This window comes from Chryseobacterium sp. T20, assembly GCF_047345655.1.
In the GTDB taxonomy this organism is placed as follows: Bacteria; Bacteroidota; Bacteroidia; order Flavobacteriales; family Weeksellaceae; genus Chryseobacterium.
In genome coordinates this window covers 57,672-115,342 of the sequence record NZ_JBLFDU010000002.1, presented here as the reverse complement: position 1 = coordinate 115,342, position 57,671 = coordinate 57,672, and the positions used below count along the sequence as shown (strand labels likewise).

The window sequence follows — 57,671 nt, the reverse complement described above, 5'->3', positions numbered from 1 at the left end:
CTTCATTACCTGTTGCAGTGCCAATTCCTTCAATATATATTTTTTCATCTCCAACGAATAAACTGTATAATTTATAGATATTGCTGAAAGTACCATAATAGCTTTCATTATTGTTCAGCGGTTTATCCGGTGAAAGAATATTTACCCCATTATTTCCTGTACCGTCAAAGAAAATCCCGACGGAAATCACTCTGCTACCATTCATGTTTTTACTTTAATTTTTTATTACAGATCTTGTTTGTGTTTTTTTCAACTAACATCCCTAAAAGAGACATTCCAAAATAACAGAAGAAAAATAAGGTTCACTAGAGTGAAAAGTACCAAATAAAAAAATCCGTATTTCTACGGAATCAATTTACATTTTTTCAAGGGAGTAAATATTGTTAACAATGGCATAGATCACTATTCCTACAGTATTCTTAGCTCCTATTTTCTCCAGGATACGTTGTCTGTGACTTTCTACAGTTCTCGGGCTGATAAAGAGTTTTTCTCCGATTTCATTGTTGGTCAATTCCTGACAGATCAGTTTTACCACGTCTTTTTCTCTTTCAGATAACTCATCTTCTGTTTCAAAAAGGGAATTTTTCTTGGCAGAACTGTTCATATAAGTAAACAGCATCTGATGATCTTCAGCCGTAAAAAAGACCCCGTTTTTATCTACCATTGTAATGGCATCAATGAAGGTTTTCTTATTTGAATTTTTGGGAAGAAATGCTGATACTCCCAGCTTCACCATATATCCGAGAATAGAGGTTTTATAGTGTGATGAGAGGATAATAATTTTAAGATCCGGATATTTTTCTTTCAGAATTTCTACCAGTTCAAAACCGTTCATTGGTTTCATCTGAACATCTACGAGAGCAATATCAGGAAATTCATCTTTTGAAAGTTTTCCAAGGTCTTCTATAAAATCGGGGCCATTATCTGCGGTAAGGCAAACCGATATATTTTTTTCATTGGACAGCAACATTTTTACCCCTTCGAGGATCAGCTGTTCATCATCAATCAGTGCTAGTTTGATTTGGGAACTCATGATATTTTGGAATTTTTATGATTAAACGACTTCCTTTTTTTGAAAATGTTTTTTTCCATTTGTGTGTGGCATTCATTGATTTGATACGGGATTCAATATTTTTGATTCCCATCCCTTTTTTCACTTCTTCATATTCAAATCCCTGTCCGTTATCAGAAATCACAACGGTCATATTTTCAGGATAATCTTTAATGTAAATCCAAATATCCGTAGCATCTGAATGCTTGATCACATTGGTAGTAAACTCCTGAATAATCCTGTACAGTTGTACTTCCACGAAAAGATCTTTCTTTTCATATCCAGGCATTACCTGCAGGGAAATATTGATTTTATGGGAAAGGTTGGCTATTAATTCTTCAACATATAAAACCAGACCCACAGATTCCAGATTTACAGGGTATAATGAATGGGAAATACTTCTGGCAGCATCAATCAGGGAAGACATCTGACCGTAGATATTTTTTTTGATCAGCTCATCACCCTGAGTATCGAGGTTATTCAACCACAAAGAAAGAATATTGAGGCGGTTTCCGATATCATCATGAATCATCACTGCAATTCTTTTTCTTTCTTCTTCCTGGGCCTTGATGTTTTCCAGCACTAATTTTTTCTGATGAAGAACTTCTGCTTCATGCTGTACATTTTTTTCTTTAATAATTCTGGTAATAAAAGCTCTGTAAGCTAGCAGAATAAAGGATACGATAACTGTTATGGTAACAATTATCAGGATCAGCAGATTGATATTTAGTGTTACTTCTTTAATCTGAAAAAAGTATATAAAAATGAACAGTACAAAATACTCGAAAGAATATTATTGGCACTGAGAATAGTATAATAATCGTTTTCGGACAGATTGGCGATCTGGTGCTGAATGATAAAAATAAATACTGAGACGGAGTAATAGAAAAAAATACTGGCATCTACAAGGAGAAAGCGGTTCTGAGCAGAGGTATTCTTAATCTCCCGAATCAGGGTAAATCCTGAAAGGCAAATAATGATAATATTGGAAACCACTTTCGCTATATCAGCATTGGCAGGATAATCAAATCCGTATTTCGAGATCATAAAACCTGTTGCCAATGCACCTACAATCCACAAAACATATCTTGGCCAGTCCAGCTTTCTGATAAATAAACCTGTCAGTAGAAAAAACTCTCCTGCTATATAGAGAGGATAGAGAAATGATGTATCATTCAGTCTGAAGATATAAGGCAGCGCCAGATTCAGCAATTCAATAAAAAAAAGAAAAGCAATACAATGAAAATATTGCTTTTCTTTATGATTTAATATGCGGTATTTTGCTGCTCCCAGTAGTATAACAGACAGGAGCAGTGCATAGTTCAGGAATAAAATTGCCTTATAAAGTTCAGCCATTCCTCAGTATATCGTTTTTAAAATTCACTTCCTACATCTACATCCGGGATACGGCAGATAGGAGGACATGGTTTTGCCCAGTCGTAAGTGTTGGAAATTGATTCTGCTCCCAGTTCTGCATTTCTAAGGTTTTCACGGAAAGAGATAAAGATAAGCGTTACCAGCATTTTCCCGTAAATATCATTGTATCTGATCCCAAAAGAACAGGTAATACCAGCCAAACCATCATCAGAAAGGCAAAGGTCTGCTGTAGGAACATAGAATTTTCTGAAAATTCCACTTCCCTGATTTTCTCTGGTTTCTTTATAAAACCAATCCATACCTTGATTTCTCCAACGTTCAATAGCATCTACAGCTTTGTCCTGTTCAAGAATGGGTGTATTGGAAACCGGCAATCCCATATTGGCATTTTTTTCCATGCTTTCAAGATCTTTAGAAAGAACCGCATTTCTAATCAGGGTATATTCCTGAATCTCCTGCAATCTCAGATCTTTTTCAAGCTCGGTAAGAAAGCTGTATGGATATTCTTTTACATCTATTTTTACCCCATCATTATTCATAGGATAAAAGATAAGAATCAATCGGTCTCTGTAAATTCCTACTGCAGCACAGAAGTCTTTATAATCCTTAAACCCCTTCATCCATTCAAGGTGTTCTCTGGAAATATTAAAAACATAGTTGGTAGGGATAAGCTTTTGAATTTTGGAAAAGTCAGAAAGACATGCTTTCCACTGGTTTGACGCTGCTCTACATTCTTCTACAGGCAGCATATAGTCTACAATGTTTAATGTTGACATAAGCATAGTTTTTAGTCGTATAAAAATATACAAACTAAATATGCTATGCAAGAGGATTTTAATTAATAATTTTTCACAGTAATATGATAACAGCTCTGCTGCTTCTCTTTGATGTAATATATTCTACCAGCCTTCTCATAATGCTTTAAAACTTTCTCCAGGGCTACTTCCATTTTCGGATTGTATTTTAAAACGTTGTTGAATCTTACGTAAGAAATGTCAAAAGAGTTGCCATAGTTGTGAGAACTAATCCCTAGCGAGGCGTTAGAATTCACTCTTCTCAGCCTGCACTGGTCTTCAAGGGTTCTGGTAATGGATGAAACCGTAAATGTACCGCCTTTTGTATCCTTACTGAACTTTGATCCTATTTTTTCCAGAGTGGTTTTTGCCTTGGATACCATATAAGCTCTGCTGTAATCAAGCCTTTGAACCTGATATCCTTTGCCGGATTTTTTTATTTTATGGAATTTTCCGTTGTTGATATATTTCTGTATGGTTTTGGAATCTTTCAATAACTGTACTCCAAAACCTTTGGAAGCATCAAGATGAGATTTATAAAGCGGTGTAGGTTCTACCTTCAATACGGAGGTAAGATCATAGCAGGGAAAAGCTTTTTTGGCTGCCTGCGAATAATGTAAACTATAAATAAAAGGTACAAAGACCACACAAAAAAACTTTCTCATTCACCTTCCTTTTAAATTACAAATGAAAGATAAAACATTTATGTTAGATCTTTCAAGACTGACGATAATACTCTCTCAATAAATCCCAAACAAACATTACACCAAATTACAGATTTTGCAATTTTTGTTCCCTATTTTTTGAAATATTTTTTCAGTTTTAACTTTTTACTTTAAGATTTAAATTTTACATTTGAGATACATAAACAATAAACAACATGATAAAAAAACTTTTCGCTGAATTTTTCGGCACATTTTGGCTTGTTTTCGGAGGGTGTGGAAGCGCTGTTTTCGCAGCGGGTGTTCCAGACATCGGCATCGGACTTTTAGGCGTTGCTTTAGCCTTCGGTCTTACTGTTCTTACTATGGCTTACGCTGTAGGGCATATCTCAGGAGGGCACTTTAATCCGGCAGTTTCTTTCGGGCTTTTAGCAGGCGGAAGATTTCCTGCAAAAGATCTTATTCCTTACATTGTAGCCCAGTGTTTGGGAGCGATTGTAGCAGCAGGATGTCTGTACACAATCCTTAACGGTGCCGGAGCGGTAGAATTCTCAAAACCCGGAGATTTTGCCACTAACTTTTACGGTGAAGCCGTTTACAATGGAAAAGCTTTCAGTATGGGCGCAGCTTTCTTGGCTGAGTTTTTATTAACTGCATTTTTCCTTATTGTAATCATGGGAGCTACAGATAAGTGGGCTAACGGTAAGTTTGCCGGTCTTGCCATCGGTCTTGCGCTTACTTTGATCCACCTGATCTCTATCCCGATTACCAATACCTCTGTAAACCCTGCGAGATCACTTTCTCAGGCAGTCTTTATGGGAGGAATTGCCATGTCACAGCTTTGGTTGTTCTGGGTTGCTCCTATTTTGGGAGGAGTTGTAGGCGGATTGATCTACAAGTTTTTACTTCAGAGAGATACTGCTGAAATTGCAGATTAGTTTTAAACAATATTTAATGATAAAATCCTGTCAGGCGGCAGGATTTTTTTATTTCAGTTTTTTGATTTCAAAAGGATTTTTAAAGATGAGCTCTTCATGTTTTCCTTTGATTTCCATTTTACGCTGAAGAAGATTAAGCGCCATTTTTCTGATAAAAAGATCTTTGTCATTCAGTTTCCAGTAAGAATCTTCATGAAGTTTTTTAGGTTGGCGGATCAGATAGAATTCGGTTTCCCAGGTATCTACATTATGATAGAATTCGATGATTCCACAATGTTCAGGGATAAGAGCTGCGTCTACCATTCCCATCGGGAGCAAAAAACTAAAGGAATTGCATACATAATCTCCACAGGAAATTTTATCATGTTTCAGAAATTTTTCTCCGGTATCTTTGTTCAGGTAAGATTTTTTGAAATCATTTTTAAAATCACTTTTTGAAAACTTAATCTCTATTTCATGACTTCCACCTTCTGAATCTATGATCAGAATATCCGCTTCCCAATCTGCCTGAAAATAATTCGTCAGCACGATTTCTTTTTCAAAATCGCAGTGTGAATGAATATAGGCATGTATAAGTTCTTCTATTTTGATCATGGGTAATATTGTAAAATGTACAATGTAAAAAGTATTAATGATAATGTCAGATTTAAAAGCAAACTTTCAGGTATCATTAAAATTGACAAGCGAAGCGAATTGACCATTCATAATTGTTCTCTTATGTCCAAAATCATCAACTCACCAGCAGGCTGCATCCTCTGATATCAGAATGATCTATTCTTCCCAATACCTGAAATTTATCACCAACTATTTTCCCTAAGTCCTGAGTTGCAATAAATGAGCAGGAATGCGTATTGGCAAGGTCAATAATATTAATAGCTCCTGTTCGCCCTTCTTTTTCATAAGCCAAAGGATCTTCTGCATTCCGAACCATGATTCTCATCCAGTTTGGACATTCGTATTCATTATTTCCAAGAGAATAAGCCTGTGAAAGCAACTCCGTCATGGAATATTCTGAGTATATTTTATCTGTTTTAAGGCCTTCCTGCAAGATTTTCAACAATTCATCCTTAGTCATTTCTTCCTTTCGTCCTTTCATTCCACCGGTTTCAATTACGATTAAGTTTTCAGGGAAGTTCAGAGATTCTTCGCTTTGCTCAGCATGGCAGTAATCAAGAAAGTCTAATAAGGCAAAGGAAACTCCAAAAAGAATAACTTTTTTGCCCTGCAGTGTATTTAATAACTCAAAAAGCTCAGCATGATTATAAAGAAAATATCCGTTTTCCGGTTTGGCAGACTTCTTCATCAGATAGTCCACCATATAAATCAGTGATGAGTTTTGTCTCTCAAGATAGCTTGGAAGTAATCCAAGAAAAATAAAGTCTTCCGGTTTTCCGATAAATTGTTCAAAACTTTTATAAATGCTTTCTTCATAAAGCTCCGGATCTGCGATGAAATGTTTGGAAAGATTCATCTGGGTTGTTCCTGAACTTTGAAAGAAAAGATCAGCAGCCACATTTTTATCCAGGATCTGATGATTTTTAAACATTTCAATAGGAAGAAATGGAATTTTTGTCAGGCTATCCACCTCATCGGGATTCACCTTCAGAAAATCAACAAATTTCCGGTATATTTCAACATTTTCATATTGATAACGAAATGTTTTCAATGATGCATTCAGAAAATCCTGTTCAGTCTGTATGTTGAATATATTTTTCAATTCCATAATTTTTGAGTTCCTTAATCCCTTACTACAAGGCAATTACAGAGATAAAATATTGTTATTTAATAATTTTTTAATGGATAAAACCTATTTTGGTAGACTTATTGCAATGTGTTACTTGGAATATGGATTAAAAACAAGAGTGGGTTTTTCCACCCGTTCGAAAGTTACCTCTTTTTAGGGGTAATTTTTTTTTGCTTTATTTTTCAAAAGTCTTGAGTTCAAAATCCTTTTCAAAAACTCCGTAAGTGAAATAGGATATCCAGTCTCCAAGGTTGATATATTTTGCGTTTTGTTCCAGATCCAGCACCATTGGCAGGTGTCTGTGCCCATAGATGAAATAATCAATCTTCTGAGTTTTCAGCTTTTCTTTGGAATAAATAATTAGAAACTCTTTATCTTCTCCCAAAAAAGCTTTGTCTTCTTCTCCGGAGATCATTTTATTTTTTTGGGAAAGGTATAATGCAATTTTCATCGCAATATCCGGATGAAGCCATTTGAAAAACCATTGAGCTACCGGATTGGTGAACAGTTTCTTCATTCTTTTGTATCCTTTGTCTCCAGGTCCCAAACCATCTCCATGAGCCAGCAGAAACTGCTTCCCTCCCATTTCAAAATATTGTTTCTGATAGAATACGGTACATCCGATTTCTTCTTCCAGATAATCTTTCATCCAAAGATCATGATTTCCGACAAAGAAATAAATATGGATTCCTCTGTCTTTAAGTTCTGCAATTTTCCCCAGCACACGAACGTATCCTTTAGGAATAACATGCTTCCATTCATGCCAGAAATCAAAAAGATCACCCATTAAAAACAAAACCTGAGCATCTTCTTTGATCTCATCCATCCAGCGTATAAACCTCTCTTCACGCACCTTGCTTTCCTTGGGTGTAGGAGCACCAAAATGCTGATCTGAAGCAAAGTATACTTTTTTTCCAGGTTCTAAATTAATTGTTGTTTTTAACACCTTCTGAGTTTTGTGAAAAATTATTGATTATCTTCTGCAAACCATTCTCCATAAGAGTTTTCTGTCTCATGAAGTTTAAGATAAGCTAAAGAAATTCCTTCGGGAAGTCTTGATTTTACTTTAGCAGCAATAGCATACAACATGTTTTCACAAGTCGGCTGGAAACTGCAATAGATTACTTTATGTCCTTTCTGCTCAAGGTCATCTCCCAGTTCTTTGTGTGGAGACAGCGCATTGACAAGAACCGCATGGTCCCATACATCTACGATCTCAGATTTTACGATACTTTTGATATCTCCGAAATCTACCACCATTCCATTTTTAGGATTTTCAATATCATTAATCGGTTTTCCTTTCACTGTTACAAACAGTTTATAGGAATGTCCATGCATATTTTTACACTTCCCATCGTAGTTGTAAAGCACGTGAGCCGTTTCGAATGTAAAAATTTTTGTAATACGTATCATAGTACAAAGATAGGATAAAACAGCTTAATACAGAAAAGACTGTTTCTATTACAGCGATTTTAAAATATTTTTTTAATCAATTTTGAAAGTCAGATTATGATCCTGGGTTCCATCTACATTGATTGCATGGTAAGGTACAGAAAGCCAGCCTTTTTTATTCATAACCAATTTAAACTGGTAAGTTTTTCCACTTTCGAAATGAGATTTTGGAAGTACCAATTCAAAAGTGTTGTTCTTTTTCAGATTCATATAATACGGCTTATCATCAGAATTCCAGTTATTAAAAGAGCCAGTAACTGAAATACTTTTGATGTACTCTATGCTTTGTCCTTGAGGAAATTTATAAGAAAAAATGATATTATCCTTTTCAGTTCGATAGCCATAGTTTTCTTTTTTAAGATTGGGATGAACAAAAGGTTCAGACTTTGTGTATTCTTCTGCCACCATGTATGGATCAAGCATTCGTTTATCCATCATGCCTGCAATCTGATTGATCATAGGGTAAAAAACCGGAAATTCTTTATATCCGTTGTACATCACTATAATAGCCATATTCTGATCCGGAAAAATTCTGTAAGCACTTACATTTCCCCCTGAAAAATTATAAGAGTTTATCGTATTAAAGGTATCCATATCCCAACCATGAGTAAAGGTGATCTCTTTATTTTTGTATTCAAATGGTTTCCACATCAACGCTTGTGTGGCAGGTTTCAGAAAATCATTTTTACTCAAATGAATGCTCCATTGTAAAAACGCAGGCAATGCAATCGCTAGGCCATTCGCTGAGTGCGCTCTTCTCCCTTCTACAAATGTGGATTTTTCGTATTGGTGTTTATCCTTGTTGTAGATATATTTTACAATCCTATTAGGAATTTTTTCAATGGAATTGGATGAAAATACCACCTGATTTTTGGAATCTGAAAACTGATTCTTCAGGATATAATCTTCAAATTTCTCTCCTGTTATTTTTTCAATGATCATCGTAATCAACATGTAGTTGGTCTGATTATACCTGTAATCACTTCCAGTTTCAAATTCCATTTTTTCTTTTGACAGTCGATTAATAACCTCAGCGTTGGTAGCATCTGTTGCAATATCACTGAAATTAATCCAGTCCGGCAATCCTGAAGAATGGGATAATAAATTTTTCACCTTCACATTTTGCCATTCTGCCGGTATATTGTCAACATATTTTGAAATTTTATCTTCCACAGAAAGTTTTCCTTGCTCAACAAGCTGAAAAAGCCCAACATTTGACATCAGTTTTGTAGTAGAATACACCCTGAACATGGAATTTTGATCTACTTTTTTATCACTTTCCAAAGTTTCTGTTCCGTAGTATTTCTGAAAAGTCACTTTATTGTTGGTAACAATTCCCACGGCCATTCCCGGTATCTCATTGATTTGAATAACTTTCTTTATATAACTGTCTATCGCTTTCGATTGTTCTGCAGTCTGACCATAAGTTGTAAAGAAAAAGCCTGAAAATAATATTGTTAAAATAGATGATTTCATGGAGATGTCTGTTTGAAGTTTCCTTAGTAAAACAGCTGTGTGCCTTATTGTATTACATTAAAGAAAAAATTCTGTTACTTCAGATATTATTTTATCGTTTTTTCAAATCTGTTAACGACTTTGTACTCTTTGTCTTTGATAACAATTTCATAATCTCCTTTATCAAGAATTAAAAAACGGCTGTCTTGGGAAGTTTTGAGCTCAATGATATCAGCAGGAATTCCCTGTTTTTCAAACTCTCCTTTTCTGTATGCTAAAACCAAGGCCGGATATATTGAAACTTTAGAAGCTGAAATATTATAGAGCTTTCTGTTTTTGTTCAACATCCAATTTGGTCTGCCTTTAATGTATTTTGTAACGGGATGAATGATTTTAATATCGGTATACAATTCTTTGTCTTCACCATTGTATATTCCCTGGTTTTCATCTTTTAAAACAACAGGAACCGTATTATTTGTCAATCTTAAAAGTGGTTCATTATACTTCAGGTTACTTTTTTCTGAAAACTGAGTTTGATCAATGGTAAAAGGATTCACACCTGTTAAGTCTGAAAGCCTTCCCGCCATTGTTTTCTCCCAGGATTTATGAACCCCTTCATAAGCATGCTGGTAACCGCAATAAATCAAATATTTACCTTCTTTATTTTTCTGCATAAAATCGAAGATATTTTTTGCTTCTCCAATTTCTCTTTCTTTGTTATTTCCTTCTGCTTCGTAAGAGAAAAGTGTAAATCCAATTTTCAAAGCATGGTAGATAAAATTTCCAAATTCCGGTTCTTTGGAATAATATCCGCTACTGAGAGTAGCAAATTTTGTGGTATTTAAAGAATCACTCGCTAATGTTTCGAGCCCCAGATATCTGTAGCCTTTGTCATATAATCCCTGAAGTAAGGAAGATGTAAATGCTCTGTGACTGGCATTATGATGAGCTTCATTAATGATGATAATCTGTTCACTGGCAGCTCTGTCTAAGATATAATCTTTTGCATTGACAGGGGTTAATTTTGTGAATCTCAGGCTATCTGCAGTACTCAACTTTTTTACACGTCCAAAAGTCTCATCCCAACTTTCCAGGGCAGGTTGATATTGTCCGCTTATTGAGTAGTATGTTGCTGCCATCTGGCTTCTCCAGGATTGACCTTGAGTAGAGTCTGATACCTTCTTTTTGATATCATCCGTAAACCAGTAAGAATTTTCCTGGCCATAGCCTATTATGCTTAACAAGAGTAAAGCCAGCGAATAAGAGAATTTCATGTGTATTTAGTTTTTGATTGATAATTACCATCCGGTAAGCTACAAATTTAGAGCCAACAACCTAAGAAGTCTGGCTCAAATCATTTCTTTATAAGTTATTGGCAAATTTTGATTTATTTACAGTTACTTTATTCTTAAAAGCTTTATAGATGTGGTATTGATTAATATTATTCTGAGTAATCAAAATAGGTTCAGTATTATCCTCAATCACAATTTTAGAATATCCCAGATCTGATGAAAAGGCATTTGAGTTCCATGAATAATACAATTCAACGGCTTTAATTTTATCAAAATCTATTTTTCTCTCTTTTTGGCTCTGTTTATCCAATACTATGATTTGCTTTTCTAAAGGATCAATTTTAGCTTCTTCCCTTATATTTCGCAAATAATATTTTTTTCTGATTAATGCTGTTCCCAAAAAGAGATAAGTAAGAAAAGAAAACAGTAAAACCGGAACAGCAGAGTAAAATATCTTTGATAATGAAAGTTCATTCCAGTCCAGAATCATTTTACGTACAATGGCACCAGAAATAAAAACGGTAAAACACAGATAAAAATACCCCAATATCAAATTGCCTACAATTTTATTCTTTTTATACTCAAATTCCATTTTAACACATTAAAATTGTTTTACTCCACACCTTGTTCTAATTAAAAAACTTCTCCAGCCACTCGTTTTCCAGACGTTTTATTTTTTTGGTTTCAGGGTCAAACAGAATCCAAAGCGTACTTGAGTCTACCACAAGTTCGTCATTGCAATAGAATTCAACTTTTCTTGGCTGTTTGGCTCCTTCGGGAGTCAGAGGATAAGTTCTTACCGTAATGATATCACCCAGATAAACCTGTTTTTTATATCGGATATGATGATCCAGAAGCATCCAGGCATCGTTGACATATTCTGTTTGCTGTTTCAGAAGATCCCAGTGTTCCGCTGCTACTTCTTCCACCCAGTGCACATATTGTACATTATTCACATGATTATTCTGATCAATATGTTCTTCTGTTACTTTGATCTGTTTTTCGTACATTAAATTCATTCTGCTGAAAGTTTACTCAAATGTATCATTTTAAAACAAAACTTTCTTCATTCAACCCCACACTTTTATGCATAAAAAAACGGAATCATAAGTTCTGATTCCGTTACAATATTCAGTATATTGAATTTCTTATTTAGATTTTCCGGCAGGTTTTGCAGGCGTTGCTGTAGCTCCTAATTTAGTTTTTACAAGTGCTGTGATATCTTCACTTCCATCGTTATACACAAGATTATTAGCTTCCTGAGATGCAATATCAAAAACATAATTGATACTTCTTTCTTTAGCAGCCGCAGAAATAGCAGCTTTTACTTTTTGCTGTAACGGAGTAAACAATTCATTTTGTTTTGCAGAAATATCTTTAGCAGCCTGTGCTCTTGATTCTTCAATTTTTTTACCTATAGTCTGTAATTCTGTTTGTGCCGCTATCAGTTCTTTAGTCACGGCTTCTTTGTTAGCTTCACTAAGAGTCTTTTCTTTATCCTGCGCTGCTTTCAGCTTAGCCTGATAATCACCAATTAATTTTTCAATTTCAGTCTGCTTGGTCTTTGTCAGGTTATCCACAGTTGCAGTTATTGTTTTTACTTCAGGTAAACTTGCAAAAATATCATCAGTATTCACGCTTCCAATCTTCTGTTGGGCTTTTGCAGCATTTGCAGTAAGGGTTAATCCTAATGTAATAAAAAGTACTTTAATTAAATTCATTTTTAATAATATTTTTTCAGCCCCAAATATAATTCAAATTTCAATTACTTATCATGTCGTATTTATTTCTTTATTATTTTGAAATATTCACATTGTAAAAACAGGCTTAAGCACTTTTAAATCAAAGAAAAACCTTCCCACAGACGAGAAGGTTTAACATCAAAAAAATATGGAAAAACGACTAATGGAATTGTGCCGTTTCTGTAGAATCTTTCATCGCTACAGTAGCGGAAGAGCCATTGGTCACAATATTCTGTACTTCATCAAAATATCCTGTTCCCACAAAAGACTGGTGTTTTACCGCTCTGAATCCTTTCTGCTGTAATGCAAACTCACGCTCCTGAAGTTCTGAATATCCTGCCATTCCTCTTTCTTTATAAGCTAATGCCAGTTCAAACATAGCTGTGTTCAAAGCGTGGAATCCTGCAAGGGTAATAAACTGGAATTTGTATCCCATTTTAGCCAGCTCTTCACGGAAAGTAGACATTTCTTCCACGCTCAGTCTCGCTGCCCAGTTGAATGAAGGTGAACAGTTATAAGCCAGCATTTTCCCTGGAAATTTCGCATGAATTCCTTCTGCAAATCTTTTGGCCTGCTCCAGATCAGGGTTTGAAGTTTCCATCCAGATCAGATCTGCATAGGGAGCATAAGACAGACCTCTGTCGATACCTTGCTCTACTCCATTTTTCACTACATAAAATCCTTCAGAAGTTCTTTCTCCCGTAACGAATTTCTTATCTCTGTCATCAATATCAGAAGTCAGCAGATCTGCAGCATCCGCATCCGTTCTTGCAATAATAAGACTCGGAACTCCAAGTACATCAGCAGCCAGACGTGCCGCAATCAGTTTATTGACTGCTTCCTGTGTAGGCACCAATACTTTTCCTCCTAAGTGTCCACATTTTTTGGCCGAAGAAAGCTGATCTTCGAAATGTACCCCAGCTGCTCCTGCTTCAATCATCTGTTTCATCAGTTCAAAAGCATTCAGATTACCTCCAAAGCCTGCTTCAGCGTCTGCAATGATAGGCACAAGATATTCTTTATTTCCTGTTCCGCTTACAGACTGCACCTGATCTGCTCTCAATAAAGCATTATTAATTTTCTTTACAACTGAAGGCACCGAATTGGCCGGATACAATGACTGATCAGGATACATTTCCCCTGAAAGATTGGCATCTGCAGCCACCTGCCATCCTGAAAGATATATTGCTTCCAGGCCGGCATCTACTTCCTGCACTGCCTGATTACCTGTCAATGCCCCAAGTCCTGCCACATAATCCTGAGTATTCAGTTTATCCCAGAATTTTTTGGACATTTCTGTAGCAATTGTGTAATCTATGGTATAAGAACCTCGAAGTTTTAAAACTTCTTCTGCTGTATAAGGTCTTTTTACACCGTTCCAACGTGGATTTGTCAGCCAATCTTGCTCTATAGCCTGGATTTGTTCTTGTCTTGTTTTCATAATATTTGGATTTTGTTTGATTAGATTTTGGGGTTCGGGGTTCGGGATACGAGATATGATTGTCAAATTTTCGGACACTCCTACTCTCTCACTCTCAAATTAGATAAAAGGGTATGCTTTAAGGGTTAGAAATTCTTCAAAATTTTCAGAGAAGATCAGCTCATTGAAAAGTTCTTTGGCAAGGTTAAATTTTCCGTTTTGGAAACGGGTTTCTCCTACATACTTTTCAATATTGTCCATTTCTTCTTTTTCCCACTGTAGTACCATGCTTCGGGTTAATGTTCTGTCATCACTCAGGACCGCTTCGTTTTTCAGCCATTGCCAGATTTGTGTTCTTGAAATCTCAGCAGTAGCGGCATCTTCCATCAGATTATAAATAGCGGCAGCGCCAATTCCCATCAACCAGCTTTCAAGGTAAAGAATTCCTACATTGATATTTTTTCGGACTCCTTTTTCGGTAATATCTCCTTTGGGGATTTCCAGCAGCTGGCTTTCTGTTATATGATATTCAAATTTTTTATCGATCTGATTTTTGGAAGGCATATACTCATCAAAAATTTCTTTTGCCACCGCTACCAATGCCGGATGTGCAACCCAGGTTCCGTCATGACCATTTTTCACTTCTCTTTCTTTATCGTTTTTTACTTTTTCAAAAGCAATACGATTAGCTTCATCATTGTCTTTTACAGGAATCTGGGCTGCCATACCACCGATTGCATGTACATTTCGTTTATGACAGATTTCGATCACTCTTTTTGAATATGCACTCATAAAAGGAGAAGTCATTGTCACCTGATCTCTGTCCGGAACGATAAATTCGGGAAGGTTTCTGAATTTTTTAATGTAAGAGAAAATATAATCCCATCTTCCACAATTCAATCCTGCGCTATGTTCTTTTAATTCAAATAAAATTTCATCAATCTGAAATGAAGCAGTAATGGTTTCTATTAAAACAGTAGCTTTAATCGTTCCTTCCGGAATTCCAAGGTAGTTTTGGGCAAAAACAAAAACCTCATTCCACCATCGGGCTTCTTTATAGTGTTCTAATTTTGGAAGATAAAAATAAGGGCCGCTTCCATTTTTCAAAAGCTGTTTTGCATTTCTGAAAAAATAGATTCCAAAATCAGTCAGCGATCCGGAAGCTTTCTCACCATTGATTTCAATATGTTTTTCCGGAAGATGAAGCCCCCGTGGACGAACCTGTAAAACAGCCGTTTTTTCATTAAGGGTGTACGCTTTTCCTTTTTCGTTAACAAAATCTATCTTTCGGTTAATAGCATCAGAAAGATTAATCTGTCCCTGGATACAGTTATCCCAAACCGGCGAGCTGCTGTCTTCAAAATCAGCCATAAACGTAGAGGCTCCGGAATTCAAAGCATTGATAATCATCTTGCGGTCAACAGGACCGGTAATTTCTACTCTTCTATCCAACATATCTTCAGGAAGCGGAGCACATGCCCAATTCCCGTTTCGGATCTCTGCTGTTTCTTTTAAGAACTCGGGAAGATTTCCTTTGTCAAAATTATGCTGGGTATTTTTTCTTACTTCTAAAAGTTCAAGTCTTTTATGATTAAAGTTCCGATGAAGCGAAATCAGAAAATCTGCCAAATCAGGAGTAAATATTTCCTCAAACTGCTTCTGTGACTTTATTTCTAATTGAGTCTTGGTTTCCATAACTTATTGATTTTGTGATTTGATGTTACAAACATAAATAAAAATTTTCACAAACAGCGAACGTTCGCTAAATTTATTTAAAATTTATTATGCGAATAATCGCATCTAATTATTTATATTTGAGTAATGAATTCAGAAAGCGACTTTATCAAAACAGTTTTTGGGCTAAAACTGAAACAGCAGAGACAAAAGAAAAACTGGTCTCTGCAGGACCTTGCTGTAAAAACAGGATTATCAAAATCTTACCTCAACGAAATTGAGAACGGAAAAAAATATCCCAAGCATGATAAAATTATTCAGCTTTCTGAAGCACTGAGTTGTACTTTCGATGATCTGGTTTCTACCAAGCTGGATAAAAGTCTGGCTCCTTTCAACGAAATTCTTCAGTCTGATTTCTTCAAAGAAGTCCCACTGGAATTGTTTGGCATCAATAAGAACAACCTTATCAGCATCATTAGCGATGCTCCTAAAAAAGTAACGGCTTTTATCAATGCTCTAATTGAAATTTCTCAGAATTATAATCTTGGAAAGGAAAGATTTTATTTTGCCGTACTAAGGTCATTCCAGGAATTATATGATAATTATTTCCCGGAAATTGAGGAAAAAGTAGAACTGTTTACTGAAGAAAATCAATTACAGATAGGAAAAAACTTAAAGTCTGATGTTCTGGAGAAAATTCTTGAAGAAAAATTCAGCTATACCATTCAGTCTGAAAATTTTGAGAAATATGGAACGCTGGATAATCTGCGTTCTCTTTTTATTCCTGAAAAAAAGCTTTTACTTCTGAATCAAAAACTGGAAAAGGATCAGAAAACGTTCATCCTGGCAAAGGAAATCGGCTTCAATGTACTGGAATTAAAAAATCGTCCTAACACGTATTCATGGCTGGATTTCGGAAGTTTTGAAGAGATACTGAATAACTTTTATGCATCTTATTTTGCAGGAGCGTTGCTCATTTCAAAAGAACCCGTTATTGAAAAGTCCTCCGAGTTTTTCCAGCAAAATAAATGGGAGCCTAAAAATTTCGAAAGTCTGATTAATAGTTTTACCCGCTCACCGGAAACCTTCTATTATCGACTGACCAATATTCTTTCGGCTGAAATGGGAATCAAAGATCTGTTCTATCTATGTCTGGTAAAAAAGAAAAATTCGGATAAAATTCAGATTTTAAAAGAGCTCCATCTTAACCATCAACAGGCTCCTCACGCCAATGCCACCAATGAACATTATTGCAGAAGATGGATTGCGGTGAAAAATCTTGGTGATTTAAAAGAAAATGAAACTCTGACGGATGCTCAGATTTCTCATTATAAAGATCAGGGAATAAGCTATCTTGTGATTTCTACTTCACAAAAAAATCCTTTCTCAGATGGAAGCAACAGAAGTTATTGTCTGGGGATTTTACTGAATTCTCAAACAATAAAAAAAATAGGGTTTATCAAATCTCCTTCTTTAAAAACCATCAATGTTGGAGTCACCTGCGAATCCTGCAGTATTGCAGATTGTGAAGTAAGACAGGCACCTCCTGTGAGACTGGAAAAGGAGCATTTTAATCTGAGTATGAAAAATTCTGTAGAAAAAATCAGGAAAACGTTTGAAGATGTTTAAAAGTGAATGATGAATTGTCAATGCGCTTCGCTTGTGAATTTTTATGTGAGGTTCGGGATGCGAGATTTGGGTTTGTGAATAATCGGTTTGCTGCTGAAATTTACGGGTAACTTATTTTTCTAAACGCGGAGTTTGCAAAGTTTTCTATACTATTTATAACTTTTCCGATCGTTATAAAGTTTCACTCAGCAACGAAAAAATCCTTCCTCTGCTCAATGAAATTTGCTGGTGAATGATATATGAGATAAACTGACAAACCTTTGCGAACATCATCATTAATAATAATTCACGATTGACTTTGCAACGCAAAAATTGACGATTATTTTATATCTTAGTAAAAACACACTATGATATTAGATGTATTGTTTCCTAACCGCTGCATCCACTGCAACACAATCATTGATTCTGAGCTTTTGGTTTGTGGCCTTTGTTTTAACCAGATTCATTTTACCCATTACAATTATTTTGAAAATAACCCTGTTAAGGAAAAATGCAGTTTATTATTTCCCGTTGAAAACGCTTATTCTTTAATACAATTTGAAGAAGAAAGTTTAAGCCGTAAGATTATTCATGACCTCAAATACAGAGGTAGGGAAAAAACAGGAAAGATTCTTGCCAACTGGACTACAGAACGCCTTAATTTCAATAATAAAAAACCTGATTTACTAATAAATGTTCCTCTTCACCCCAGGAAACTCAAAGAGCGCGGATATAATCAACTTCATTTATTCACAGAAACGTTGTCTTCATTTTACAAAATCCCTTTCGATCATCAATTAATTAAACGAAATTACTACTCAAAAGCTCAGGCTTTAAAAGACAAGAAGCATAGATTGGAAACCATTAATACATTTTCAGTCACCCGACCCGTTTCCGGGAAGCACATTCTCCTGATTGACGATGTTTTCACCACGGGAAACACAGTGTCATCGGTTGCGTGGGAGATTTTGAATGCCGGAGACAATAAAGTAAGTGTATTGGTGATGGCTGTGGACATTTGAGGCGGGGAGCGAGGTACGAGTTTCGGGATGGTGAGATACGAGATACGAGTTCCGAGATATGAGGTGCGGGATTTTGGGCACGGATCATATTCAAAAATATTTCCAAACCTAAATGCTTCTAAACTCTCTCAAACACCCACTTAATCTATTTTCATGATTCAATTCTTTTTCCTAATTTTCCGGAAACTATACAACTATGCCAAATCTGCTTTTACTGCACGGAGCTTTAGGTCACAGCGACATTTTCAAACCTTATCTGAATACGCTGTCCCAATCTTTCACGGTACACACCCCTTTATTTTCAGGACACGGAGATCAGGAACTCCCTGCAGATGGCATCAATATTGAAAAATATACTCAGGAATTATCTGAATATTGTAAGGTGAACAATTTGACTGAAGTATCAATTTTCGGACATAGTATGGGTGGCTATGTTGCGCTTTGTTATGCCATGGAAAACCCTGAAAATGTAAATTCTATTATAACATTGGGAACAAAGTTCGACTGGACTGAGGAGCAGGCTTTAAAAGAAAGTAAGATGCTTAATCCTGATATTATTCTTGAAAAAATTCCGCAGTATGCTCAGCTTTTAGAATCACAGCACGGAACAAAATGGAAACAACTTCTTCCGGCTATTGCTGATTTAATGATTGATTTAGGTAAAAATCCTCCTCTGGAAAATAATTTTGCCACAATTACTACTCCAACTCAAATTATGGTGGGAGATAAAGATAATATGGTCACTATTGAAGAAAGTATGAGAGTGTACAGAAGCCTTCCAAACGCAAAATTGGCCGTACTCCCGGATACAAAGCATCCTATGGATAAAGTACGACCTGATTTATTATTGAACTTAATAAAAGATTTCTGGAATCTTTCTTAAGTTATCTCTGAAGTTTTTCTCCGTAGCTTAAATCTCCGGCATCACCCAATCCAGGAGTGATATATCCTTTTGAAGTTAAATGTTCATCGATAGCTCCTACCCAGATGTGCGCTTCAGGATAAGCATTCTGAATTGTTTCAACGCCTTGTTTTGAAGCAATGGCTGCTACGATATGAAGCTGGGTTGGATTTCCATTGGTTAATAAGTCTTTGATCGCTTCAATTAAAGAAGCTCCGGTTGCCAACATGGGATCTGCTACGATCAAAGGTCTGCCTTCGATGCTTGGGCAGGTAAGATAATCCTGTTTGATTGAGAAATAATCGTTGGCATCATGTTTTCTGTAAGCTGCCACAAAACCGCAGTCTGCTCTGTCGAGGTAATTCAGGATTCCTTCGAATAACGGAACTCCAGCTCTTAAAATGGTTGTAATAACCGGTTGCACAGCAATTTCCCTGCTTTTTATTGTATCTAAAGGAGTTTGAATTTCAACTTCTCTATACTCCAGTCCTTTACTGATTTCAAAAGCGGCAATCTCCCCGATTCTTTCCATATTTCTTCTGAATCTCATTCGGTCATGCTGGATAGTAACGTTTCTAAGTTCGTTAATCCATTCGTTGACCAGAGAAAAGTGTTGCGATAAAATAGTAAGCATGAAAATTTTATTTTTAATTTCAGTTAATTGATATTAATTGCTGCAAAATTACAACTAAAAAACGAATTGAAAGATTGCGTTGAAGGAGAAGTCCGTTCTGATGGTATAAAAAACTCCGGCAAGCTTTGCTTGCCGGAGTTTTTGTGAACAGTAGTTCTTATTATTTTTGTCTGAAATAAACTTCAATTGGAACCCCGGTAAACCCGAATTGTTTTCTCAACTGGTTTTCAGTAAATCTCTTATATGGTTCTTTCACATATTGTGGAAGGTTACAGAAGAATACAAACTGTGGTGAAGGCGTAGGAAGCTGTACACAATATTTGATTTTAATGTATTTCCCTTTCAACGCCGGTGGTGGTGTCTGTTCGAAGATCGGAAGCATTACTTCATTCAGTTTTGAAGTCTTAATTTTCTTCTTACGGTCTTCATACACCTCCATGGCTACTTCTACAGCCTTTAAGATTCTCTGCTTCGTTAAAGCTGAAACGAATAAGATTGGAATATCCTGGAACTGACCGATTTTATCTTTGATTGATTTTTCGAAATCACGCATCGTATTGGTCTCCTTATCCTCAATCAAATCCCATTTATTCACAAGGATTACAATTCCTTTTCTGTTTTTCTGAGCTAAACCGAAGATATTCATATCCTGAGATTCCCATCCTTGTGTTGCATCCACCATGATGATCACGACGTCAGAATACTCAATAGAACGGATCGATCTCATTACAGAGTAGAATTCAAGATCTTCGTTTACCTTAGACTTTCTTCTCATCCCTGCTGTATCTACCAATACAAACTCATGTCCGAATTTGTTGTACAAAGTCTGGATACTGTCTCTGGTAGTTCCTGCAATATCGGTTACGATATTTCTTTCAACATCCAATAATGCATTGGTCATCGTAGATTTTCCTACGTTTGGACGACCTGCAATCGTGATTTTAGGAAGCCCTTCGAAAGGATCTTTATATTCTGTAGTAGGGAAATCTTTAACGATATCATCTAGCAAGTCTCCTGTTCCTGAACCTGTAGCAGAAGAAAGCGTGTAATATTTATCAATTCCTAACTGATAGAATTCTGTTGCAGGAAGTTCTTCCTTTGCAGAATCTACTTTGTTGATAACAATATAAATTGGTTTGTTGGATCTTCTAAGAAGTCTGTAGATTTCGTAGTCTGTGTCAGTAAGTCCTTCTTCTACGTTCATCATAAAGATAATAGAAGTGGCTTCATCCACTGCTAATTGTACCTGTTTACGGATTTCTTCTTCAAAGATATCATCTGTACCTACATCATACCCTCCGGTATCAATTACCGTAAAGTCTACTCCATTCCAGTCTGATTTCCCGTAGTGACGGTCTCTGGTAACACCAGCTGTAGAATCTACAATAGCTTCTCTTCTTTCTAATAAACGATTAAAAAGCGTGGATTTTCCTACGTTGGGACGTCCAACGATTGCGACAATATTTGACATAAAAAATGTTTAATAATCCTCTTACTTTGCTCAAGGATATGTTATTAATGGGTTACTCCAACTTTTGGAGCCCAATTTTTTGCAAAGATAGGGTTTTATTATTTAACAGATGGAAGCTGGGAGAAGGAGGCGGAAAGTTATTATCCATCGGATAAATTAATGTAAACCTTACTCTTCAAATTGAACAGATAATATCCACAAATCTACTGTTTCTGGGTAGAAACACATTTTTTTTAAAATTTTATTGAAAAATAATTATTTGGATATCAATAAGTAAAGCATTTTACATCCTTATTATGTTAATTAATCTTTAATTTAGATTTTCATATTTAAAATAATTTCTATAATTTCGCGGCATAGAAACAGACCCATGGTGTAGCGGTAACACTACTGATTTTGGTTCAGTCATCTGGGGTTCGAATCCCTGTGGGTCTACAAACCATCCTTTTTAAGGATGGTTTTTGGTTTTTGTTCCCTTTTTGAAAAATAAAAAAGGGAGATACTGAATTAGTCATAAAAGAGGATCAAGCACAAAAGTTTGGTTAATCTAAAGAGGAAAAATGCTCTATCCTTTACCCCTCTATGCTGCATTCTGAAGTTTTTGATTTTAGCATTAAAAGATTCAGCAGAAGCATGAGTACTTCTTTTGTCAAAAAAGGCTAAGCTTTCTCTATAATGATTCATTATTGTTTTTCTTAAGATAGATTCTCCAGTAGTTTTATCAATCCATCTCCTTCTTTTGATATGAAGCAGAACCCGTTTTCCCCTCAAAGGAAAATCTTCAACAAGAACCGAAGAGTGAAAACCATTAGAATAATATGGACGATGGGTGAATTCTTGGGGAATGATACTCTTCTCCTTAAAATAGATAGGAAGCACTCCATCAACTTCTTCTGCTTTTATGATATCAAAGTGCTCTACTAAAAATCCGGAAGTAAGAGCTTTACTAGCTCGTCAGGAATATACATATTCCAAATTTAAAAACTTAACACTACATCCACAACTTTTGAGACTGATCCCATTTATGGTACTCATATAAAGTATTGATGAATTGATTATTAATTCACACCGTCTTATTTCGGTTAAAAATACTTGTTACTGCAACTACAGGATAGTGAGGCCAAAAAACTTTTATAGGGACCAAAAAACAATGAAATTTGCACTCTAAAGAATGTGAATGATCATTGGAGTCAAAAAAATACACCAAGAAAACAGCATAGAAAAAATGTAAAAGAATGTAGTTGATTTAAAATAAATTACAAAAAAACATTGCAAAAATATATGTTTTCTAAGTTGTAACCCTATTAATAATTCACTAATTGACAGTACGGTAAAAGAGGGCGAAAATCAATAATTGCTCAAAAGAAATAGAATTCTATTTAACTACAATAAGTCTATCAAGAATAGACTTTCCCTCAAATCATCAATTTTATAAAAACTAATTTCCAATAATAATGAAAGTACCATTAAAAACAATATTTAGCTGGTTTGAAAAGGGTGATATACCCACAGAACAGCAGTTTCAGCAGACCTTTTCTTCATTCCGTCATTTAGATGAAAACATCAGGATGGATGAGGTAATGGGTTTAAATGAAACTTTTCAAAAAACGGTATCCAGCACAACTTTTACAAATCATCTGCAAGATGAAAGCGCACACAATTTAGTGCTCGCAAAACTTAATGCATCCAATCTTACTGCTAGAAATGTGGAAGAATGGAAAGAAAAATTAAAGATCAAACTAGCAGCCACTATAGACGATGGTGAAGAAACCGGAAATGTCTATACAAAGGAGCAAATCGAGGAAATTGTAAATATACTTCAGGCAAAAGATAATGAAATGCTTGAGCTGACTGCAAAAATCAACGAAATACTAACCTCGAATGATGACAACCTTGATAAGCTTCAGAAAATCGTAGACTATATCAAAGAAAACAGGGAGCAGATAGAATTGCTTAAAGGTTCAGGAGCAAATTCTTCCTTTGGAGGAATTGTAAGGCCTACTGATAATATTATTGTTAAGCCGGGATCAGCAAAATGGTTTTGGGCAGGGAGTGGAGTTTACGAAAATGCTTCAGGAGTTACGATTGAAAATTTCGGAATAATTTCCTTTGACGGTTTTGTTTGGTCTGTTCTGGAGGTTAATATGCCTGGAGGTGGAACAGATGGTTTTATTGATTTAACACAAGAAGATTAAAATGAGATATACAGGAAGAATTTATTTTACAAATTATGAAAGATCAGATAAAGAAGTTGCAGATAATTTCATTTATCCCGTCATGTTTTTTATTAAAAATGAAGATGGAAAAATCATTAAACAGATTGCATATTCAGCTTTAGGAGAAAAGTCAGAAAGTGAATATGGAACTGGTGGTGGAACCGGAGGAGGCAATGGAATTGTTTTCCGCGCAAAATCTGAAATACCTGCATCGTTCGTAAAATCATTTGGAAGTGAAGTTAGAATAGTTTTTTCGTGGTCATCCATCGACAGCGTTGATGGTAGCGAGACTGGCGGAGGAACTGCGAGTATTTTAAAAGGAAACACGATCCTATTTAATAAAAACATTAATCAGGGAGCCAATGAGATAGATATCACGTCATATATTTTGGCGGGAGATAATACAATAACGCTTAGTATAACCGATAGTTATGGAAATAATAGGAAATTAAAATATGATATTCAAACAATAGCACTTGCTTTAAGTACTACATACGACAAGACCACTATTAATTCGGGGCCCATCATTTTTCGATATATTCCAACCGGGAATGTCGAGAAGACGATTCATTTCAAATTAAACGGATCAGATCTTCCGCCTGTAGTTACTTCAATAAATAACAAAGAGCTCCTTTATGAAATTCCTGCACAGTCGCACGGAGTTCATATCTTAGAGGTGTATATGACCGCTGATTTGTCAGGAGAGATCATTGAAAGCAATCACTTATTTACAGATATCATCAGCGTTGTTGCCGGTAATTTAACGCCTCTGGTTTCTTCAGCAAATAATGTTGTTGCTAATCAATATGCTCCAACTTCGATTGAATATCTGGTGTATTCACCATCGTCAAATTATAGCGATGTTGAGATTTTGGTCGATGGAGCGAAGGTTTCTGAATTACTTGTAAATAGAAGTTTGCAGAAGTTCACCTATACATTTACGGACTCAGGTGCGCACACTGTAACTTTTAAATGTGGCAATGTCACAAAAAATACTTCAGTAGTTGTAACTGCTTTCGATATTCAAGTTGAAGCCGAAACGTTAGGCTTGGAATTATTTTTAAGCAGTCGAAACAGAAGCAATTCAGAGATTAACAAAAACGAGTGGAAATACAAAAACCTGTCATGTACTCTTACTGATTTTGATTTCAGCACCAATGGGTGGGTTCAAGATTCAAAGGGTTCTGTGGCACTTAAAGTGAGCGGAAATGCAAGGGTTGAGATTCCTTTTAAAATATTTGATAACGATTTTAAAACAGGTGGTAAAACATTAGAATTTGAATTTTCAACTTCAGATATAAAAAACAGTGACAGTACTATTTTTTCTTGTAAAAATGGAAATGTTGGATTTGTTGCTACCTCAAATTCGTTTTCGTTCAGTTCTGAGCAGGACAGCACGTCCATATTTTTTAAAGAAGAGGAAAGGATTCGTGTAAGTGTAGTCGTTACAAAGGTTGCAGATCAAAGATTGGTATTTGTGTATATCAATGGAATTATATCTTCATTATATCAGTATAATTCATTAGACAGCTTTTTACAACAAGCTCCCCAAAACATTACTATTGGAAGCAGTGATTGTAATATTAATCTATATAATATTCGGGTTTATAATAATAATCTAAACGCCGATCAGATGTTGTCGAATTTTATTGCTGACATGGATAACCTGGTTGAAAAAGTCAACATTTACGAGAGAAATAAATTGTATGATGCATTCGGAAATTTGTCCTACGATAAATGTTTACAATCAATTCCATGCTTAACCATTGTTGGAGATTTGCCAACTTATAAAGGCGATAAAAAAACAATTGTTGGAGAGTATGAAAATGCTCAAGATCCTACAAAATCGTTTTCTTATGTAAATGCGAGTATTGATGTTCAGGGTACATCCTCACAATATTATCCCCGAAAAAACTTTAAAATCAAATTTAATGGAGGTTTTAAAAATGGTGAAATAAATTCTTCAAAATACAAGCTTCGTGATAATTCCTTGGCGGAAAAGACATTTACTTTTAAAGCTGACTTCATGGAATCTTCAGGTTCTCACAACATTGGTCTGGCGAGGCTTGCTCAAGATTCTTTAAATCAATTGGGTTATTTAGTTCCACCACAATTAATTGATCCCAATATCCGTACTACGATGGACGGGTTTCCAATGCTTATATTTCACAGAGCGACACCAGATTCGGAGCGTATTTTCTTAGGGAAATATAATTTTAACAATGATAAGTCAAATGAAGCGACAACGGGTTTTACAGGGGGTCAGGAATGCTGGGAATTTTTAAACAATACATCAGATAATACATTATTTATTGCTACAGATTTTCAAAGTGTAGACGAAAATGGTAAGCATTTATGGAAAAATGATTTTGAGGGAAGATATCCGGAAGATAATGAAGATACTTCGAATCTTGAAGCTTTGCATAGATGGATTGTGAGTTGCAAAAATAATCCTGCAAAATTCAAAACCGAGGCTCCAGATCATTTTAATATTCAGTTTTTACTGTTTTATTATGTATTCACTGAATTTTTTGCAATGGTCGATCAGCGCGCTAAAAATCAAATGTTTGCGATGTATCCGGATGCGCAAGGAAACAACCGTTGGTATCTTATTTTTTATGATAATGATACGGTTTTAGGTCTTAATAACGAAGGCCACAATGTGTATGATTACTGGGTGGAAGCTCACGACGAAGTAGGAAGTGGTTTTGTCTGGAATGGGGCCTTATCCGAGCTTTGGAAATTGGTTGAAGTAGCTTTTGATACTGAAATTACGGCTTTGTATCAGCAAATGAGAGCTTCAGGAATTCTGACTTATGATAAGTGCAACACTTATTTTAACACATTAGAATCTGACAAATGGGCGGAAAGTATTTTTAATGAAGATGCGAAATATAAATATATAGATCCTTTGGTTGTTGCTGGGAACGGAAGTTACTTATACACCGCACAAGGCTCAAGAAAATCACACAGGAATTATTGGTTATTAAATAGATTCAGATATATGGACGGAAAGTATGACACCTCTACTTTCTCTTCTGATTATATCACGATGAGACTTTATACCCCTTCGGGCACGCCTGTAGTTGCTCCCAATGCTAATTTTTTACTAACTGCTCAAAAAGACGGATACACTAAAATTAAGTTTGGTTCCTATATCAGCCGTGCGAGGCTTAGAAAAAATGTTGCATCTTTAGTTCAAGCTCCGGCTATTACTTTTAACGATACAGAAACTATTATCTATGGTGCATCTGCAATTAAAGATCTTGGAGATTTGTCAGGAAAGTATCTTGGTACTTTAGATGTTTCAAAAGCGATGAATTTGTCGAGGCTTCGAATTGGAAGTCAAATTTCCGGTTATTCAAATCAAAATTTGAGAAACTTGTTTATTGGTAATAATACACTTCTGGAAGAGTTGGATGTAACGAATTGTCCAAATCTAAAACAGTCAATAGATCTTACTCCTTGTACAAGTATTAAAAATATTTCCGCTGCAGGAACAGGAATATCGTCGGTATTATTGCCAAAAGGTGGTTTGCTTGCTTCCTTAATTTTGCCAAGTACAGCAAGTACTTTAATATTAGATAATCAAAAATTTATTAAAAATTCTAACTTAACTTTTACAGCAAGTTCAATTAAAACACTTGTTATCAAAGATTGCCCTTTAATTAATGTTAATGACATTGTTTCAAATCTAAAAAATTTGAGCAGAGTGAGAATTAATAATCTAAATGGAAATAGTACTTCTAGCGAAAATTTCTTTCCACTTATCAATGCTAAAGGAGTTGATGATTTAGGTAATACAACCCCACATTCTATCGTTGAAGGAAAATGGACTTTTGCTAATATTTATCAAGAAGATAAAGATTTCATGGAAGCGAATTGGCCCGACTTTCATTTTACTTATACAAGTATTACCAATTTTATTCAGATTTCGGATATACAAAGAAAAACTACATTATTAAAAATCTATGATACTAATGGTGATGGTGAATTAAGCTTTTCAGAGGCAAGATCTGTTACTGATATACCTGCCAATACTTTTAATCCTTATACTAATTCAGGAACATTTTTAGGTGGAAGTTTTGATGAATTTAGATTTTTTACAAATGTAGAAACTATTGGAGATCACGCATTTGATAATAACACATTGTTAAGTATAACTTTTCCACCCAATATCAAGAAAATAGGTAGAAATGCCTTTCAATTATACGATACAAGTGTTATAAATGGCAGCTTTGATAACGTTGAAGAATTGGGTATTTCCCCAATTATGGGAAAATACATAGACATTAATTTGTTTAAAAATGTTAAGATTTACGATGTATATTCGTTTACCTACATGTATCCCAAAGCTGGTAAATACAATCTCCCTTATATCACGCGAATATTTCCGGAAATGCTTACTACAAATATAAACAATGCAAATGTTGAAGATTATGTTACTAATTTTGTTGATCTTACAGGATGTACAAGTCTGGAAAGAATAGATTCATTGGGTTTAAAACTAAGATTAAGGACTGGTGAAAGTGAAATGACTATTATATTTCCCGCTTCTATTAATTATTTGGCAAATGGTTGCATGCATCTGAGTGCAGCTGGTGGTCAAACCAGTGTTAAAAAAGTAGTAGTAAAAGTATTGGCAACAACACCTCCTATTTTGGTAGGTACAAATCTCGTTTCTGATGGGATTATTATTGATAAAGTAGAAATTCATGTACCCGCCGCAAGCGTTTCTGCTTATAAAACGGCAACCAACTGGAGCTATTTTGCCGCAAAAATTTATCCGATAACATAATAATAAAATATGACACAGACAGACAATATAATTAAAGCGGATCCTGGGAAATGCTTTAAAAGAAAAATAGATGGAGTTGTTTTTGGCGATGAAATCTATTTGGGAACAACTTATTATCTTGATGGAATAAGACTTCAAGAACCAATTCAGGAAACTCCTGATGATTTTGAAGAAATTGATATTGAGGTTCGAACAGAAGAAATTAATTAAAAAATGATAAATTTTATTACCTATTTCCCGAACGGAAATTAATGACTTGTCCTGAAAATACGATACAGATCTTAGGATAAAAATAAATAATTATAAAATTTACATGTTTAAAAATCTCAAAATACTACCGAATATAATGGCAAATCAGTTAGAAGCTTTGATAGAGCTATCAGGTCTTCAACTATTTGGTTCGACATTTGTTCGATTTTGACTACAAACCATCCTTTTTTAAGGGTGGTTTTTTTTATTCTAAAATGAAATATGAACGTGATATATAAAAAAAGGCAGCCTTAAAAGCTGCCTCTCCTTATTTTCATTTTTACTTATTAGACCAGATCAAACCTATCCAGATTCATCACCTTCGTCCATGCTGCCACAAAGTCTTTCACAAACTTACCTTGAGCATCAGCACTTCCGTATACTTCAGCCACGGCTCTCAATTCAGAATTAGATCCGAAAACAAGGTCCGCACGTGTTGCCGTCCATTTTGGCTGACCTGTTGAACGGTCAGTTCCCATATACAGTTCTCTGTCATCTGACATTGCTTTCCACTGCGTTCCCATATCCAGAAGATTCACGAAGAAGTCATTGGTAAGAACTCCCGGACGGTTGGTGAATACGCCATGTTTTGAACCGTCAAAGTTCGTATCCAAAGCACGCATTCCTCCTATCAATACCGTCAATTCAGGAGCAGTAAGAGTTAAAAGCTGCGCTTTATCAATCAATAAAGATTCGGTAGATACCGTGTATTTTCTTTTCAGATAATTACGGAATCCATCAGCAGCAGGCTCAAGGTAACCCATAGATTCTACATCCGTCTGTTCCTGAGAAGCATCCATTCTTCCCGGAGCAAAAGGAACTTTCACCTCCTGACCAGCATTTCTTGCGGCAGATTCTACAGCAGCATTTCCTGCTAGTACAATTAAATCTGCCAATGATATTTTTTTACCTCCGTTTTGAGAATCATTGAATTCTTTTTGGATGCCTTCCAGTACGTTTAATACTTTATTCAGTTGTGAAGGATTGTTTACTTCCCAGTTTCTTTGAGGCTCTAGTCTGATTCTTGCTCCGTTGGCCCCACCACGTTTATCACTTCCTCTGAAAGTAGAAGCGGAAGCCCATGCTGTAGAGATCAGTTCAGCATTGCTTAATCCTGAGTTTAATACTTTTGATTTTAATGCTTCTACATCATTTCCATCCACCAATTCATGATTCACTTCCGGAATAGGATCCTGCCAGATCAATTCTTCCTGTGGAACATCCGGTCCTAAATAACGGGCACGTGGTCCCATATCTCTGTGTGTCAGTTTAAACCATGCTCTAGAAAAAGCATCGGCAAAGGCATCAGGGTTTTCGTAAAAGTGTCTTGAAATTTTTTCGTAAACAGGATCCAGTCTCAAAGAAAGGTCTGTGGTAAGCATTGTTGGTTTATGCTTTTTAGAAGAATCGAATGCATCAGGAATAATATCAGCTCCATCCTTAGCTACCCATTGGTGAGCTCCGGCAGGGCTTTTTGTCAATTCCCATTCATTTTCGAAAAGGTTTTTAAAGAAATAATTACTCCACTGAGTCGGAGTTTCTGTCCAGGTTACTTCCAGACCACTGGAAATAGCATCTTTTCCGCTTCCTGATTTATAAGTGCTTGCCCATCCAAGTCCCTGCTGTTCAATTCCTGCAGCTTCAGGCTCTTTTCCTACATGATCTGCAGGACCTGCTCCATGGGTTTTACCGAAAGTATGTCCTCCGGCAATCAAAGCAACGGTTTCTTCGTCATTCATCGCCATACGTCCGAAAGTATCGCGGATATCTTTAGCAGCTGCAATAGGATCGGGATTTCCGTCCGGACCTTCAGGGTTTACATAAATAAGTCCCATCTGTACGGCAGCCAATGGATTTTCAAGATTTCTTGAATGAATATCACCATCCGCATTATCATCGGTAGGAAGCACGGCTGATTGTCCTTCTACAACTCCTTCTGAACCGTGGGCATAACGTAAATCACCTCCAAGCCAAGTTTTTTCTGATCCCCAATATACATCGGAATCCGGTTCCCAAACGTCTGCACGTCCTCCTGCAAATCCAAATGTTTTGAAGCCCATTGATTCAAGGGCGATATTTCCTGTAAGGATTAAAAGGTCTGCCCATGAAATGTTTCTACCATATTTTTGTTTGATAGGCCACAATAATCTTCTTGCTTTATCAAGACTTACGTTATCAGGCCAGCTGTTTAATGGGGCGAAACGCTGTTGCCCGGCTCCTGCTCCACCTCTTCCGTCCCCTACACGGTATGTTCCGGCACTATGCCAGGCCATACGGATAAACAGAGGACCATAATGACCAAAGTCTGCCGGCCACCAATCCTGAGAGTCTGTCATCAATGCATGAAGGTCTTTTTTTACTGCCTCCAGATCAAGGCTTTCGAATGCTTTGGCATAGTCAAAATCCTTATCCATAGGATCTGAAAGGGAAGAATGCTGACGCAGAAGATCTACTCTAAGCTGATCCGGCCACCAATCAGAATTCTGGGTTCCTCCGCCTGCTACGCTCTTCTTCATTGTTCCGTTGTGAAACGGGCATTTACTGATGTCATTCAAATCTTTTTCCATTGTCGTTTATTTTATTTTTTATGTTGATTAATACAGTTTCAATTTTCTATTGTAAGAACATGACAAACCTACAACGTTTCACTGATAAATACAATCTATTAATTTTTATTTCAACGATAGTTAAAAACTATAAATAAATATTTTCAACAGCTTTAAAGCTAAGACATAATTGAGGTATTAAGTTAGTCATTTTTCAGATTAACTTAAATAAAAACAGCAGCATACAGCCCAATTTAGAATTACTCAACGTAAGAATTTTAAAGGAGAAAGGAAGTTAGAGGCTGGAAGAAGAAAGTTGAGCAGCAGTATGAAAAGTAACTTGATAATTTCTGAAAAAACACACTATTTCAACGATTTCTAAAAGCACTTCCCTCTTCCTCCTCCCAACTTCCAGCTTTATCCCACTAAAAATAAATTAACTACCTTTATATTGACCAAACATGAACACTATGAAAAAAATAATTGTTGTGATTCTCGTTGCCTTTATCATCATCCAGTTTTTCCCAATTGATAAAACAAATCCACCACTTACTCCAGGAATGGACTTTCTAAAAATTAAAAATACTCCGGAAAAAATTGCCCGTACCCTCAGAACATCCTGCTATGACTGCCACTCTAATGAAACCAAATATCCATGGTATAGCAGTATTTCCCCAACTTCATGGTGGGTAAAAAATCATATTGATGAAGGCAGAAAACATCTTAATTTTTCTACCTTTGCAGTATATGAACCTCAGAGACAGATTCATAAGTTGGAAGAATGTATAGAAATGGTTGAGAAAAAAGAAATGCCGCTAGAGTCTTATTATTTAGGTCATCAGAATGCTAAATTGTCAGATGAACAGCGTGCAGATCTTGTTCAATATTTCAAAAAAGTAAAAGAAGACACTGAAAGAGGAATCATGTTTAATAAATAAAGTCATGGAAAGTTGGGAAAATAAACATATTGTTTTTTTTGACGGAGATTGCGGAGTTTGTAATTTCTGGGTGCAGTGGATTTTGGAGAGAGACAAAAAAGACCAATTCATGTTTGCTTCTCTTCAATCTGATTTCGGACAGCAGTTTTTATCAGAAAGAGGGCTTGAAACCAATGTATTCAATACGATGTATCTTTGGAAACCCGGACGGTATTATCAGATCAAATCAAGAGCCGTTCTGGAAATTGCTAATTTACTGGGAGGAGTTTATAAACTTTCCTTTGTTGGGAAAATCCTGCCAGCATCTTTAAGTGACAAAGTGTATGATGTCATTTCCAGAAACAGAATGAAACTGGCCAATCAGAAATGTTATTTACCGGATCAGCATCAGAAGAAAAAATTTATTCAGGTGTAATTTTCTTACACAATTTCATTGAACCTATAAAAATATCATTCCGTAAAAAACTCATACAATTTGACATTGAAAATAATGGATTGTATGGATTCCTACGGAATGACAAATAAGACGTATAGATGTTCTTGTTTAATGTTTAATGTTTAATGTTTAATGTTTAATGTTTAATGTTTAATGTTTAATGTTTAATGTTTAATGGAAATTAAACTGAATAACAACCTGCTACCAACTTCATAATTCATAATTCATCATTTATCATTACTCATTACCGATTGCTCATTACTCATAAATTCGGCGACCACACAGAATAAGAATTTGGCGGACATTGGATTTTCACCCATTTATCTCCCTGAGTTGTTGGATACCAACTTGAATTTCCTGTGAAATCTTTGATCTGCTGACTGCTCCAGTTCGTTTCTATCCATCTTTCCTGCCAGCTTGAAGAGGTATTGATATAAACAACAAGCCCTGGATTACCGTTGTAACCATTACGTCTTGCAATATATTCATCGTTATCAGTATACAGAATGGAAGTTGTTCCGGTGGCTTTATTATTGTGAATCCAGATGAGGTTGTTCAGTCTTTCTTTGTTTAACCATTCTTCATAATCTCTGTAAAAAATGGTCGGATAACCTTCATGGGTGAGGATATAAGCATAGGCCGGCATTTTATTGTAAATAATATCGGTATCATGATTAGCAACAAAAGTGACTGCTTTGTAGGGATTTCTTTTCCACATCATATCATCATTCAGAACGTTTAGGTTACCGTTATCAAAGGCTTCATCCATTTTATAATAAGCAGCAAAATCGAATACGGAACTGTTCGCATTATTTGCCCACCACTCTAATGTATTGACGTTGGAATCCCATAATTCTCCAACTGAAAATCCTCCTACTTTAGAATTCCAGGTATTGACCACCCATGGCCCGAAACCTTTAACGTAATCAAACCTCCAGCCATCAAATTTCATCACATTTTTATAATATTTTGCCACGGAATCGTCTCTTCCCCAAAGCCAGTCCTGCACATGAGGATTAGCGTGACATAAATCCGGGAAGCCACCAAAGGCTCCTTCATCATTATTCCCGTAAGAATTTTTATAAAAGTCATTATAGTTTCTCTGGAATTTTCCGGATGCCACTCCTGAAAAATTCGTCCAGGTATTGGTTCCTGTAAAAGGATTGGCTTCGGATTGTCCTCCACTGTTATGATTGATGACAATATCTGCATACACCTGCATATTTTCAGCATGTGCCTTTGTAATCAATGCTTCCAGCTCAGCTCTTGATCCGAAACGGGTTTCTGTACTTCCATTTTGATTAAAATCTCCAAAATCATAATAATCGGTAGGGTCATATCCCATAGAATAAGCCCCATTCTGAGCTTTTGATGCTGGCGGTAACCATACAGCACCAATTCCGGCAGTAGACCATGCAATCAATTTGTCTTTAACGGTATTCCACCAGTTACCCCCTTCCGGAACATCCCAGTAAAAACCTTGCATCAGAACTCCACCACCCGGTCCGGCTGTGAATTTACTTTGTGCAGAACCTGAACCGCTTCCTGTACTGAAAGGTCGGCCATCATGATGGGTAACATTCACTGTTTTGTTGTGAACCTCTTCCTGTCTGGAAGGTTCAGTTGTCAATTCATCACTGGTTCTACATGAGCTTACTAATGCTAAAGCCAGCAGTGAAAGGAAAAAGTTTGTTTTTTTCATCGCTTTAATTAATTATCAATCTATTAAACAAGATACAATTTTATTAAAAACAAATTCAAATGAATGGGAAATATTTTCATTTTCCACAATAAATCAATAAGAAAGGCATTCAAATTTTTCATTAAAAAATCATAAATTTTTCAGAATCCCGAGACAATTTTTCTTTTAATCCATATATTTGCATACTATGGAATACAATACCCAAAAAACTCAGCTTCATATGCCAGAATATGGCAGAATTATACAACAGTTGGTTGAGCGCTGCAAAGAACTTCCTACCAAAGAGGAAAGGAACGAAATGGCTATGGCAATCATCGATTTTATGGGTCAGAGAAACCCACAACTTCGCGACGAGGAAAATTATAAACATAAACTTTGGGACCATCTTTATATTCTTGCCAATCATGATCTGGATGTAGATTCTCCTTATCCCTTCCCTACGATGGAAGAGCTGGCAGAAAAACCAAAAAGAATGGAATATCCAAAACTTCAAGGTGACTTTAAGTTCTACGGAAAAAGTATTCTTCAATTGATAGAAAAAGCAATTGAACTGGAAACGGGTGATGAAAAAGAAGCCCTTATCGAGGTGATTGCCAACAATATGAAGAAGTCTTATAATGTCTATAATAAAGAACATGTGACGGATGATGTAATTTTCCGCCACCTGAAAGAACTGTCTGAAAACAGGTTGGATCTTACCGGAATAGACTCTCTTGAAAAGAGTAAAATCTATTACACCAGCAATAACAACAACCGAAATAATAACAATAACAACAGGAATAACAATAATAATAAAAACAATAATAACCAGCCTAACAAGAGAAGGCATAATAACAATCATAAAAACAGAAAATAATGAGTGGAACATTTCAAATAAGAGGAGGAAAAAGACTGCAGGGTGAAATAACTCCACAAGGAGCCAAGAATGAGGCTCTACAAATTTTATGTGCGGTTCTTCTGACGGACGAAGAGGTAAGAATCAAAAATATTCCGGATATTCATGATGTGAACAGACTGATTGAAATTCTTGGAGATTTTGGTGTAAAAATTACTAAAAACGGACAGGGAGATTATACTTTCAAGGCTGATCAGGTTAATTTTGATTATATAAAATCTAACGAGTTCAAAAAGGACGGAGCAAAATTACGTGGATCCATTATGCTGATGGGACCAATGCTTGCCCGTTATGGAGAAGCTTATATGCCGACTCCGGGAGGTGATAAAATCGGAAGAAGAAGATTGGACACTCACTTTCAGGGACTTGTTGAATTAGGTGCTGAATTCAATTATGATGAAGAGGAATATTTCTATTCTTTAAAAGCTAAAGAATTAAGAGGAAAATTCATCCTGTTGGAAGAAGCTTCTGTTACCGGAACGGCTAATATTGTAATGGCAGCAGCTCTGGCAAAAGGAAAAACAAGAATCTACAATGCTGCCTGCGAACCTTATCTTCAGCAATTATGTAAAATGCTGAACAGAATGGGTGCTAATATCTCAGGAATCGGATCCAACCTTCTTACAATTGAAGGGGTTGACTACCTTAGAGGAACGGAGCACACGATGCTTCCGGATATGGTGGAAATCGGATCATGGATTGGTCTTGCAGCCATGACAAAATCTGAAATCACCATCAAAAATGTCAACTGGAACCAACTTGGTGTGATCCCGAATACCTTCAGAAAATTAGGAATTGAGCTTGAGCAAAGCGGTGATGATATCTACATTCCTGCTCAGGAACATTACAAAATTCAGAAATTTATTGACGGTTCTATCCTTACGATTTCGGATGCGCCTTGGCCAGGATTTACACCGGATTTATTATCTATTATTCTAGTGGTAGCTACTCAGGCAAAAGGAAGTATTCTGGTTCATCAGAAAATGTTTGAGTCCAGATTATTCTTTGTGGATAAATTAATCGATATGGGCGCTCAGATCATTTTATGTGATCCGCACAGAGCTACAGTAATCGGATTGAATCAGGAAGCTCCGTTAAGAGGAACTACGATGGTTTCCCCGGATATCAGAGCTGGAAACGCCCTCCTTATTGCTGCTCTTTCTGCAGAAGGAAAATCTATTATCCACAATATCGAGCAAATCGACAGAGGATATGAAAATATTGATGGAAGGCTAAGAGCTATTGGTGCTGACATCGAAAGAATCTAAAATTATTTTATTGAGCTAATCCTTTTAATAATAGCTTCGACAGGCTCAGCCTGACAACACTTAAAATTTCGGTTGGTATTATGTCACCCTGAGCCTGTCGAAGGGTTATCAATAAGAAAACCTTTATTAATCTTAAGTATAAATAAAGGGATAAGTCAAGAATTTTATTTAAAAACGTTCAGGATATCTGAGCGTTTTTTTGTTTTACCACCCCGTCAAAAATTCTTTGAATTTTTGACACCCCTCCAGAGGAGGGGAATTTTGTCCCGGTTAACGATTGATCTTTTTAATGTATTTATCATCTTCTTTTGTAAAAATAAAAAGTGCCCGGTAAAACACCGGACACTTTGGTAATTAAAACTATATGAATCTCACTTAAAAATAGGTTCTACAGGTATATTCTACCGTCGTATTGATAAGTTTATTTTTATTCAGATAGACTTCAAGCTGCTGAAAATCTTCTGAATTGACATTAATATATAACTGTACCGAACCGAAACTATATCCGTTCACGTACTCTACATTAGCAGATAACACTCTATGGCAAATTCCAAACTGATTATAGATGGTATTCATTAAATGTTCAAATTTCATTTTGCCATTCAACTCTATTTCCAGTAATAATTCTTTTTTAGGCAAGCTTATTTTATTTTGCAAAACCTGCAGGCCGGGATTAGGTGTAATCATTGCTAAACATTTTTGGGTTAAACATTGTCAGATCATATTGCGTTCTGCATTTAAATCTGTGACAAAAATATAAAAAAATATTAGTCCACCAAATTAGTAGACTAATATTTTTTAAAATTTAACATAAAAAAAAGAAGCCTGTTCAGCTTCTTCTTATATTTTAAAAATTTCCTACTCTTTCCAATTTGTCAGAACCGGCCAGTCCGTTAGGGTTGCAACCCGGCTCTCCTTCAGGGACTTTCAGCTTTTTCTTAGTGTAAAATTCTTCCCAGAATGCATTTGTTTTTCCTGTTTTCGGATCAATAAACGTCATCGGTTCCAGTTTGAAAATATTTTCTGCCCGAAAAGCTCTTTCCACAAAATCTGAACAGTAATAGGATTGTTCATCCAGAATATAATTGAAATTGTATGGTTTGCCTAACATGGAATATGCTTTTTTAATAGCTTCGGGAATTGCTTTCTGATATTCCGGTTTTAATCGGTAAACAATAACCTCCTGCCCTTCTTCTTTCTGATCTTTAATAAAATCCTTCAAATCCTGTCTCTGAGAACCACCTTTAGGAGCAGCGTGCAGAACAAACATCCGGTTGCCTTCTTTTTCCAGAATTCCTATGTGATCAAATGAAGCTGCCTTTTGTTTTTGAGTAACATTATTGATCGCCCCGGAAAGTCCCGATTCTTTTGCTGTTACAAAAAGAAGATCTCCATTTTTGAGCTGTACATTACTTGGATATGAGTGATTACACTGGATCAACAAAACCATTAAACAGGACAAGAGTCCAGTTATCATAATTCCTTTGATTCTTCTATTAAAAAATGTTTTAAATTCAGACATTCTATTATACTTTTCGGTATCAAAATTACAAAATAGAATTCATTACATTTGTGGGAATATTGATCTATTCCTCACACCAACCCAAACATTCCAAGAATCTTATGCCCCATATTTTATTAGTTGAAGACGACGACAGGCTTTCAAAATTGATAGCAAAGGGATTTCAGGAAGCTGAATTTGAGGTCACTGTGGCATATGACGGAGTCACAGGTGTGAAACTGGCTTTACAGACAAATTTTGATCTAGTAGTGACCGACATTATTCTTCCCAAAAAAGATGGTCTTGAATTTTGCCATGAGATCAAAGCTTTAAAACCCAATCTTCCTGTCATTATGCTTACTGCACTGGGAACTACTGATGACAAGTTGGAAGGATTTGATGCCGGAGCAGATGATTATCTCACCAAGCCTTTTGAAATGCGGGAACTGGTAGCAAGGATAAAGGTACTTCTGAAACGTTTTTCACAACAGTTACATCAAAAAGTTTTTGTTCTTAAATATGAAGGTATTGAAATGAACCTGGAACAAAAAACAGTGAGCCGTGATCAAATGCCTATCAAATTAACTCCAAAAGAATTTAACCTTTTAAAATTCATGCTGGAAAATTCCGAAAGGGTTCTTTCCAGAACTGAAATTGCAGAGAAAGTATGGGAAACCCATTTTGATACGGGGACTAATTTCATTGATGTCTATATCAATTATCTCCGAAAAAAAATAGATAAAGATTTTGAAACCAAACTGATCCACACCAAATCCGGTATGGGATTTATTCTGAAAAAAGACTACGAATCAGGTACTGTATAGTAAATCAATGAGATAAACTAAAAATATCGGGATGAAAATAAGAACCAGACTTACCCTGCTTTTTACCTTAATCACTGCAATGCTTTTAAGTATTTACAGTATTTCGATCTATTATTCATCCAAAGAAGCCAGAGAAAAATCTTTTTACAGTGAACTTCAGAACGAAGCGATTGCCAAGGCTGATTTATTTTTCCGAAGCTCCCTTCCCGAACAGGAAATGCATAAACTTTATAAAAACAACACCAGAACATTGAATGAAGTTCAGGTTGCCATTTATAATTCCCATAAGCAATTGATTTATCATGATGATGCCAAAGTAGATTACGTAAAAGAGACTCCGGAAATGCTTGCTCAGATATTTCAAAAGAAGAAAATCAATTTCTTTTTAAATGATTTGCAGGTGATCGGGATGACCTACCATTATGAAGGAAAAACATATGCGGTAACTGCAGCAGCTTACGATAAATACGGATATGATTATCTCACACATCTTCTTACCATCAGTATTATTTCATTCTTCATTATTTTGATTTTGATTTATCTGGCAGGAATATTTCTTTCCAAAAAAGCATTGAGCCCGCTCAGTGAAATGGTTAGTCAAATTAAAAAAATTACAGCCGGAAAACTTCAATTGCGTCTGAAAACAACGAAGGAAAAAGATGAGCTGAATGAACTTGCTCAAAATTTCAACGGAATGCTGGAACGGCTTGAAAATTCTTTTGATTCACAAAAACATTTTGTCTCTAATATTTCACATGAACTGAGAACCCCTTTATCCGCCATTATTACTGAACTGGAACTGGCTTCTGAAAAAGATAAAACCAAAGAAGAATACCAGGAAACCATTCAATATGCACTGGGTGATGCCCGAAATATGGTAAAACTGTCGAATAGTTTAATGGATCTTGCCAAAGCAAGCTATGATCCCAATGAAATCAGTTTTTCGGAAGTACGTCTTGATGAAGTTCTTCTGGAATCTTATACCAAAATCACCAAAGAAAATTCAGGATATAAAGTTTCTCTGAATATAGAAGATTCCGTGGAAGAGCATCAGCTTATCATTCAGGGAAATGAGTATCTTCTTCAGGTGGCCTTCAACAATCTTATTGATAATGCCTGCAAATATTCACCGGAACATACTTGTCTGATTGATGTAAATACCAATTCAAAAATTCTTACAATACGTTTTACCAATACCGGAAATAGCATTACCAAAGAAGATTTACAGCATATTTTCGAACCTTTTTACAGAAGCGAAACTTCAAAACAGGAAAAGGGCCATGGAATAGGATTATTTCTTACTCAGAAAATTATTCTACTTCACAATGCAAAAATCTCTGTGATATCAGAACAGAATAAAACGGTTTTTAAGGTAGAGTTTATTACCCAATAATGGATCAAAAGCTTCATTCAAATTTATTTGAATCTTAACTTTCCTTACAATCTTAATTAGCTTAATGGTTTAAAAAAATTTCATCAATCATGAGAAAGAGATTTCTTATTGAAAACAGTCGTCCCTATACTTGCAGCAATCACACAGGCAATAGAAATCCACTGTAAAAAAGATAATTCTTCAGCAAGAAAAACCAATCCGGAAAGTGCTGCAAATGCAGGTTCCAGACTCATCAGAATACTGAAAGTCTTTGCAGGAAGTTTTTTCAAGGCCATCATTTCCAATGAAAAAGGTAAAGCACTCGAAAGAATAGCCACACCGAGTCCTTTCATAAAAATAGTTGGGGTAATATTGAAAACAGCACCATCCCATATCGTAAAAGGAATAATCACCAGACTTGCAAAAATCATCCCAGTGGTAACCGCATCTTTTCCATCCATTATTTTGGAAACTTTTCCACCCATGATAATATAAAGTGCCCAGAAAATTCCCGCCAGAAAGGCAAGTCCAAGTCCTAATAAATCTACATGATCACTTTTCCATGGAACAATCAACAGAATTCCAACACAAGCCAGCAATGCCCATATTACATCTAACAACTTTCGGGACAATGCCAAAGCAAGAAATAAAGGACCTGCAAATTCTACAGTCACCGCCAGTCCCAGAGGAATTCTTTGAATAGCCATATAGAAAATAAGATTCATTGCAGCCAATCCAACTCCATAGATCGCACAGTATTTCCATTTCTGACGGTCAAATTGTAAAAATTTCGGACGGTTAATCAACGTAAGCAAAACCGCAGAAAGTACAATTCTTAAAGTAACCGTACCAATAGCTCCGATAGCAGGAAAAAGCTGCTTTGCAATGGAAGCACCTCCCTGCACACAGATAATCGCTAAAAGCGTAGCTGGTATTGCTAAGTTTGATTTTTTCATTTCTAAAATATATAATTCAAAAGATGTTGGAAAGAAGTCTCCGGGATTAAACAAGCTGTTATTTTATATGACAAATTGTAAAATTCGCTCTACAAAAATCAGCCTCCAAATGTATTGAAATTTTATTTCTTACCATGGGTACAGTTTACACATATTAACAGGATATAATAAATAAATATTTCCTGCAAAATCATCAAGAAAAGCAGGAAGTAACTTTCTCTAATGATTTTCTAATAACATTCTAAAGCTTTTCTAACGGTAAAAAAAAGGAGACCGTTCTACTTTTGCACAGTAAAAAAAATAAAGCATATGGACTCAGATCCCTACAGTAATTATCAATCTTAAAAGCTTTAGTTGTACCAACTTTTCCCGTACAGCTGAAAAGCTTTATAACAACAGGAAAAGTTATGACTACATTAGAATTTACCCTTCGTCTCCTTACCGCATTTGCCCTTGGTGCCAGCATTGGTTTTGAAAGACAGTGGCGCCAGAAAAGTGCAGGTCTCCGTACCAACACTCTGGTATGCCTTGGCTCTGCAGCATTCGTACTTCTTTCTATAAGAATTGGAGGAGATGCTACAGGCAGAATAGCCTCTTACATTGTAAGCGGGATTGGTTTTTTAGGAGGAGGCGTTATCATGAAAGATGGTCTCACCGTGAGAGGACTCAATACCGCTGCTACCATCTGGTGTTCTGCCTCTGTAGGTGCTCTGAGTGCTATGGGATTTCCCGTAGAAGCAGCTATTACCAGCGGATTTATTATCCTCACCCATATCATCCTCCGACCTTTAGGCGTAAAACTGGGGAACAATATCAACAGCAGAAACCATTATACAGAATACCTTCTCAGCATCAAATGCAAAAGTGAAGTGGAAAATCATGTCCGTGTACAACTCATGCAGTCTCTGAGCGGAAATGATAAAGTATTGCTGAAATCTCTTACCAGCGATGACAATGGCCTGCCTGAAAATGCCATCATTACAGCGGAAGTACATGCTTCTACTCCACAGGACAGTTTCATGGAAAAAACAGCCAGCAGACTGACAATTGAAGATAAAGTCATCAAAGTAAGCTGGGAAATTATAGGTACCGAAAACGATTTGTAACAGTAAAAACAACCCTTGAAGCAATGTTAAAAAAATCTTCAAACAAAAATCTCAATTCTGCCGCTCTTGTAAAATTGAAAGAAGCTGCAGCCGAGAATGAAAAAATGGTGTATGCCCTACTGGAAACCTCAGAAGAAGGACTCAGCGAAAACACCGTAAAAGACCGTCTGAAAATTTATGGAAAGAATGAAATTGCTACGCAAAAAGCGCCCTCATGGCTGAAACAGTTTGCCCATTCATTCTTTAATCCATTTAATTATATTCTGGCCTGCATTGCCATCATCTCATTATTCATTGATGCGATTCTTGTCCCTGTGGGGGAAAAAGATTTCAGTACCAGTATTATCATATCAATGATGCTTCTGTTCAGTACAGTTTTAAGATTCATTCAGGAATTCCGAAGCAATAAAGCGGCAGAAGCTTTAAAAAAGATGGTAAAAACAAGCTGTCTTACCAAAAGAAAATTCAATGAGAGTGAAGAAATAGAAATCACGGAAATTGTTCCTGGAGATATTATTATTCTCTCCGCAGGTGATATGGTTCCGGCCGACTGCAGGATTCTTAAAAGCAAAGATCTTTTCATCAGCGAATCCATTCTTACGGGAGAAGCCCTTCCGGTTGAGAAAAATGCACTTCCCATCAAAGATGCCCAATACCGTAATCCTCTCGCCCTTCAGAATATCTGTTTTATGGGTACGAATGTGGTAAGCGGATCAGCAACGATTGTTGTAGCTAATACTGGTATTTTCACTTATTTCGGAAGTATCAGCAGAAGTCTGGCTTCTAAAAGACCGGAGACTGCCTTTGATATCGGAGTCAATAAAGTGAGCTATCTGCTGATCAGATTTATGCTGATCATGACTCCTGTTATTTTCCTTATCAACGGATTGGTAAAAGGAGACTGGATGCAGGCACTGTTATTCGCCATTGCGGTAGCTGTAGGATTGACTCCTGAAATGCTTCCTATGATTGTTACTGCCAACCTTGCCAAAGGAGCAGTCAATATGAGTAAAAAGAAAGTAATCGTTAAAAGACTCAATGCCATCCAGAATATCGGAGCTATGGATATCCTGTGTACGGATAAAACAGGAACCCTTACACTGGACAAAATTGTATTGGAAACCCACCTCAACGTTCGTGGTATTGAAGACGATGAAGTATTGAAATGGGGCTACCTTAACAGTTTCCATCAAACCGGACTCAAAAATCTCTTAGATCAGGCTGTCCTGGATCATGCTGAAGTTCACAATCTGATGAAAGCGGATGAACTGTATCAAAAAGTGGATGAAATTCCTTTTGACTTTGAAAGAAGAAGAATGTCCGTCATTCTGAATACATCGAAAGGAAAACATCTGATGATCTGCAAAGGAGCAGTGGAAGAAATGCTTCCTTTATGTCAATATGCCTTAGATCCGGGAGAAGACCGCAGTCTGCATATTGAGAATGACAATAGTGTTCGCTTGGATGATCTTATGAAACAGCAGATTATCAGAATGTCTGAAAAACTGAATGCGGAAGGACTTCGTGTATTATTAATTGCCATCCGGGAATTTGAAGGTGATCATCCATTGAATTATTCTGTTGCTGACGAAACTCACCTTACCCTTACAGGATTTATGGGATTTCTTGATCCGGCAAAACCTTCAGCAGAGCCGAGTATCAAAGCTTTACACAAGCTGGGTGTTGAAGTAAAAGTGGTAACCGGAGATAATGATATTGTTGCTAAAAAAATATGCCATGATGTAGGAATTCCTATCAATACTATTATGCTGGGTGATGAACTGGAACATATGAGTGATGACGAACTTCGTAAGGATATGGATCTCTACTCTGTTTTTGCAAAGGTAAGTCCATTACAAAAGCAGCGTATTGTAAAAATATTAAGATCAAAAGGTCACACCGTTGGTTTTATGGGTGACGGAATTAATGATGCTGCAGCTATAAAAGAAGCAGATGTAGGAATTTCCGTTGATACCGGAGCAGACATTGCCAAAGAAAGTGCGGATATCATCCTGTTGGAAAAAGATCTGATGGTCCTTCGAAGCGGCGTAATCTACGGAAGAAGAACTTTCGGGAATATTGTGAAGTATATAAAAATGACGGCCAGCAGCAACTTCGGGAATATGTTCAGTATGATTGGAGCCAGTGCATTACTTCCGTTTTTGCCTATGCTTCCGCTTCAGATTCTGACACAGAATTTACTGTATGATATATCACAGTCTTCCATTCCATGGGATACAATGGATAAGGATTTTCTGGAAAAACCAAAAAAATGGGATGCCGGAAGCATTAAAAAGTTCATGTTGTACATAGGTCCTTTGAGCTCCATCTTCGATTATGTGACTTTTGCAATTCTGTTTTTTATCTTCAAAGCCAATACACCTGAACAACAGGGTTTGTTTCAGACAGGATGGTTTGTGGAAGGTTTATTATCCCAAACCTTGATTGTTCACATCATCAGAACGAAAAAAATTCCATTTATCCAAAGCTGGGCCGCTACACCGGTAGTTGCATTAACAAGTTTAATCATGCTGATCGGAATTCTGATTCCCTTTAGTCCAATGGCCGTATATCTCAAAATGCAGCCTTTACCTCTGAGTTATTTCCCTTATTTAATAGGAATTCTTACAGGATATTGTGTTTTAACCCAGTTTGTGAAACAATGGTTTATCAGAAAATTCGGACAGTGGCTTTAATAACAAAAATTACAGCCAGCGAATCTATAGATATAAAATAATGGTTATAAATAACTTATATGAAAAAAACAGTCTTAACAATGGTACTTTTGTCAATTGTTACCTCTTGTAAAAACCCCAAAAGTGAAACTCCGCAGGAACAGGATCTCCTCATCAAAAACGATCAGGTCACCGTTCCTGAAAACAATCCCGTTTTCAAAAAAATTAAAACACAGGTCGTTACCGAACAGGAACACAGTGATGGTGTGGTTTCAGCGGGAACAATCCAGGCCATTCCCAATCATTATGCGGAAATTGCCAGTCCTTTTTCCGGAAGAATTACCCAATCTTTTATTCAGCTTGGGCAAAATGTTTCCGCCGGAAGTCCTCTTTTTGAAATCCTTTCCTCCGATTATTTTTCGGTTCAAAAAGATTATACGGATGCACTGAATGATGTACAGCTTGCAGAAAAAAATTACAGACGCCAGCAGGATCTCGTAAAACATGGAGTTGGAATCCAGAAAGAACTGGATGAAGCAGAAACCGATTTTAAAAATAAAAAAACATCCCTATCCAATGCTTCTTCTGCCTTGAAGGTCTACAACAGCAAAGGTGGAGGTATAGGAAGTCCACTTGTGGTAAGAGCGCCTATTAACGGAGAAATTATTTCCAATAAAATTGTAAATGGTCAATATCTGAAAGGAGATGCAGATCCCGTCATGATCATCGCAGAATTATCAAAAGTCTGGATTTCCGGTGACGTAAAGGAAAAAGACATCCGTTTTGTCAATACCGGAGACCAGGTTTCCGTCAAGGTAAGCGCCTATCCTGACAAAAATATTACCGGAAAAGTATACCATATCAATGAAATTGTAGACGAAGATACCCGAAGCATCAAAGTTCTTATTGAATGTGACAACCCGGACAGAAAGCTAAAGCCGGGCATGTACGCCACAGTCAACTTTTCAACAACTCCGGAAAAGACAGTGATGATTTCTGTAACCGCTTTGATGCAGCAGAATGATTCCCAGTATGTATGGGTAAAAACAGGTAAGAATCAATATACAAAACGTTCTGTGACCACAGGAGAAACCGATCAGAAAACAGTAAGAATTATATCAGGATTAAAAACCGGAGAAACCATCATGACTGAAGGAGGAATTTATATGCTGGATGCGAAATAATGTAAATGAAAAACTATGAAGAAATTACTAACAATCTCTATACAGAAGAGATGGCTTATGCTTGCTCTCTTCCTTTTGCTGGGGTTCTTCGGGTATTATTCCTGGACCAGACTCTCCATTGAAGCCTATCCCGATATTGCCGATGTAACTTCCCAGGTGGTAACACAGGTTCCGGGACTGGCTGCCGAAGAAGTAGAACAGCAAATTACCATTCCTTTGGAAAGATCTCTGAACGGACTTCCGGGAATGCATGTGATGCGAAGCAAAAGTACTTTCGGCCTTTCTATTATTACCATTGTTTTTGATGATGGCATAGACGATTACTGGGCACGACAGCGTATTCAGGAAAGACTGACGGATGTGGAGCTTCCTTATGGTGCACAGCCAGGATTAGATCCTCTCACCTCTCCTATTGGCGAAGTTTATCGTTATATTATCGAAAGTAATAACCATAGTCTGCGGGAGCTTACAGATTTACAAAAGTTTGTGATTATTCCCAGAATCAAACAAGTTTCAGGAATTGCTGATGTCACCAATTTCGGGGGAATTACCACCCAGTTTCAGATTGAACTTGATCCCCATAAACTTGAACAATATGGACTGTCACTTTCTGAAGTTACCGAAACCATCTCCAAAAATAACGTGAGCGCCGGAGGAAGTATGCTTCCCCGTGGAAATCTTGCCTATGTAATCCGTGGAATAGGTTTGGTAAAAGATTTAGATGATCTTGGCAAAATTGTAGTCAAAACCCAAAACGGAGTTCCTGTTTTTCTGAATGATGTAGGAACATTGAAATACGGAAATCTGGAAAGGAAAGGAATTCTTGGCTACACAGACAAAAAGCGTAATTATTCTGAAAGTGTGGAAGGAATTGTACTTTTATTAAGAGGTCAAAATCCTTCACAAGTATTAGAAGGTGTTCATGAAGCGATTGAAGAACTGAATAATGAAACACTTCCTCCCGGAGTAAAAATCCATCCATTTCTGGATAGAACAGACCTTGTCAAAACAACACTTACAACAGTTTCCCATACCCTTACCGAAGGAATTGTATTAGTTATTATCGTCCTGATTGTATTTCTTGGAAGCTGGCGCGGAGCATTACTGGTAGCGATTACTATTCCGCTTTCCTTATTAATTGCTTTTATATTAATGCAATTCACAGATATTCCCGCCAATCTGCTTTCATTGGGAGCTATTGATTTCGGAATTATTGTAGACGGAGCCATCGTCATGCTGGAAACCATTCTGAAGAAACGAGAAGAAAATTCTGAAGAGACACTGGAAGAAAAAACCATTACCCAAAGAGTAATTGAAGTAGCCAAGCCTATTTTCTTTTCCACCATTATTATCATTACGGCTTATCTGCCTCTGTTCGCATTTGAAAGAGTAGAAAAAAAATTATTTACCCCCATGGCTTTTACTGTAGGATATGCTCTGTTGGGAGCACTCGCTGTAGCATTACTTCTGATTCCCGGATTAGCGTATGTGATCTATCGAAAACCACAGAAGATCTATCACAATAAATGGCTTGAAAAAATAAGCACAGCCTACGGAAAGCGTATTGAAAAAATAATGCAGACCCCAAAAAGAGTGATCATTCCTATTATGATTGTCCTAGTATCTGCCGGAATTCTCTCCTATCATGTAGGAAAAGATTTCCTTCCCGAGCTGGATGAAGGTTCTATATGGCTTCAGGTACAGCTACCACCCGGAATTTCTTTAGCCAAATCAAAAGAAATGAGTGACACCTTACGTGCCCATACTTTAAAACATCCTGAAATTACTTATATGATGGTTCAGGCAGGACGTAACGATGACGGTACCGACCCGTGGACGGCTTCCCACTTTGAAGTTTCTGTCGGAATAAAACCTTACAGCGAATGGCCAGCCGGAAAAACAAAAGTAGACCTCATCAAAGAACTGGCAGCTGATTATAAAGATATGCCAGGATTCACCGTAGGTTTCTCACAACCTATGATTGACGGAGTAATGGATAAAATTTCCGGAGCTCACAGCGAACTGGTCGTAAAAGTATATGGTGAAGATTTTAAAGAAACCAGACGAATTGCAGATAATGTATTGTCTACTTTAAATAAAATTCCGGGTTCGGCAGACCTTGCTATCGATCAGGAACCGCCATTGCCTCAATTGCAGATTATTGCCAACAGAGATAAGATTGCTCAGTACGGTTTGAATGTAGCCGATGTAGCCGATCTCATTGAGGTTGCATTAGGTGGAAAAGCCATTTCCCAGATCTTTATCGGTAATAAAGTGTATGATATTTCATGCCGTTATACAGAAGACAGCCGCGACACACCAGACAAAATCGGAAACCTGATGCTTACCTCAGCTTCCGGAGCAAAAATCCCTTTATCACAGGTCGCAGAAGTAAAATTAAGTACCGGAGAAAGCACCATTACCAGAGAAATGAATAAACGACATCTTACGGTAAAGCTTAACTTAAGAGGCACTGACCTTTCTTCTTTCCTGAAAAATGCACAGGATAAAATTGAAAAAGACATTAAGTACGATCATGAAAAATACCAGATCAAATGGGGCGGACAGTTTGAAAATCAAAACAGAGCCTATTCCAGATTGGCATTTATTGTTCCATTGGCATTAGCCATCATGTTCCTGTTATTATATGGTGCATTTGGAGATTTCAGACAGGCTTTGGTTCTGATGTCTATTGTTCCACTGGCTTTATTTGGCGGAATGCTGGCACTCAATATCCGAGGTATGTCTCTGAATGTTTCTTCTGCAGTAGGATTCATCGCACTCTTCGGAGTTGCCATCCAGAACGGAGTTATTATGATTTCCCACATCAACGATCTGCGTAAAAAAGGATATGAATTGAAACACGCTGCCATCAAAGGTGCAAAAGACCGTTTCAGACCTGTACTGATGACCGCAACGGTTGCTGTAATCGGGCTTTTCCCTGCATCATTGGCCACAGGAATCGGTTCTGATGTACAACGTCCCCTGGCAACTGTAATTGTCTACGGATTGATGTTCTCTACTATTTTAACCCTCTTCGTGCTGCCGGCTATTTATTTTATGGCTGAACGTCGAAGCGAAAAACAAAATTTGGAATCAGATGAAAATTAAAGTTCATATTATCATATTATCTGTAGTTCTTTTTAATATTACAGGGATAAAGGCACAGGAAAAAGAGCTTTTACCATTTGAAGAATACCTGAGTCTTGTCGGAAATAAAAATCTGGGCTATGCTTCTCAGAAATATAATGTAAGTATGGCTGAAGCAGCTATTCAAACCGCTAACATGTTTCCTGACCCTCAACTGGAAATGGAAACCACCAATAATGGAATAAATCAAAGTATGGGGTATGTCTATGGAGCATCAATCGGCTGGACACTTGAACTGGGTGGCAAAAGAAAAGCTCGTGTTAATCTGGCCAGAAACCAATCTGAACTAAGCAAAATACAGTTGCAGGATTTTTTCAGGAATCTCCGTGCAGATGCCAGTTTAGGATATATTGAGGCTTTAAAATCCAAAGCTTTGCTTGAAGTGCAGCAGGATTCTTATCAAAATATGCAGCAACTGGCAAAATCCGACAGTATTCGTTACAAATTAGGAACAATAACATTAGTCACTTCCAAACAGAGTAAACTGGAAGCCGCTTCTTTGCTTAATGAAGTATATCAGGCAGAAAGTGCAGAACAACAGGCGATCACCGGTTTATCTGTATTTCTTGGAGACAGCAAAATAACAGGAAGAGATGTTACCGGAGATTTTAACGTCTTCAACAGAGATTTCAGCATTGATGATCTGATTCTTCAGGCATTGAATGAAAGAGCAGATTTAATGGCAGCCAGACAAAATACAGAGGTTACCAAAAGTCAGATCAATCTTGAAAAAGCCAATCGGGTCATAGATCTTGGCATCAGTGCCGGAGCAGAACGCCATACCGAAGCTACTAACGAAATTGCACCTTCTCCAACTGTAAATGCTGTAAAAATGGGTATTAGTATTCCTTTAAAATTTTCCAACAGGAGAAATGCCGGGTTGAAAATCGCAGAAATGGCTCATTCACAGGCTGAAGTTGAATACAAGCAGATTGAGCAAGGTATAAAAGCTGAAGTAATGCAGGCCTATCAACAGTATACAGCGACACAGAAACAGCTCAAACAATTCCATAACGGCATGCTTTCAGAAGCACAAAGCATTCTGGAAGGGATTACCTACAGCTACAAAAGAGGAGAAAGCTCTATCCTTGAAGTTCTGAATGCCCAGAGAACCTATAATAATGTGCGAAAAGATTATTACCAGGCTCTTGCCGATAACGCAGCAGCTTTGATTGAACTTGAAAGGAAAGCAGGAATTTGGGATATTCATTTTTAGCTGGAAGATGGGAGCTGGAGGACGGAGGTTTATGGAAGTCAGTGAATAAATACAGACCCTTTAATTAACTTTTTTAGTATTAAAGATTCGTTTTAGCTGGAAGAGAGAAGCTGGGAGATGGAGGCTTCTGGAAGCCGGTGAATGAATACAGACCCTTTAATTAACTTTTAAATATTTAGAATGTTCATGAAGGAATGACGATCGGTAGTTTTAAAAACAAATATTACTTCCAGCTTCCAGCCTCGAGCATAAAAAAGCTCCGAAATCAGAAAGATTTCGGAGCTTTTTTTATCTCTTATACTGTGATTCATAAATTTTAATCCAATCGTCTGCAGTCATTTTTTTACTGAGTTCAGCGATCAGCTCAAAAGGAATATCTTCTGCTTTTTTGAAGCGTACACAGGATTTTCCCATATCCAGTTTCTTTTTGGAGTGTTTAGGATATTCTGCCACAAACCAGTCGAGAAGTTCCGGCGTTGAATACAGTCCCATATGATACAATGCTATAAAATTCTTCTGGGAAGCGAGATTGATGAATGGCAGCGGTGTCCCGGGTGCACAGTGATATCCGGCAGGAAATGTTGCCAAAGGAACTACCCAACCAATCATCCCGTAATTGGTGGCTTCTTCAAAACCTTTCGGGAGATTGTCATTCACCGTATCAAAAAGCTTTTTAAAAGCTTCCTGTCTTTCTTCAGGAATTTTTGAGATATAATCTTCTATAGAAACTGATTGAATCTGCATTTTTTATTTTTTTCTAAAATACGATTATTTTAGAAAATTATCACAAAAAAGGCAGCCACACGAATGCAACTGCCTACAGAAATTATTAACTCAAAAAATTTTATTTTTTAATGGCTTTTACTGTTGATTTTGAACCATCTTTAAAGTTCATTCTCACTAAGTATAAACCAGCATTTAATTCACCTAACTGAAGTTCTGTGGTTGGATTGTCTATAGTTTTCACTACTCTTCCTGCTATATCTGTAACTGTTATAATCTTAACACCCTTTATATCGCTAACATGAAAAACATCTTTAAAAGGATTCGGGTAAATATCTCCTTTTTTAAGACCATTGGTTTCAGCAGTACTGAGCTGCGTATTTTTGTTTGCTGAAAAGGCTAATACATTGACAATACCGTCTCCTCCGTTTTTTGTCACGGTAACACTTTTTACAGATTTAGACTGGTTGGCTATATCTATACTCAACTCAAACTGATATATTCTGGGATTAGAACTATCAGCTTCTAAATCATCAGTACCTATCAAAACCCTCCCCAGCCCCATCACTGCATAATTAGATCCATTATACCAATCAGGAATACTTATATTGGAAAATGCCTGAGAAGTATTATCTGTAAATGTTACAGTAGCCGTTGCAGTAGACGCTCCACTTCCGCTTGTTGCAAGCATATATAGCTTTAAAGCTGTTAATTGTGCTGTAAACACCAGCGTTCCATTGTCCCCGATATCATCTAACCTCAGCGAATTATTGGAATTCAGATTCCCGAGCTGATAACTTAATCCAGAAGTTGAGGCTACTACAGAATTAATAATACCATTAGCAGGTATACCAAAACTTAATGGAGGATCAGAACTCACAGCTTTAAAATCTGTTGCAACAAAAGCGTAACCTACCGCATCAATATCATTGGTAATGGAAGTATAAGCAGTCCCTACTCCATTAGCCACTACATCATCTGTATATCCAGAAAGGACAGGCATCGTTTGAAAATTTTGAGCCTGTATTACAACGGTGAAAAATAAAGCAATACAGGAAAGCTTTTCTAAAAATATTTTTTTTTTCATAATTAGGTGTTTTTTATTTTTAATATAATTCAAAAATAAAAAACCAATAATAAAAAAGCTATTTCACAGGACAATAAATAACATATTGATTTAAATAACAAAAAATAGCTACAAAAAAACTAAAATTATTAACACTCAAAAAATATGTAATGAATATTATTTACTTATTTTTCAATAATAAATCTCAAAGGTTGGAAATAATCCACCTCATAAAAATGTAAATATTAAAAATCAGGAAGGTACACCTGATTACAAAAAAGGCAGCCACACGAATGCAACTGCCTACAGAAATTATTAACTCAAAAAATTTTATTTCTTAATGGCTTTTACGGTTGATTTTGAACCATCTTTAAAGTTCATTGTCACTAAGTATAAACCAGCATTTAATTCACCTAACTGAAGTTCTGTGGTTGGATTGTCTATAGTTTTCACTACTCTTCCTGCTACATCAGTAACTGTTACAGATTTAACATCCTTGATATCCGCAACGTGAAGAACATCTTTGAAAGGATTAGGATATACACTCACTTCTTTTTTCTTCAAGTTCGTTTCTGAAGTGGATAAAGAGGTTGCCACTTCAAATGCAAAGTCAATGAACTCTCCTCTTGAAATAGCTGTACAAGGATTGGAAGGTGCTGTACTGTTATAATCCGTTACCACTCTCATTCTATAAGTTCCAAGAGGTGTTCCTGCAGGTACAGTGATAGATCCCGAAGTACTTGTAATGTAAGTGTTAGTAACAAACATTCTTTCAGAAGCTTCAAAAGTTAAATTATTATTCCAGTCTACCCAAACCCCAATTCCACATGTAGGACCACCGGCAGTGAAAGATACTGAGGTACTGGATCCCGGAGCATTGATTATTTTGTTACTGCTTGTTGTTAAGTTTTGATACCCACCTGCAACACTTGAACCGGACGAATACGCCATATCTACAAGTCCTCCTGTAGAACTGAAGTCAGAAAGCCAGGAATTCTGAGAACTGGATGAAGGCAGACAGTACCCTGTTCTGAATGCAGTAGCTTCACTCCAGATACTCTTGTCACTAGCACTACATACAGATCTTACCCATGCATAGTAATTCGTATCCGTAGATAATGAACTTAATGGTGCAGAAATAGTGGTAGAAGTTACAGAGTTGGCAGCATTCAATACCGTTGTAGCATCAGGTGCGGTATTGGTTGTACTGTAATATACTTCGTATCCGTTTGCAGGAACTGAAGCTGGTGCTGTCCAACCAATTGTTGCAGAGTTCATTGTTACGTTTGATGACGTAAGTGCTGTTGGCTCAAGGCAGGAAGGAATGTTCTGAACGGTAATATTATCAATATAAATAGAACGTGAAGAACCTCCTAAACCATGTTTAAATGCTAACTGTAAATCAGTACCCACTGGAATATTAACGGTATATTGAGTGTGGGTAGTTGTTAAAGCAATAGGAGAACCGATTTGTGTGAAAGAAGCAGGATCTGCAGGGTTTGATAATGTTCCCACTAACAGTGTATAATTACTTCCTCCGGCTTTTGCATAAAATCTTACCCTCTTCGTACCATCTGAAAGATTGATAGTAGGAGGTGCAACCAACATTTGGCTACCTGTTGTCCCACTTGAATTATTCATATAATAAGAATTGGGTGCTGAATAACTATTGGATCCATTTACATATCCATATCCCGCAAATGATGCACTTTCCAGATATGTCCAACAGCTTGGAGCATTGGTATTTGAAGTTGAACCTGTACTTGTTGTATCAAAATTCTCTGTATACGGAACTGTGAAAGTAGAACAAGCCGTTTTAAATGTTCCTGCAAAAGACCATACACTTTGGCTCGTTGCAGTATTACAGTTGGATTTTACCCAATAATAATAAGTAGTATTTGAATTAAGACCTCCTATCGTTGTACTTGTTCCTATCACTCCGGGATAAGTAGGAGTTACTGAACTTGCAGGTGTTGTGTTTGAGGTACTGTGGTATACATCATAACTGGCAGCACTACCTGTCCATGAAACTAAAGCAGAATTAGCTGTGATTCCTGAAACTGCTTGTAATACCGGAGGAGCACAGTCTGAATAGACATCTGCCGAAAAAGCAAAGATATTAGGTAAACCTGAACCACTAGCTTTGGTAACCTTTACACTTTGTATTGGTTTTGCCTGGTTGGCAGCATCTATTGCCAGTTCAATCTGATATAACCTTGGGTTCGTTCCACCCTCAGGAGAAGGAACATCATCACCAGCACCTGGAGTCGCACCTGGTTTTTTTATTCTTCCTATTCCCTGAATGGCAAAGTTAGATCCTCCATACCAGTCGGCAAGACTGATACTTGAAAACGTCTGCGAACTACCATCTGTAAAATTTACCACTGCACTTACCGTAGAAGTACCACTTCCACTCACAGCAAGCATATACAGTTTAGTAACGGGTTTAGGTGTTGTAAAAGCCAGAGTTCCGACATCATTTACAGCAGCTAATCTTAAAGAATTATTTGCATTTAAACTTGCCAGCTGAAAGCTTAATCCCGGAGTAGTTCCCACTACAGAATTAATAAGCCCGTCAACAGGGATACCATACGTAATTGCGGCACTTGTAGAGGTTAGCTGGAAATCTTTAGCCACAAAAGCATAAGAAACTCCGTCTACATCATTGTTTGTTGAAACTGTTGAGGAACCTATTCCGTTAGCAATTACGTCTGCCGTATAACCTGAAGAAACCGGCATTGTCTGAAAATTTTGAGCCATCATTACACTGGCCGAGAATAGAGCGACGGCAGGCACCACTCTAGAAAATAAATTTATTACCATTTTAATCACATTTGTGGCGAAATTTAGGAAAAATAATAATACAAAATAATTATTTTTAATAAAAAATCAACATTTATTTAAAATTAATAAAACATCAACATAAAACCACATTAAAATAAACAGAATCTAAAGGGAAAATAAAAACTTAATGGACTCCTTCTTAATTAACTCATAATTTTATTATTGAGAAATTAAATCCTATTTTTGTCATACAAATTTTTTGAACAATGCCGAATATTTCAAACAGAGCACTGCATATGCCGCCATCGCCGGTAAGAAAACTGGTTCCCTTTGCGTTACAAGCAAAACAAAAAGGAATAAAAGTATATCACCTTAATATCGGGCAGCCTGATATTGAAACTCCGGAAACAGCTTTAAATGCTTTAAAAAACATCGATTTAAAAGTATTGGAATATGCACTTTCTGAAGGGAATATTGAATACAGAAAAGCCCTTACAGAATACTATCATTCATTAGGTTTCTCAGATCTTACACCTGATAACTTTATTGTTACCAACGGAGGTTCTGAAGCACTAAACTTTGCCATCTCTACTTTATGTGACGAAGGGGATGAAGTGATTATTCCTGAACCTTATTATGCCAACTACAATGGGTTCACCAGCACATTTGATGTGAATGTAGTAGCAGTTCCTTCTACAATTGACACTGGTTTTGCATTGCCGCCTGTTGAGGAATTCGAGAAAAAAATTACAGAAAAAACAAGAGCAATCATTATCTGTAACCCTGGAAACCCTACCGGATATCTTTATACCCGTGAGGAACTTCAGAAACTGGCAGAAATTGCTTTGAAATATGACATCGTAATCATCTCTGATGAAGTATACAGAGAATACGTTTATGATGGAAAGCAACAGATTTCAATGCTTGATTTCCCTGAATTAGCTGAAAACTGTATCATCATTGACTCAGAATCCAAGCGTTACTCTATGTGTGGCGTAAGAATCGGATGTATGGTTACACGTTCCAACAAGATCCGTAATGCTGCCATGCTTTTTGCACAGGCAAGATTAAGCCCGGTTCTTTTAGGACAGATTGCAGCAACAGCAGCACACCAGAACGACGGTCCTTACATCAGAGCCGTAAGAGAAGAATATACCCACAGAAGAAATGTATTGGTAGATCTTTTAAATGCTATTCCTGGGGTAATATGCCCTAAGCCGAGAGGAGCTTTCTACTGTGTTGCAGAACTTCCGGTAGACGATACTGAAAAATTTGCTCAGTGGTTGCTTGAAAAATATGCTCTGAATAACGAGACCATCATGGTGGCTCCTGCAGGAGGATTCTACAGCAATCCCGAATTAGGTAAAAAGCAGGTAAGAATTGCTTACGTTCTGAAAGAAGAAGATTTAAAAAGAAGTGCTGAAATTCTGAAAGAAGCTTTAAAGAAGTACAGAGAAGAATTCAGCCTGTAAAAAATATATTATGCCGACAACAAAAAAACTCTATCTGAAAATCCTGTTTTCGATTCTTTTGCTGTCGGCATTTTTTTCCTGTGACTCCAAAAAGACAGAACAGCCGGTTTCCCCTAAAAATCCACACGAGATTACCTTCATCAGTGTATCTGATGTTGAAGGAAACCTTGGAAACTACAGGATTATTAAAGCTACAAAAGATTCTGTTTTTGCAGAAAAAGGGATGACTGCCCATAAAACCCATAAAGCATGGGCATCCGCCATCAATCCCGAAACGTGGAAAAAGCTTACATCATCTATTAACATTGTAGATCTTGATCATATCAAAAGCTCTCACAGTAAGCAGTCTGTAGACGGAATAGATGAAACCTTCCAGATCCGGACTCCCAAAAAGTCACATATCTACGTGAATGCTTATGCAGACACTTTACATTACAAGCAGCTACAGCAAGTTAAAGAACAACTAGACAAGATTCTTCCCAAAGAATACCAATAAAACATGCAAGAAAACTTTTCATTAAAACCTTATAACACATTCGGCGTTGAAGCCAAGTCCCGATTTTTTACTGAAGTCAATACCATTGATGAGTTAAAAGAGGCACTTACTTTCGCGGAAACCCAATCTCTTCAGCTTCTTTTTTTAGGAGGTGGAAGTAATATTCTTCTTACCAAAGATTTTGACGGTCTTGCCATTCAACTTAATTTAAGAGGAATTTCTGAAGAGTATATCAATGAAAATGAAGTATGCGTAACCGCAAAAGCAGGGGAAAACTGGCATGAATTTGTGATGTACTGCCTGCAAAAAAATTATGGCGGACTTGAAAATCTCTCCTTAATTCCTGGGAATGTAGGAACCTCTCCCATGCAGAATATCGGAGCTTACGGAACAGAGATCAAAGATATTTTTGTAAGCTGTGAAGTATTGGATTTAGAAAATCTTGAACTGAAAACTTTCAATCTTGAACAATGCAGATTAGGATACAGGGATTCGATTTTCAAACAGGAAGGAAAAGGCAGATATGTTATTCTGGAGGTCACTTTTAAACTGACTCAAAAAAATCATCTTATCAAAACAGAATATGGAGCGATCAAATCTGAACTGGAAAATCTTGGTATTGAAAGTCCAACCATTCAGGATGTTTCCCAAGCTGTAATCAATATAAGACAAAGCAAATTACCAAATCCTAAAGAAATCGGAAATGCCGGAAGTTTTTTCAAGAACCCTACTATTCCTTTGGTTCAGTTTGAAGCATTAAAACAACAGTTTGAAAATATTCAGGGTTATCCCAATGGAGATAAGGTAAAAGTTCCTGCCGGATGGCTGATTGAGCAATGTGGATGGAAAGGAAAACAAATC

49 protein-coding genes and 1 tRNA gene (2 of these 50 cut by a window edge) are annotated in these 57,671 nt (G+C 36.6%); 22 read left to right on the top strand and 28 right to left on the bottom strand.

All coding sequences use genetic code 11. The annotated features are described in order from the left end of the window. The 6 genes from ACMA47_RS05845 to ACMA47_RS05820 form a co-directional block, all read right to left on the bottom strand. A protein-coding gene (locus ACMA47_RS05845) for a T6SS phospholipase effector Tle1-like catalytic domain-containing protein (protein ID WP_413929050.1) crosses the window boundary here: on the bottom strand, window positions 1–205 show its beginning. The gene continues 1,151 nt to the left of window position 1, outside the view; only the first 205 of its 1,356 coding nucleotides appear in the window; the start codon lies at window positions 203–205; its stop codon lies off the left edge, out of view. 150 nt (window positions 206–355) lie between these two features. After that, entirely contained in the window at window positions 356–1,033 is a 678-nt protein-coding gene (locus ACMA47_RS05840) for a response regulator (RefSeq protein WP_079243013.1), read from the bottom strand. Next, a complete protein-coding gene (locus ACMA47_RS05835; protein ID WP_413929049.1) occupies window positions 1,002–1,634 on the bottom strand; it encodes a sensor histidine kinase in 633 nt (210 codons plus the stop codon). Before ACMA47_RS05835 ends, ACMA47_RS05840 begins: the two co-directional genes overlap by 32 nt. 149 nt (window positions 1,635–1,783) lie before the next feature. Beyond that, complete coding sequence (locus tag ACMA47_RS05830) at window positions 1,784–2,407, bottom strand: hypothetical protein (RefSeq protein WP_413929048.1); 624 nt, start codon at window positions 2,405–2,407, stop codon at window positions 1,784–1,786. A 17-nt stretch (window positions 2,408–2,424) separates the two neighbouring features. Further along, on the bottom strand, window positions 2,425–3,204 hold the full coding sequence (locus ACMA47_RS05825; RefSeq protein ID WP_238594291.1) for a hypothetical protein: 780 nt from the start codon (window positions 3,202–3,204) through the stop codon (window positions 2,425–2,427). A gap of 62 nt (window positions 3,205–3,266) precedes the next feature. Beyond that, window positions 3,267–3,887, bottom strand: coding sequence for a DUF5715 family protein (locus tag ACMA47_RS05820; RefSeq protein WP_413929047.1), 621 nt, complete (start codon window positions 3,885–3,887; stop codon window positions 3,267–3,269). Window positions 3,888–4,105: 218 nt separating this feature from the next. Between ACMA47_RS05820 and aqpZ the strand changes: the two genes are divergently transcribed. After that, a complete protein-coding gene (gene aqpZ / locus ACMA47_RS05815; protein WP_034696881.1) occupies window positions 4,106–4,822 on the top strand; it encodes an aquaporin Z in 717 nt (238 codons plus the stop codon). Window positions 4,823–4,870: 48 nt separating this feature from the next. On the opposite strand, the gene ACMA47_RS05810 is transcribed toward aqpZ, so the two are convergent. From ACMA47_RS05810 to aceB, 11 genes are all read right to left on the bottom strand, one after another. Further along, entirely contained in the window at window positions 4,871–5,416 is a 546-nt protein-coding gene (locus ACMA47_RS05810) for a hypothetical protein (protein WP_413929046.1), read from the bottom strand. A 136-nt stretch (window positions 5,417–5,552) separates the two neighbouring features. Beyond that, window positions 5,553–6,545, bottom strand: coding sequence for an acyl transferase (locus tag ACMA47_RS05805; protein ID WP_413929045.1), 993 nt, complete (start codon window positions 6,543–6,545; stop codon window positions 5,553–5,555). 196 nt (window positions 6,546–6,741) lie between these two features. Further along, window positions 6,742–7,512 (bottom strand): UDP-2,3-diacylglucosamine diphosphatase, encoded by a 771-nt coding sequence (locus tag ACMA47_RS05800; protein ID WP_034696825.1) that lies wholly within the window; start codon window positions 7,510–7,512, stop codon window positions 6,742–6,744. 20 nt (window positions 7,513–7,532) lie between these two features. Continuing rightward, window positions 7,533–7,979: a 6-pyruvoyl trahydropterin synthase family protein gene (locus tag ACMA47_RS05795; RefSeq protein WP_034696824.1), complete on the bottom strand. Its 447-nt coding sequence runs from the start codon at window positions 7,977–7,979 to the stop codon at window positions 7,533–7,535. Between the two features lie 72 nt (window positions 7,980–8,051). Further along, the gene (locus ACMA47_RS05790; protein WP_413929044.1) at window positions 8,052–9,494 is read right to left on the bottom strand and encodes a serine hydrolase; all 1,443 of its coding nucleotides are present in this window, start codon (window positions 9,492–9,494) and stop codon (window positions 8,052–8,054) included. 86 nt (window positions 9,495–9,580) lie between these two features. Beyond that, a complete protein-coding gene (locus tag ACMA47_RS05785) occupies window positions 9,581–10,747 on the bottom strand; it encodes a hypothetical protein (RefSeq protein ID WP_413929043.1) in 1,167 nt (388 codons plus the stop codon). 88 nt (window positions 10,748–10,835) lie between these two features. Next, window positions 10,836–11,357: a hypothetical protein gene (locus tag ACMA47_RS05780; protein ID WP_413929042.1), complete on the bottom strand. Its 522-nt coding sequence runs from the start codon at window positions 11,355–11,357 to the stop codon at window positions 10,836–10,838. A 37-nt stretch (window positions 11,358–11,394) separates the two neighbouring features. Then, a complete protein-coding gene (locus ACMA47_RS05775; RefSeq protein WP_413929041.1) occupies window positions 11,395–11,784 on the bottom strand; it encodes an acyl-CoA thioesterase in 390 nt (129 codons plus the stop codon). A gap of 129 nt (window positions 11,785–11,913) precedes the next feature. Beyond that, complete coding sequence (locus ACMA47_RS05770) at window positions 11,914–12,486, bottom strand: OmpH family outer membrane protein (RefSeq protein ID WP_413929040.1); 573 nt, start codon at window positions 12,484–12,486, stop codon at window positions 11,914–11,916. Window positions 12,487–12,667: 181 nt separating this feature from the next. Beyond that, the gene (gene aceA / locus ACMA47_RS05765; protein WP_413929039.1) at window positions 12,668–13,948 is read right to left on the bottom strand and encodes an isocitrate lyase; all 1,281 of its coding nucleotides are present in this window, start codon (window positions 13,946–13,948) and stop codon (window positions 12,668–12,670) included. A gap of 99 nt (window positions 13,949–14,047) precedes the next feature. Then, on the bottom strand, window positions 14,048–15,622 hold the full coding sequence (gene aceB / locus ACMA47_RS05760) for a malate synthase A (protein ID WP_413929038.1): 1,575 nt from the start codon (window positions 15,620–15,622) through the stop codon (window positions 14,048–14,050). Between the two features lie 126 nt (window positions 15,623–15,748). Here aceB and ACMA47_RS05755 point away from each other — a divergent pair, with 126 nt between their 5' ends. The 3 genes from ACMA47_RS05755 to ACMA47_RS05745 all read left to right on the top strand — a co-directional run bounded on the left by ACMA47_RS05755 (window position 15,749) and on the right by ACMA47_RS05745 (window position 19,114). Further along, a complete protein-coding gene (locus ACMA47_RS05755) occupies window positions 15,749–17,230 on the top strand; it encodes a helix-turn-helix domain-containing protein (protein ID WP_413929037.1) in 1,482 nt (493 codons plus the stop codon). 347 nt (window positions 17,231–17,577) lie between these two features. Continuing rightward, on the top strand, window positions 17,578–18,231 hold the full coding sequence (locus tag ACMA47_RS05750) for a ComF family protein (RefSeq protein ID WP_413929036.1): 654 nt from the start codon (window positions 17,578–17,580) through the stop codon (window positions 18,229–18,231). A gap of 196 nt (window positions 18,232–18,427) precedes the next feature. Beyond that, window positions 18,428–19,114: an alpha/beta fold hydrolase gene (locus tag ACMA47_RS05745; protein ID WP_413929035.1), complete on the top strand. Its 687-nt coding sequence runs from the start codon at window positions 18,428–18,430 to the stop codon at window positions 19,112–19,114. A 1-nt stretch (window position 19,115) separates the two neighbouring features. Here ACMA47_RS05745 and upp read toward each other — a convergent pair whose 3' ends face one another. Together upp and der are read right to left on the bottom strand one after the other, a co-directional pair. Beyond that, window positions 19,116–19,766 (bottom strand): uracil phosphoribosyltransferase, encoded by a 651-nt coding sequence (upp, locus tag ACMA47_RS05740; protein WP_034696811.1) that lies wholly within the window; start codon window positions 19,764–19,766, stop codon window positions 19,116–19,118. Between the two features lie 160 nt (window positions 19,767–19,926). Next, the gene (der, locus tag ACMA47_RS05735) at window positions 19,927–21,237 is read right to left on the bottom strand and encodes a ribosome biogenesis GTPase Der (RefSeq protein ID WP_034696809.1); all 1,311 of its coding nucleotides are present in this window, start codon (window positions 21,235–21,237) and stop codon (window positions 19,927–19,929) included. Between the two features lie 364 nt (window positions 21,238–21,601). On the opposite strand from der, the gene ACMA47_RS05730 reads away from it, so the two are divergent. Further along, a tRNA-Gln gene (locus ACMA47_RS05730) sits at window positions 21,602–21,672 on the top strand. 72 nt (window positions 21,673–21,744) lie between these two features. On the opposite strand, the gene ACMA47_RS05725 is transcribed toward ACMA47_RS05730, so the two are convergent. Then, complete coding sequence (locus ACMA47_RS05725) at window positions 21,745–22,116, bottom strand: transposase (protein WP_413929034.1); 372 nt, start codon at window positions 22,114–22,116, stop codon at window positions 21,745–21,747. A gap of 575 nt (window positions 22,117–22,691) precedes the next feature. On the opposite strand from ACMA47_RS05725, the gene ACMA47_RS05720 reads away from it, so the two are divergent. The 3 genes from ACMA47_RS05720 to ACMA47_RS05710 are packed head-to-tail and all read left to right on the top strand — an operon-like array spanning window position 22,692 to window position 28,461. Next, entirely contained in the window at window positions 22,692–23,432 is a 741-nt protein-coding gene (locus ACMA47_RS05720; protein ID WP_413929033.1) for a hypothetical protein, read from the top strand. 1 nt (window position 23,433) lies between these two features. Further along, window positions 23,434–28,251 (top strand): leucine-rich repeat protein, encoded by a 4,818-nt coding sequence (locus ACMA47_RS05715; RefSeq protein WP_413929032.1) that lies wholly within the window; start codon window positions 23,434–23,436, stop codon window positions 28,249–28,251. 9 nt (window positions 28,252–28,260) lie between these two features. Beyond that, window positions 28,261–28,461, top strand: coding sequence for a hypothetical protein (locus tag ACMA47_RS05710; protein WP_062676176.1), 201 nt, complete (start codon window positions 28,261–28,263; stop codon window positions 28,459–28,461). Window positions 28,462–28,787: 326 nt separating this feature from the next. Here the strand turns inward: ACMA47_RS05710 and katG are convergent, their stop codons facing one another. Next, entirely contained in the window at window positions 28,788–31,067 is a 2,280-nt protein-coding gene (katG, locus tag ACMA47_RS05705; protein ID WP_413929031.1) for a catalase/peroxidase HPI, read from the bottom strand. A 449-nt stretch (window positions 31,068–31,516) separates the two neighbouring features. Here katG and ACMA47_RS05700 point away from each other — a divergent pair, with 449 nt between their 5' ends. Together ACMA47_RS05700 and ACMA47_RS05695 are read left to right on the top strand one after the other, a co-directional pair. After that, window positions 31,517–31,984, top strand: a complete 468-nt coding sequence (locus ACMA47_RS05700; protein ID WP_413929030.1) for a heme-binding domain-containing protein — start codon at window positions 31,517–31,519, stop codon at window positions 31,982–31,984. A 4-nt stretch (window positions 31,985–31,988) separates the two neighbouring features. Then, window positions 31,989–32,399, top strand: a complete 411-nt coding sequence (locus tag ACMA47_RS05695; RefSeq protein ID WP_120232147.1) for a thiol-disulfide oxidoreductase DCC family protein — start codon at window positions 31,989–31,991, stop codon at window positions 32,397–32,399. A gap of 283 nt (window positions 32,400–32,682) precedes the next feature. Here the strand turns inward: ACMA47_RS05695 and ACMA47_RS05690 are convergent, their stop codons facing one another. After that, the gene (locus ACMA47_RS05690) at window positions 32,683–34,122 is read right to left on the bottom strand and encodes an alpha-amylase (protein ID WP_413929029.1); all 1,440 of its coding nucleotides are present in this window, start codon (window positions 34,120–34,122) and stop codon (window positions 32,683–32,685) included. Between the two features lie 187 nt (window positions 34,123–34,309). On the opposite strand from ACMA47_RS05690, the gene ACMA47_RS05685 reads away from it, so the two are divergent. After that, entirely contained in the window at window positions 34,310–34,978 is a 669-nt protein-coding gene (locus tag ACMA47_RS05685) for a DUF4290 domain-containing protein (protein ID WP_034695011.1), read from the top strand. Then, window positions 34,978–36,285 carry a UDP-N-acetylglucosamine 1-carboxyvinyltransferase gene (gene murA, locus ACMA47_RS05680; protein ID WP_034695010.1) on the top strand — a complete coding sequence of 436 codons (1,308 nt, stop codon included), beginning with the start codon at window positions 34,978–34,980 and terminating at the stop codon, window positions 36,283–36,285. The genes ACMA47_RS05685 and murA overlap by 1 nt, the downstream gene beginning before the upstream one ends. Before the next feature lie 375 nt (window positions 36,286–36,660). On the opposite strand, the gene ACMA47_RS05675 is transcribed toward murA, so the two are convergent. Further along, entirely contained in the window at window positions 36,661–36,972 is a 312-nt protein-coding gene (locus ACMA47_RS05675; protein WP_413929028.1) for an NIL domain-containing protein, read from the bottom strand. A 160-nt stretch (window positions 36,973–37,132) separates the two neighbouring features. Beyond that, window positions 37,133–37,762, bottom strand: coding sequence for a YiiX/YebB-like N1pC/P60 family cysteine hydrolase (locus ACMA47_RS05670; protein ID WP_413929027.1), 630 nt, complete (start codon window positions 37,760–37,762; stop codon window positions 37,133–37,135). A gap of 146 nt (window positions 37,763–37,908) precedes the next feature. Between ACMA47_RS05670 and ACMA47_RS05665 the strand changes: the two genes are divergently transcribed. Both ACMA47_RS05665 and ACMA47_RS05660 read left to right on the top strand, forming a co-directional pair. Then, complete coding sequence (locus tag ACMA47_RS05665) at window positions 37,909–38,610, top strand: response regulator transcription factor (RefSeq protein ID WP_413929026.1); 702 nt, start codon at window positions 37,909–37,911, stop codon at window positions 38,608–38,610. A 31-nt stretch (window positions 38,611–38,641) separates the two neighbouring features. Further along, entirely contained in the window at window positions 38,642–40,003 is a 1,362-nt protein-coding gene (locus tag ACMA47_RS05660; RefSeq protein ID WP_413929025.1) for an ATP-binding protein, read from the top strand. A gap of 83 nt (window positions 40,004–40,086) precedes the next feature. Here ACMA47_RS05660 and ACMA47_RS05655 read toward each other — a convergent pair whose 3' ends face one another. Continuing rightward, the gene (locus ACMA47_RS05655) at window positions 40,087–40,938 is read right to left on the bottom strand and encodes an EamA family transporter (RefSeq protein ID WP_413929024.1); all 852 of its coding nucleotides are present in this window, start codon (window positions 40,936–40,938) and stop codon (window positions 40,087–40,089) included. 407 nt (window positions 40,939–41,345) lie between these two features. Between ACMA47_RS05655 and ACMA47_RS05650 the strand changes: the two genes are divergently transcribed. From ACMA47_RS05650 to ACMA47_RS05630, 5 genes are read left to right on the top strand one after another with little or no spacing between them, the layout of a single operon-like run. Continuing rightward, window positions 41,346–42,044 carry an MgtC/SapB family protein gene (locus tag ACMA47_RS05650; RefSeq protein ID WP_114820450.1) on the top strand — a complete coding sequence of 233 codons (699 nt, stop codon included), beginning with the start codon at window positions 41,346–41,348 and terminating at the stop codon, window positions 42,042–42,044. A gap of 23 nt (window positions 42,045–42,067) precedes the next feature. Next, entirely contained in the window at window positions 42,068–44,740 is a 2,673-nt protein-coding gene (mgtA, locus tag ACMA47_RS05645; protein WP_413929023.1) for a magnesium-translocating P-type ATPase, read from the top strand. A 59-nt stretch (window positions 44,741–44,799) separates the two neighbouring features. After that, the gene (locus ACMA47_RS05640) at window positions 44,800–45,903 is read left to right on the top strand and encodes an efflux RND transporter periplasmic adaptor subunit (protein WP_413929022.1); all 1,104 of its coding nucleotides are present in this window, start codon (window positions 44,800–44,802) and stop codon (window positions 45,901–45,903) included. 15 nt (window positions 45,904–45,918) lie between these two features. Next, complete coding sequence (locus tag ACMA47_RS05635; RefSeq protein WP_413929021.1) at window positions 45,919–49,014, top strand: efflux RND transporter permease subunit; 3,096 nt, start codon at window positions 45,919–45,921, stop codon at window positions 49,012–49,014. Next, the gene (locus tag ACMA47_RS05630; RefSeq protein WP_413929020.1) at window positions 49,004–50,269 is read left to right on the top strand and encodes a TolC family protein; all 1,266 of its coding nucleotides are present in this window, start codon (window positions 49,004–49,006) and stop codon (window positions 50,267–50,269) included. Before ACMA47_RS05635 ends, ACMA47_RS05630 begins: the two co-directional genes overlap by 11 nt. 288 nt (window positions 50,270–50,557) lie before the next feature. On the opposite strand, the gene ACMA47_RS05625 is transcribed toward ACMA47_RS05630, so the two are convergent. The 3 genes from ACMA47_RS05625 to ACMA47_RS05615 all read right to left on the bottom strand — a co-directional run bounded on the left by ACMA47_RS05625 (window position 50,558) and on the right by ACMA47_RS05615 (window position 54,881). Further along, complete coding sequence (locus tag ACMA47_RS05625) at window positions 50,558–51,013, bottom strand: DUF1801 domain-containing protein (RefSeq protein WP_413929019.1); 456 nt, start codon at window positions 51,011–51,013, stop codon at window positions 50,558–50,560. Window positions 51,014–51,113: 100 nt separating this feature from the next. Then, complete coding sequence (locus ACMA47_RS05620) at window positions 51,114–52,079, bottom strand: T9SS type A sorting domain-containing protein (protein ID WP_413929018.1); 966 nt, start codon at window positions 52,077–52,079, stop codon at window positions 51,114–51,116. A gap of 309 nt (window positions 52,080–52,388) precedes the next feature. Further along, the gene (locus ACMA47_RS05615; RefSeq protein WP_413929017.1) at window positions 52,389–54,881 is read right to left on the bottom strand and encodes a GEVED domain-containing protein; all 2,493 of its coding nucleotides are present in this window, start codon (window positions 54,879–54,881) and stop codon (window positions 52,389–52,391) included. A gap of 227 nt (window positions 54,882–55,108) precedes the next feature. Between ACMA47_RS05615 and ACMA47_RS05610 the strand changes: the two genes are divergently transcribed. The 3 genes in view from ACMA47_RS05610 to murB are tightly spaced (at most 10 nt apart) and all read left to right on the top strand, a layout consistent with a single transcriptional unit that may run on beyond the window. Further along, window positions 55,109–56,314 (top strand): pyridoxal phosphate-dependent aminotransferase, encoded by a 1,206-nt coding sequence (locus ACMA47_RS05610; protein ID WP_105701883.1) that lies wholly within the window; start codon window positions 55,109–55,111, stop codon window positions 56,312–56,314. A gap of 10 nt (window positions 56,315–56,324) precedes the next feature. After that, window positions 56,325–56,810, top strand: coding sequence for a hypothetical protein (locus ACMA47_RS05605; RefSeq protein WP_413929016.1), 486 nt, complete (start codon window positions 56,325–56,327; stop codon window positions 56,808–56,810). Between the two features lie 3 nt (window positions 56,811–56,813). Next, window positions 56,814–57,671, top strand: the 5' portion of a protein-coding gene (gene murB / locus ACMA47_RS05600; RefSeq protein ID WP_413929015.1) for a UDP-N-acetylmuramate dehydrogenase. 156 nt of this gene lie beyond the right edge of the window; the window shows 858 of its 1,014 coding nt (coding positions 1–858); it begins with the start codon at window positions 56,814–56,816; its stop codon lies off the right edge, out of view.

Bases quoted from the DNA above. Each gene is read 5' to 3' on its own strand.
- ACMA47_RS05840 (WP_079243013.1), bottom strand. From the start codon at position 1,033: ATGAGTTCCCAAATCAAACTAGCACTGATTGATGATGAACAGCTGATC.
- ACMA47_RS05830 (WP_413929048.1), bottom strand. From the start codon at position 2,407: ATGGCTGAACTTTATAAGGCAATTTTATTCCTGAACTATGCACTGCTC.
- ACMA47_RS05825 (WP_238594291.1), bottom strand. From the start codon at position 3,204: ATGTCAACATTAAACATTGTAGACTATATGCTGCCTGTAGAAGAATGT.
- ACMA47_RS05820 (WP_413929047.1), bottom strand. From the start codon at position 3,887: ATGAGAAAGTTTTTTTGTGTGGTCTTTGTACCTTTTATTTATAGTTTA.
- ACMA47_RS05810 (WP_413929046.1), bottom strand. From the start codon at position 5,416: ATGATCAAAATAGAAGAACTTATACATGCCTATATTCATTCACACTGC.
- ACMA47_RS05805 (WP_413929045.1), bottom strand. From the start codon at position 6,545: ATGGAATTGAAAAATATATTCAACATACAGACTGAACAGGATTTTCTG.
- ACMA47_RS05795 (WP_034696824.1), bottom strand. From the start codon at position 7,979: ATGATACGTATTACAAAAATTTTTACATTCGAAACGGCTCACGTGCTT.
- ACMA47_RS05790 (WP_413929044.1), bottom strand. From the start codon at position 9,494: ATGAAATCATCTATTTTAACAATATTATTTTCAGGCTTTTTCTTTACA.
- ACMA47_RS05785 (WP_413929043.1), bottom strand. From the start codon at position 10,747: ATGAAATTCTCTTATTCGCTGGCTTTACTCTTGTTAAGCATAATAGGC.
- ACMA47_RS05780 (WP_413929042.1), bottom strand. From the start codon at position 11,357: ATGGAATTTGAGTATAAAAAGAATAAAATTGTAGGCAATTTGATATTG.
- ACMA47_RS05775 (WP_413929041.1), bottom strand. From the start codon at position 11,784: ATGAATTTAATGTACGAAAAACAGATCAAAGTAACAGAAGAACATATT.
- ACMA47_RS05770 (WP_413929040.1), bottom strand. From the start codon at position 12,486: ATGAATTTAATTAAAGTACTTTTTATTACATTAGGATTAACCCTTACT.
- aceA (WP_413929039.1), bottom strand. From the start codon at position 13,948: ATGAAAACAAGACAAGAACAAATCCAGGCTATAGAGCAAGATTGGCTG.
- aceB (WP_413929038.1), bottom strand. From the start codon at position 15,622: ATGGAAACCAAGACTCAATTAGAAATAAAGTCACAGAAGCAGTTTGAG.
- ACMA47_RS05755 (WP_413929037.1), top strand. From the start codon at position 15,749: ATGAATTCAGAAAGCGACTTTATCAAAACAGTTTTTGGGCTAAAACTG.
- ACMA47_RS05750 (WP_413929036.1), top strand. From the start codon at position 17,578: ATGATATTAGATGTATTGTTTCCTAACCGCTGCATCCACTGCAACACA.
- ACMA47_RS05745 (WP_413929035.1), top strand. From the start codon at position 18,428: ATGCCAAATCTGCTTTTACTGCACGGAGCTTTAGGTCACAGCGACATT.
- upp (WP_034696811.1), bottom strand. From the start codon at position 19,766: ATGCTTACTATTTTATCGCAACACTTTTCTCTGGTCAACGAATGGATT.
- der (WP_034696809.1), bottom strand. From the start codon at position 21,237: ATGTCAAATATTGTCGCAATCGTTGGACGTCCCAACGTAGGAAAATCC.
- ACMA47_RS05720 (WP_413929033.1), top strand. From the start codon at position 22,692: ATGAAAGTACCATTAAAAACAATATTTAGCTGGTTTGAAAAGGGTGAT.
- ACMA47_RS05715 (WP_413929032.1), top strand. From the start codon at position 23,434: ATGAGATATACAGGAAGAATTTATTTTACAAATTATGAAAGATCAGAT.
- ACMA47_RS05710 (WP_062676176.1), top strand. From the start codon at position 28,261: ATGACACAGACAGACAATATAATTAAAGCGGATCCTGGGAAATGCTTT.
- katG (WP_413929031.1), bottom strand. From the start codon at position 31,067: ATGGAAAAAGATTTGAATGACATCAGTAAATGCCCGTTTCACAACGGA.
- ACMA47_RS05700 (WP_413929030.1), top strand. From the start codon at position 31,517: ATGAAAAAAATAATTGTTGTGATTCTCGTTGCCTTTATCATCATCCAG.
- ACMA47_RS05695 (WP_120232147.1), top strand. From the start codon at position 31,989: ATGGAAAGTTGGGAAAATAAACATATTGTTTTTTTTGACGGAGATTGC.
- ACMA47_RS05690 (WP_413929029.1), bottom strand. From the start codon at position 34,122: ATGAAAAAAACAAACTTTTTCCTTTCACTGCTGGCTTTAGCATTAGTA.
- ACMA47_RS05685 (WP_034695011.1), top strand. From the start codon at position 34,310: ATGGAATACAATACCCAAAAAACTCAGCTTCATATGCCAGAATATGGC.
- murA (WP_034695010.1), top strand. From the start codon at position 34,978: ATGAGTGGAACATTTCAAATAAGAGGAGGAAAAAGACTGCAGGGTGAA.
- ACMA47_RS05675 (WP_413929028.1), bottom strand. From the start codon at position 36,972: ATGATTACACCTAATCCCGGCCTGCAGGTTTTGCAAAATAAAATAAGC.
- ACMA47_RS05670 (WP_413929027.1), bottom strand. From the start codon at position 37,762: ATGATAACTGGACTCTTGTCCTGTTTAATGGTTTTGTTGATCCAGTGT.
- ACMA47_RS05665 (WP_413929026.1), top strand. From the start codon at position 37,909: ATGCCCCATATTTTATTAGTTGAAGACGACGACAGGCTTTCAAAATTG.
- ACMA47_RS05660 (WP_413929025.1), top strand. From the start codon at position 38,642: ATGAAAATAAGAACCAGACTTACCCTGCTTTTTACCTTAATCACTGCA.
- ACMA47_RS05655 (WP_413929024.1), bottom strand. From the start codon at position 40,938: ATGAAAAAATCAAACTTAGCAATACCAGCTACGCTTTTAGCGATTATC.
- ACMA47_RS05650 (WP_114820450.1), top strand. From the start codon at position 41,346: ATGACTACATTAGAATTTACCCTTCGTCTCCTTACCGCATTTGCCCTT.
- mgtA (WP_413929023.1), top strand. From the start codon at position 42,068: ATGTTAAAAAAATCTTCAAACAAAAATCTCAATTCTGCCGCTCTTGTA.
- ACMA47_RS05640 (WP_413929022.1), top strand. From the start codon at position 44,800: ATGAAAAAAACAGTCTTAACAATGGTACTTTTGTCAATTGTTACCTCT.
- ACMA47_RS05635 (WP_413929021.1), top strand. From the start codon at position 45,919: ATGAAGAAATTACTAACAATCTCTATACAGAAGAGATGGCTTATGCTT.
- ACMA47_RS05630 (WP_413929020.1), top strand. From the start codon at position 49,004: ATGAAAATTAAAGTTCATATTATCATATTATCTGTAGTTCTTTTTAAT.
- ACMA47_RS05625 (WP_413929019.1), bottom strand. From the start codon at position 51,013: ATGCAGATTCAATCAGTTTCTATAGAAGATTATATCTCAAAAATTCCT.
- ACMA47_RS05620 (WP_413929018.1), bottom strand. From the start codon at position 52,079: ATGAAAAAAAAAATATTTTTAGAAAAGCTTTCCTGTATTGCTTTATTT.
- ACMA47_RS05615 (WP_413929017.1), bottom strand. From the start codon at position 54,881: ATGGTAATAAATTTATTTTCTAGAGTGGTGCCTGCCGTCGCTCTATTC.
- ACMA47_RS05610 (WP_105701883.1), top strand. From the start codon at position 55,109: ATGCCGAATATTTCAAACAGAGCACTGCATATGCCGCCATCGCCGGTA.
- ACMA47_RS05605 (WP_413929016.1), top strand. From the start codon at position 56,325: ATGCCGACAACAAAAAAACTCTATCTGAAAATCCTGTTTTCGATTCTT.